The organism is Enterobacter cloacae complex sp. IR5459, from assembly GCF_049238005.1.
Classification (GTDB): domain Bacteria; phylum Pseudomonadota; class Gammaproteobacteria; order Enterobacterales; family Enterobacteriaceae; genus Enterobacter; species Enterobacter hormaechei_C.
In genome coordinates, this window is record NZ_JBMKIG010000003.1 from 230,687 (window position 1) to 288,357 (window position 57,671).

Annotated in this window: 46 protein-coding genes, 1 tRNA gene and 1 pseudogene (2 of these 48 running past the window's edge); 28 read left to right on the forward strand and 20 right to left on the reverse strand. The window is 55.8% G+C overall.

What is annotated here, in order from left to right:
* Together fruK and fruB are read right to left on the reverse strand one after the other, a co-directional pair.
* Nucleotides 1-240: the 5' portion of a 1-phosphofructokinase gene (gene fruK / locus ACOTX4_RS07545; protein ID WP_006811313.1), read on the reverse strand. The gene continues 699 nt to the left of window position 1, outside the view; 240 of the gene's 939 nt are visible here — the first part of the coding sequence; the start codon lies at nucleotides 238-240; its stop codon lies off the left edge, out of view.
* Nucleotides 240-1,370, reverse strand: a complete 1,131-nt coding sequence (fruB, locus tag ACOTX4_RS07550; RefSeq protein ID WP_003859349.1) for a fused PTS fructose transporter subunit IIA/HPr protein — start codon at nucleotides 1,368-1,370, stop codon at nucleotides 240-242. The genes fruK and fruB overlap by 1 nt, the downstream gene beginning before the upstream one ends.
* 75 nt (nucleotides 1,371-1,445) lie before the next feature.
* Between fruB and ACOTX4_RS07555 the strand changes: the two genes are divergently transcribed.
* Together ACOTX4_RS07555 and setB are read left to right on the forward strand one after the other, a co-directional pair.
* A complete protein-coding gene (locus tag ACOTX4_RS07555) occupies nucleotides 1,446-1,625 on the forward strand; it encodes a hypothetical protein (RefSeq protein WP_162184637.1) in 180 nt (59 codons plus the stop codon).
* Nucleotides 1,626-1,728: 103 nt separating this feature from the next.
* A complete protein-coding gene (setB, locus tag ACOTX4_RS07560; RefSeq protein ID WP_045331133.1) occupies nucleotides 1,729-2,910 on the forward strand; it encodes a sugar efflux transporter SetB in 1,182 nt (393 codons plus the stop codon).
* On the opposite strand, the gene ACOTX4_RS07565 is transcribed toward setB, so the two are convergent.
* Nucleotides 2,907-3,161: a YkgJ family cysteine cluster protein gene (locus tag ACOTX4_RS07565; protein ID WP_003859353.1), complete on the reverse strand. Its 255-nt coding sequence runs from the start codon at nucleotides 3,159-3,161 to the stop codon at nucleotides 2,907-2,909. The genes setB and ACOTX4_RS07565 overlap by 4 nt on opposite strands.
* Nucleotides 3,162-3,325: 164 nt before the next feature.
* On the opposite strand from ACOTX4_RS07565, the gene yeiP reads away from it, so the two are divergent.
* Entirely contained in the window at nucleotides 3,326-3,898 is a 573-nt protein-coding gene (yeiP, locus tag ACOTX4_RS07570; protein WP_003859355.1) for an elongation factor P-like protein YeiP, read from the forward strand.
* Nucleotides 3,899-4,014: 116 nt separating this feature from the next.
* Here yeiP and uxuA read toward each other — a convergent pair whose 3' ends face one another.
* Nucleotides 4,015-5,205 (reverse strand): mannonate dehydratase, encoded by a 1,191-nt coding sequence (uxuA, locus tag ACOTX4_RS07575; RefSeq protein ID WP_032609705.1) that lies wholly within the window; start codon nucleotides 5,203-5,205, stop codon nucleotides 4,015-4,017.
* Between the two features lie 205 nt (nucleotides 5,206-5,410).
* Between uxuA and ACOTX4_RS07580 the strand changes: the two genes are divergently transcribed.
* The 9 genes and pseudogenes from ACOTX4_RS07580 to yejF all read left to right on the forward strand — a co-directional run bounded on the left by ACOTX4_RS07580 (nucleotide 5,411) and on the right by yejF (nucleotide 17,000).
* Complete coding sequence (locus ACOTX4_RS07580) at nucleotides 5,411-6,877, forward strand: mannitol dehydrogenase family protein (protein ID WP_045331131.1); 1,467 nt, start codon at nucleotides 5,411-5,413, stop codon at nucleotides 6,875-6,877.
* A gap of 123 nt (nucleotides 6,878-7,000) precedes the next feature.
* Nucleotides 7,001-7,987, forward strand: a complete 987-nt coding sequence (locus ACOTX4_RS07585) for a CobW family GTP-binding protein (protein ID WP_045331129.1) — start codon at nucleotides 7,001-7,003, stop codon at nucleotides 7,985-7,987.
* Nucleotides 7,988-8,020: 33 nt separating this feature from the next.
* Nucleotides 8,021-8,734 (forward strand): phosphatase PAP2 family protein, encoded by a 714-nt coding sequence (locus ACOTX4_RS07590; protein ID WP_003859363.1) that lies wholly within the window; start codon nucleotides 8,021-8,023, stop codon nucleotides 8,732-8,734.
* A gap of 415 nt (nucleotides 8,735-9,149) precedes the next feature.
* Complete coding sequence (mepS, locus tag ACOTX4_RS07595) at nucleotides 9,150-9,719, forward strand: bifunctional murein DD-endopeptidase/murein LD-carboxypeptidase (protein WP_003859364.1); 570 nt, start codon at nucleotides 9,150-9,152, stop codon at nucleotides 9,717-9,719.
* A 127-nt stretch (nucleotides 9,720-9,846) separates the two neighbouring features.
* A complete protein-coding gene (locus tag ACOTX4_RS07600) occupies nucleotides 9,847-11,400 on the forward strand; it encodes a cyclic di-GMP phosphodiesterase (RefSeq protein WP_003859366.1) in 1,554 nt (517 codons plus the stop codon).
* Nucleotides 11,401-11,475: 75 nt separating this feature from the next.
* Nucleotides 11,476-13,280 (forward strand): annotated as a pseudogene (locus tag ACOTX4_RS07605) (extracellular solute-binding protein).
* Between the two features lie 9 nt (nucleotides 13,281-13,289).
* A complete protein-coding gene (locus tag ACOTX4_RS07610) occupies nucleotides 13,290-14,384 on the forward strand; it encodes a microcin C ABC transporter permease YejB (RefSeq protein WP_045331126.1) in 1,095 nt (364 codons plus the stop codon).
* Nucleotides 14,384-15,409 carry a microcin C ABC transporter permease gene (locus tag ACOTX4_RS07615; RefSeq protein WP_045331123.1) on the forward strand — a complete coding sequence of 342 codons (1,026 nt, stop codon included), beginning with the start codon at nucleotides 14,384-14,386 and terminating at the stop codon, nucleotides 15,407-15,409. The genes ACOTX4_RS07610 and ACOTX4_RS07615 overlap by 1 nt, the downstream gene beginning before the upstream one ends.
* Nucleotide 15,410: 1 nt before the next feature.
* On the forward strand, nucleotides 15,411-17,000 hold the full coding sequence (yejF, locus tag ACOTX4_RS07620; RefSeq protein ID WP_048244562.1) for a microcin C ABC transporter ATP-binding protein YejF: 1,590 nt from the start codon (nucleotides 15,411-15,413) through the stop codon (nucleotides 16,998-17,000).
* Nucleotides 17,001-17,003: 3 nt separating this feature from the next.
* Here the strand turns inward: yejF and ACOTX4_RS07625 are convergent, their stop codons facing one another.
* From ACOTX4_RS07625 to rsuA, 3 genes are all read right to left on the reverse strand, one after another.
* Nucleotides 17,004-17,348 (reverse strand): YejG family protein, encoded by a 345-nt coding sequence (locus ACOTX4_RS07625; protein WP_003859372.1) that lies wholly within the window; start codon nucleotides 17,346-17,348, stop codon nucleotides 17,004-17,006.
* A gap of 276 nt (nucleotides 17,349-17,624) precedes the next feature.
* Nucleotides 17,625-18,824, reverse strand: a complete 1,200-nt coding sequence (locus ACOTX4_RS07630) for a Bcr/CflA family multidrug efflux MFS transporter (RefSeq protein ID WP_003859373.1) — start codon at nucleotides 18,822-18,824, stop codon at nucleotides 17,625-17,627.
* Between the two features lie 15 nt (nucleotides 18,825-18,839).
* Nucleotides 18,840-19,547, reverse strand: a complete 708-nt coding sequence (gene rsuA, locus ACOTX4_RS07635; RefSeq protein ID WP_048244563.1) for a 16S rRNA pseudouridine(516) synthase RsuA — start codon at nucleotides 19,545-19,547, stop codon at nucleotides 18,840-18,842.
* Nucleotides 19,548-19,698: 151 nt separating this feature from the next.
* Here rsuA and ACOTX4_RS07640 point away from each other — a divergent pair, with 151 nt between their 5' ends.
* The gene (locus ACOTX4_RS07640) at nucleotides 19,699-21,459 is read left to right on the forward strand and encodes a DEAD/DEAH box helicase (RefSeq protein WP_022651520.1); all 1,761 of its coding nucleotides are present in this window, start codon (nucleotides 19,699-19,701) and stop codon (nucleotides 21,457-21,459) included.
* 125 nt (nucleotides 21,460-21,584) lie between these two features.
* Nucleotides 21,585-21,869, forward strand: a complete 285-nt coding sequence (gene rplY / locus ACOTX4_RS07645) for a 50S ribosomal protein L25 (RefSeq protein WP_003859376.1) — start codon at nucleotides 21,585-21,587, stop codon at nucleotides 21,867-21,869.
* Between the two features lie 51 nt (nucleotides 21,870-21,920).
* Here the strand turns inward: rplY and yejK are convergent, their stop codons facing one another.
* Entirely contained in the window at nucleotides 21,921-22,928 is a 1,008-nt protein-coding gene (gene yejK, locus ACOTX4_RS07650; protein ID WP_017383403.1) for a nucleoid-associated protein YejK, read from the reverse strand.
* 134 nt (nucleotides 22,929-23,062) lie between these two features.
* Here yejK and ACOTX4_RS07655 point away from each other — a divergent pair, with 134 nt between their 5' ends.
* The 3 genes from ACOTX4_RS07655 to ACOTX4_RS07665 all read left to right on the forward strand — a co-directional run bounded on the left by ACOTX4_RS07655 (nucleotide 23,063) and on the right by ACOTX4_RS07665 (nucleotide 25,220).
* Nucleotides 23,063-23,290 (forward strand): YejL family protein, encoded by a 228-nt coding sequence (locus ACOTX4_RS07655; protein ID WP_001135586.1) that lies wholly within the window; start codon nucleotides 23,063-23,065, stop codon nucleotides 23,288-23,290.
* A 19-nt stretch (nucleotides 23,291-23,309) separates the two neighbouring features.
* Nucleotides 23,310-25,070 (forward strand): LPS biosynthesis-modulating metalloenzyme YejM, encoded by a 1,761-nt coding sequence (yejM, locus tag ACOTX4_RS07660; RefSeq protein ID WP_003859380.1) that lies wholly within the window; start codon nucleotides 23,310-23,312, stop codon nucleotides 25,068-25,070.
* 73 nt (nucleotides 25,071-25,143) lie between these two features.
* Nucleotides 25,144-25,220, forward strand: a tRNA-Pro gene (locus ACOTX4_RS07665).
* A 66-nt stretch (nucleotides 25,221-25,286) separates the two neighbouring features.
* Here ACOTX4_RS07665 and ACOTX4_RS07670 read toward each other — a convergent pair.
* Nucleotides 25,287-25,547, reverse strand: coding sequence for a DUF2534 family protein (locus ACOTX4_RS07670; protein ID WP_006811332.1), 261 nt, complete (start codon nucleotides 25,545-25,547; stop codon nucleotides 25,287-25,289).
* A gap of 202 nt (nucleotides 25,548-25,749) precedes the next feature.
* Between ACOTX4_RS07670 and eco the strand changes: the two genes are divergently transcribed.
* A complete protein-coding gene (gene eco / locus ACOTX4_RS07675; protein WP_045331113.1) occupies nucleotides 25,750-26,259 on the forward strand; it encodes a serine protease inhibitor ecotin in 510 nt (169 codons plus the stop codon).
* 134 nt (nucleotides 26,260-26,393) lie between these two features.
* Here the strand turns inward: eco and mqo are convergent, their stop codons facing one another.
* Nucleotides 26,394-28,043, reverse strand: coding sequence for a malate dehydrogenase (quinone) (gene mqo / locus ACOTX4_RS07680; RefSeq protein ID WP_045331110.1), 1,650 nt, complete (start codon nucleotides 28,041-28,043; stop codon nucleotides 26,394-26,396).
* A gap of 187 nt (nucleotides 28,044-28,230) precedes the next feature.
* On the opposite strand from mqo, the gene ACOTX4_RS07685 reads away from it, so the two are divergent.
* Nucleotides 28,231-29,526 carry a SulP family inorganic anion transporter gene (locus tag ACOTX4_RS07685; protein WP_032645730.1) on the forward strand — a complete coding sequence of 432 codons (1,296 nt, stop codon included), beginning with the start codon at nucleotides 28,231-28,233 and terminating at the stop codon, nucleotides 29,524-29,526.
* Here ACOTX4_RS07685 and mgtE read toward each other — a convergent pair.
* From mgtE to ACOTX4_RS07715, 6 genes are all read right to left on the reverse strand, one after another.
* The gene (gene mgtE, locus ACOTX4_RS07690; protein WP_006811337.1) at nucleotides 29,489-30,925 is read right to left on the reverse strand and encodes a magnesium transporter; all 1,437 of its coding nucleotides are present in this window, start codon (nucleotides 30,923-30,925) and stop codon (nucleotides 29,489-29,491) included. The two genes, ACOTX4_RS07685 and mgtE, sit on opposite strands and share 38 nt — an antisense overlap.
* Before the next feature lie 140 nt (nucleotides 30,926-31,065).
* Complete coding sequence (locus tag ACOTX4_RS07695) at nucleotides 31,066-32,709, reverse strand: multidrug ABC transporter permease/ATP-binding protein (RefSeq protein ID WP_003859392.1); 1,644 nt, start codon at nucleotides 32,707-32,709, stop codon at nucleotides 31,066-31,068.
* Nucleotides 32,710-32,785: 76 nt separating this feature from the next.
* Entirely contained in the window at nucleotides 32,786-33,436 is a 651-nt protein-coding gene (gene alkB, locus ACOTX4_RS07700) for a DNA oxidative demethylase AlkB (protein WP_023324984.1), read from the reverse strand.
* A complete protein-coding gene (gene ada / locus ACOTX4_RS07705) occupies nucleotides 33,436-34,494 on the reverse strand; it encodes a bifunctional DNA-binding transcriptional regulator/O6-methylguanine-DNA methyltransferase Ada (protein WP_045331106.1) in 1,059 nt (352 codons plus the stop codon). Before ada ends, alkB begins: the two co-directional genes overlap by 1 nt.
* 72 nt (nucleotides 34,495-34,566) lie before the next feature.
* Entirely contained in the window at nucleotides 34,567-35,622 is a 1,056-nt protein-coding gene (gene apbE / locus ACOTX4_RS07710) for an FAD:protein FMN transferase ApbE (protein ID WP_023300605.1), read from the reverse strand.
* Between the two features lie 114 nt (nucleotides 35,623-35,736).
* On the reverse strand, nucleotides 35,737-36,831 hold the full coding sequence (locus ACOTX4_RS07715; RefSeq protein WP_003859401.1) for a porin OmpC: 1,095 nt from the start codon (nucleotides 36,829-36,831) through the stop codon (nucleotides 35,737-35,739).
* A gap of 743 nt (nucleotides 36,832-37,574) precedes the next feature.
* Between ACOTX4_RS07715 and rcsD the strand changes: the two genes are divergently transcribed.
* Together rcsD and rcsB are read left to right on the forward strand one after the other, a co-directional pair.
* The gene (gene rcsD / locus ACOTX4_RS07720; RefSeq protein WP_063937741.1) at nucleotides 37,575-40,247 is read left to right on the forward strand and encodes a phosphotransferase RcsD; all 2,673 of its coding nucleotides are present in this window, start codon (nucleotides 37,575-37,577) and stop codon (nucleotides 40,245-40,247) included.
* 16 nt (nucleotides 40,248-40,263) lie between these two features.
* A complete protein-coding gene (rcsB, locus tag ACOTX4_RS07725) occupies nucleotides 40,264-40,914 on the forward strand; it encodes a response regulator transcription factor RcsB (RefSeq protein WP_003859405.1) in 651 nt (216 codons plus the stop codon).
* Nucleotides 40,915-41,025: 111 nt separating this feature from the next.
* Here the strand turns inward: rcsB and rcsC are convergent, their stop codons facing one another.
* Nucleotides 41,026-43,872, reverse strand: a complete 2,847-nt coding sequence (rcsC, locus tag ACOTX4_RS07730; protein WP_022651523.1) for a two-component system sensor histidine kinase RcsC — start codon at nucleotides 43,870-43,872, stop codon at nucleotides 41,026-41,028.
* Nucleotides 43,873-44,007: 135 nt separating this feature from the next.
* The gene (gene gyrA / locus ACOTX4_RS07735; RefSeq protein ID WP_023314566.1) at nucleotides 44,008-46,644 is read right to left on the reverse strand and encodes a DNA topoisomerase (ATP-hydrolyzing) subunit A; all 2,637 of its coding nucleotides are present in this window, start codon (nucleotides 46,642-46,644) and stop codon (nucleotides 44,008-44,010) included.
* A gap of 146 nt (nucleotides 46,645-46,790) precedes the next feature.
* Between gyrA and ubiG the strand changes: the two genes are divergently transcribed.
* The 4 genes from ubiG (at nucleotide 46,791) to yfaE (ending at nucleotide 51,646) form a co-directional block, all read left to right on the forward strand.
* Nucleotides 46,791-47,519 (forward strand): bifunctional 2-polyprenyl-6-hydroxyphenol methylase/3-demethylubiquinol 3-O-methyltransferase UbiG, encoded by a 729-nt coding sequence (gene ubiG / locus ACOTX4_RS07740; protein ID WP_003859413.1) that lies wholly within the window; start codon nucleotides 46,791-46,793, stop codon nucleotides 47,517-47,519.
* A gap of 348 nt (nucleotides 47,520-47,867) precedes the next feature.
* A complete protein-coding gene (nrdA, locus tag ACOTX4_RS07745) occupies nucleotides 47,868-50,153 on the forward strand; it encodes a class 1a ribonucleoside-diphosphate reductase subunit alpha (protein ID WP_003859415.1) in 2,286 nt (761 codons plus the stop codon).
* 108 nt (nucleotides 50,154-50,261) lie between these two features.
* Entirely contained in the window at nucleotides 50,262-51,392 is a 1,131-nt protein-coding gene (gene nrdB / locus ACOTX4_RS07750) for a class Ia ribonucleoside-diphosphate reductase subunit beta (protein ID WP_023314567.1), read from the forward strand.
* Nucleotides 51,392-51,646, forward strand: coding sequence for a class I ribonucleotide reductase maintenance protein YfaE (gene yfaE, locus ACOTX4_RS07755; RefSeq protein ID WP_023324987.1), 255 nt, complete (start codon nucleotides 51,392-51,394; stop codon nucleotides 51,644-51,646). Before nrdB ends, yfaE begins: the two co-directional genes overlap by 1 nt.
* A gap of 23 nt (nucleotides 51,647-51,669) precedes the next feature.
* Here yfaE and glpQ read toward each other — a convergent pair whose 3' ends face one another.
* Both glpQ and glpT read right to left on the reverse strand, forming a co-directional pair.
* Nucleotides 51,670-52,722: a glycerophosphodiester phosphodiesterase gene (gene glpQ, locus ACOTX4_RS07760; RefSeq protein ID WP_045331095.1), complete on the reverse strand. Its 1,053-nt coding sequence runs from the start codon at nucleotides 52,720-52,722 to the stop codon at nucleotides 51,670-51,672.
* A gap of 11 nt (nucleotides 52,723-52,733) precedes the next feature.
* The gene (glpT, locus tag ACOTX4_RS07765; RefSeq protein ID WP_045331092.1) at nucleotides 52,734-54,086 is read right to left on the reverse strand and encodes a glycerol-3-phosphate transporter; all 1,353 of its coding nucleotides are present in this window, start codon (nucleotides 54,084-54,086) and stop codon (nucleotides 52,734-52,736) included.
* A gap of 250 nt (nucleotides 54,087-54,336) precedes the next feature.
* On the opposite strand from glpT, the gene glpA reads away from it, so the two are divergent.
* The 3 genes in view from glpA to glpC are tightly spaced (each overlapping or abutting the next) and all read left to right on the forward strand, a layout consistent with a single transcriptional unit that may run on beyond the window.
* Nucleotides 54,337-55,965 (forward strand): anaerobic glycerol-3-phosphate dehydrogenase subunit A, encoded by a 1,629-nt coding sequence (glpA, locus tag ACOTX4_RS07770; protein WP_045331091.1) that lies wholly within the window; start codon nucleotides 54,337-54,339, stop codon nucleotides 55,963-55,965.
* Nucleotides 55,955-57,172, forward strand: coding sequence for a glycerol-3-phosphate dehydrogenase subunit GlpB (gene glpB / locus ACOTX4_RS07775; protein ID WP_032609729.1), 1,218 nt, complete (start codon nucleotides 55,955-55,957; stop codon nucleotides 57,170-57,172). The genes glpA and glpB overlap by 11 nt, the downstream gene beginning before the upstream one ends.
* Nucleotides 57,169-57,671: the 5' end (the start) of an anaerobic glycerol-3-phosphate dehydrogenase subunit GlpC gene (gene glpC, locus ACOTX4_RS07780; protein WP_032671780.1), read on the forward strand. It continues 688 nt past the right edge of the window; the window shows 503 of its 1,191 coding nt (coding positions 1-503); it begins with the start codon at nucleotides 57,169-57,171; its stop codon lies beyond the right edge, outside the window. The genes glpB and glpC overlap by 4 nt, the downstream gene beginning before the upstream one ends.

Consider the following 57,671-nt stretch of genomic DNA (forward strand, 5'->3'; position numbering starts at 1 on the left):
GGCGATGCCCAACTCGCTGAACAGCTGCTGAAAACCGTCCTGGTTGTCTTTACCGAGGAAGCCGCCAACGGTGACGTCGATGCCGAGATCTTTCAGCACTTTCGCCACGTTAATGCCTTTCCCTGCGGCATGCAGGCCGGTCGTCCGCACCAGGTTAACTTCGCCACGCTCAATTTCCGGGCAGAAACCCACCAGATCGTAAGCCGGGTTCAGCGTAATGGTCGCAACACGTCTGCTCATTATGCGCCCTCCCCCAGACCAGCCGCGATGGCGTCGCCAATCGCTTTCAGCGCCTGTTCAGCATCCGCACCCTGCGCGGTAAAGCGCAGACGATGGCCTTTCTTCACGCCCAGCGCGACAACTTTCATCAGGCTGCGCCCGTTGGCTGGTTTACCCGAACCGTCCAGATTGGTCACGGTGATCTCACTTTCAAATTGTTTAATGGTATTCACCAGCATGGTGCCCGGACGGGCATGCAGGCCATGTTCGTTACGCACCACGTACTCTGCGCTCAGCAGGTCATCCGTCAGCGCATCGTCGCTGGTCAGCAGAGCCAGCACCGTCGCCGCGTCTGCGTTCAGCAGTTTTTCAGCTTTATTGTTCAGCAGCAGATCGCCCAGACGCTTCAGCACGGAAACCGGCTGATCGTCAGTCATGGCAACCGTTACCAGCATCGCGGCGCGTTCACCGTCGGTCTCAAAGGCAACCGCAGCACGGCTGACCGCGATAGCGCTGCGCAGGTTACCTTCAGCACTGTCGTTCAGCCAGATGCCCTGCCCCAGGTTTAATGGCTTATCATTGATTGCGCGCGTCACAAAAGCGGTATCCGCCGCACCGACCTCTTTCAGGCGAGCCGCATTCAGCGCCTGGAGCGTTACCAGATCGGACGCAACGACGTCCAGCGTCAGGGTTTCATTATCCAGCTTCAGCGCTTCGCTCTGTTTTTCGCCCATCAGCAGGGCACGCAGTTCTTCAGCAGTGGTGGCGGATTTAAGCTGTTCCGCGACGGCATCATCACTCAGTACGTGCGTCAGCTGACGCAGCAGGCCCAGGTGTTCGTCACCGCTGGCCGCGATGCCGATCGCCACATAAGCCACCTGACCCTCGCCCCACAGCACGCCCTGCGGGAACTGGAAGACCTGCACACCGGTTTTCAGCACCTGATCGCGGGTGTCCGTGGTGCCGTGCGGAATTGCAATACCGTTACCGAGGAAGGTGGAGGTCTGCTGTTCACGCGCCAGCATGCCGTTGACGTAGCCGTCAGCCACGTTGCCAGCCTGCACGAGCGCAGCGGCGACCTGGCGAATAGCCTCTTCTTTATTCCCGGCCTGTTCGCCCGGGTGAATATCCTGAACAGATAACTGGAACATGATTCTCCTCTCCTGCTGAAATTGAATCGTTTCAGCTTAACTGAGAAAATAGGCGCTAACCTGCTTTTTCAGGACATGCCAGATAGCGCTGAAACGTTTCAAGAAGTCTTGTCTTTTCTACAAAAGGTTGCAAGAAAAGTTACATTTCTTGTTGCAGAATTTAGAAGTGCAGCACATTTCTTCTTAAGTCGGGAGGTTTTTGCTGATGTTCAGCAAACAGGTTCAGCACGCTTCAGCGAAACGGCGATAAACTGAAATGCTATTTTGATTTATTGTGGCAATCTTGATTTTGCCCTCTGTTTATTTAATGACGGGCGGCGTAAACTCCGCCTCTCTCTGTTACTCGCAAAGACTGAACATGCATAACACCCCCGCTGCCGCCTCACCAAAGCCCTTTGATTTGACGTCAACGGCGTTTTTGATCGTTGCTTTCCTCACCGGTATTGCCGGTGCGTTACAAACGCCTACGCTGAGCCTCTTTCTGACCAACGAAGTCCACGCCCGCCCGGCGATGGTTGGCTTCTTCTTTACCGGGAGCGCCATCATTGGCATTTTTGTCAGCCAGTTTCTTGCCGGTCATTCAGACCGCAAAGGCGATCGCAAAAGCCTGATCGTTTTTTGCTGCCTGCTCGGGGTATTTGCTTGCCTGCTGTTTGCCTGGAACCGTAACTACTTCATTCTGCTGTTCGTGGGCGTCTTCCTGAGCAGTTTCGGCTCGACCGCCAACCCGCAGATGTTCGCCCTTGCCCGCGAGCACGCCGACCGCACCGGGCGGGAAGCGGTGATGTTCAGCTCGATACTGCGCGCGCAGGTGTCGCTGGCGTGGGTGATTGGCCCCCCGTTAGCCTACGCGCTGGCGATGGGTTTTGGCTTTACGGTGATGTACCTCAGCGCAGCTGTGGCCTTCGTTGTGTGCGGCGCAATGGTCTGGTTCTTCCTGCCCTCCATGCGCAAAGAGCCGAAAGTGGCGACTGGTACGCTGGAAGCTCCGCGACGCAACCGCCGCGACGCGCTGCTGTTATTCATTATCTGTACGCTGATGTGGGGAACGAACAGCCTCTATATCATTAATATGCCGCTGTTTATTATTGATGAGCTGCATCTGCCGGAGAAGCTGGCCGGGATCATGATGGGAACCGCCGCGGGGCTTGAGATCCCCACCATGCTGATTGCGGGCTATTACGCGAAGCGCTTCGGCAAGCGCTTTTTGATGCGCGTCGCCGCCGTAGCCGGGCTGCTGTTTTATGTCGGTATGCTGACGGTTCATACGCCAGCCCTGCTTCTGGCTTTACAGCTGCTGAACGCCATTTACATCGGTATTCTGGCCGGTATCGGCATGCTCTACTTTCAGGACCTGATGCCGGGTCAGGCAGGCTCTGCCACCACCCTTTATACGAATACCACCCGCGTGGGCTGGATTATTGCAGGCTCACTGGCGGGCGTTGTGGCTGAAATCTGGAACTATCATACGGTGTTCTGGATTGCGCTGGTGATGTGCGTCATGACGCTGAGCTGCCTGACGCGAATCAAAGACGTTTAAGGCGCGGTGAGCGCTTCCAGCTCAAGCAGATAAGTGATGGCCTGCTGGCGCGTACTGCCGCACATTTCGGCGGTTGGCTGGAGCCCGGAGCACACCTTCGGGCGCAGGGGCGAGCCAAAGATCATGCACAGGTTAGTGTCAGAGAGCTGAACGCAGCGGGTATTGGCAGGCTTGCCCTCCGGCATGCCTGGAATGGGGCTTGAGATGGACGGTGCGGTACAGCACGCGCCACAGTCGGAACGACAATCCATACATGCCCTCTGTTGGTGGCTGATACCCGCGCAGTCGGGCATTGCGCGCACAGTAACACCTTTTATGTATTGATAGCAAAACCCACGAATTCCGCTTGCCTGAAAGGCCGCGCGCGAGTAATTTGGCGCGATATTTTTTACCTCCCGTAAACAGGATTACTGCAATGCCAAGAGCGAACGAAATTAAGAAAGGTATGGTACTGAATTACAACGGCAAACTGCTGATTGTGAAAGATATCGACATTCAGGCACCCAGCGCCCGTGGCGCAGCAACGCTGTACAAAATGCGTTTCTCCGATGTCCGCACCGGCCTGAAAGTGGAAGAACGTTTTAAAGGCGACGATATCGTCGATACCGTAACCCTGACCCGTCGCTACGTTGATTTTTCCTACATTGACGGCAACGAATACGTGTTCATGGATAAAGAAGATTACACCCCGTATATCTTCACCAAAGATCAGATCGAAGAAGAGCTGCTGTTTATTCCTGAAGGTGGGATGCCGGACATGCAGGTGCTGACCTGGGATGGCGTGCTGCTGGCGCTGGAACTGCCGCAGACCGTTGATCTGGAAATTGTTGAAACGGCACCGGGCATCAAAGGCGCGTCTGCAAGTGCGCGTAACAAACCGGCTACCCTGACTACCGGTCTGGTCGTACAGGTGCCAGAGTACCTGTCGGCGGGCGAGAAAATCCGTATCCATATCGAAGAAAAACGCTATATGGGTCGTGCTGACTGATTGTGGCATTTGCCGGGTGGCGGCTACGCCTTACCCGGCCTACAAAAACACAAAAACCGGCCTCAGAGCCGGTTTTTCGTAGGCCCGGTAAGCGTAGCGCCACCGGGCAATCAGACTTAAAGAAGCTCAGGATACTTCGTCATTTTCAGCGCCAGCTCGATACCGCGCACTTCCGCCATCCCTTTCAGACGGCCAATCGCCGAATACCCTGGATTCGTTTTCTTGCGCAGATCGTCCAGCATCTGGTGCCCGTGATCCGGACGGAACGGGATAGGACGAACATCTCCCGCCTGCTTACGACGAACCTCTTCAGAGAGAATGGCATCCACCACCGCAACCATGTTCACGTCGCCGCCAAGATGGGCTGCTTCGTGGAAGGTTTTCGGGTTCTCTTCACGGCAGGTTGCACGCAGGTGGGTGAAATGAATGCGATCGCCGAAGGTTTCGATCATCCGCACCAGATCGTTATCCGCCCGCACCCCATACGAGCCCGTACACATGGTAAAGCCGTTGTAGATGCTATCCACCGTCTCTTTTAGCCACTGCATATCTTCAATCGTAGACACAATACGCGGCAGGCCGAGGATAGGACGCGGTGGATCGTCCGGATGAACCGCCAGCCGCACGCCGACTTCTTCTGCCACCGGCACTATAGCGCGCAGGAAGTGCGCCATGTTTTCACGCAGCTGGTTTTTATCGATATCGCCATATTCCGCCAGGCGCGCGCGGAACTGATCGAGGGTATAGCCCTCTTCCGCCCCCGGCAGGCCCGCGATGATATTGCGAACCAGCTTCTCAATGTCCGCTTCACTGGCGGCATTGAACCACGCCAGCGCCTGCTGCTGCTCTTCGGCGGTGTAGTCTGCTTCCGCCCCCGGACGCTTCAGAATGTGCAGCTCGAAAGCCGCAAAAGCGATTTGATCGAAACGCAGCGCCTTCGAACCATCGGCCATTACATATTCCAGGTCGGTACGCGTCCAGTCCAGAATCGGCATAAAGTTGTAGCAGACGGTATCAATACCGCAGGCTGCCAGGTTACGAATGCTCTGCTGATAATTCGCAATCCAGGTATCACACTCACCGGAGTGGGTTTTGATATCTTCGTGAACCGGAATACTTTCCACAACAGACCAGGTTAACCCCTTCTCTGCCAGCTGAGCCTGACGCTTTTGGATTTCCTCCACCGGCCACACCTGACCGTTCGGAATATGATGCAGCGCCGTGACCACACCCGTTGCGCCAGCCTGACGCACATCATCAAGAGAAACCGGATCGTTCGGCCCGTACCAACGCCAGGTTTGTTCCATTGCCCCACCCTCTCAAGTTGTTATACCAATACGTGTTACCTCAATGACGACTACCATACATGTTTAATCGAAGTGGTCAATACAGCGCGTGACATTGATTGATCAAACTCACATAACAGGGATATTTACGGCTTACCAATTTAATTTGTTGTCATATAACTTTACACTGGCATTGTTAATTAATGGTTAATCAGGTGTGTACTACATGAAGACTATTGCCTCCACCGCGCTTCCTGCTCATGTCCAGCAGCCCCGCTACGATCGCGAGCAGTTACGCTCCCGCATCGTCCATTTCGGTTTTGGCGCGTTCCACCGGGCGCATCAGGCGTTGTTAACAAACCGGGTACTAAATGCCAGAGGAGGCGACTGGGGAATTTGTGAGATTAGCCTCTTTAGCGGCGATGTCCTTATGGGCCAGCTCCGGGCGCAGGATCATCTGTTTACCGTGCTGGAGAAAGGTGCCGAAGGCAATCAGCCCATTATTATCGGTGCGGTAAAAGAGTGCCTTAACGCCAAACTCGACTCGCTGGCAGCCATTATTGAGAAGTTCTGCGAACCACAGGTGGCAATTGTCTCCCTCACCATTACCGAAAAAGGCTACTGCATCGATCCGGCGACGGGAAAACTGGATATGCAGAACAGCCGCATCCTGCACGATCTCGAGCATCCGTCTGAACCGCATTCCGCACCGGGTATTCTGGTCGAAGCGCTTCATCGCCGCCGCGAGCGTGGCCTGCCGGCGTTTACCGTGCTCTCCTGCGACAATATTCCCGACAACGGCCACGTGGTGAAAAATGCCGTTCTCGGCATGGCCGGAAAGCGTTCCGCAGAGCTGGCCGCATGGATCGAGGCGCACGTGAGCTTCCCTGGCACCATGGTCGACCGAATCGTGCCCGCCGCCACCGACGCCTCACTCGCGGAAATCACCCAGGAACTTGGCGTTGAAGATCCCTGCGCCATCAGCTGTGAACCGTTCATTCAGTGGGTAGTGGAAGATAACTTTGTCGCCGGACGTCCGGAGTGGGAGGTTGCAGGCGTACAGATGGTTGAGGATGTCCTGCCCTGGGAGCAGATGAAGCTTCGGATGCTGAACGGCAGCCACTCCTTCCTCGCGTATCTGGGCTACCTTGCTGGCTACGCGCACATAAATGAATGTATGCAGGACGACAGTTTCCGCGAGGCTGCCCGCAGGCTGATGCTGAATGAGCAGGCCCCTACGCTGCGCATCACCAACGTTGATCTGACAGCCTATGCTGACAGCCTGCTTAACCGCTTCGCCAACCCGGCCCTTCAGCATCGTACATGGCAAATCGCCATGGACGGCAGCCAGAAACTGCCTCAGCGCATGCTGGATGGGATCCGCGTGCATCTTGAGCTTAACACCGCCTGGCCATTACTGGCGCTGGGGGTGGCGGGCTGGATGCGCTACGTCAGCGGGACGGACGAACAGGGCAACGCCATTGACGTCCGCGATCCGCTGAGCGACAAGTTCCAGGCCATTGTCGCCACCAGCAGCGACGCAGAACGCGTTAGCGCCCTGCTGACGTTAAATGAAATCTTTGGCGACGACCTGCCGCAAAACCCTGTCTTTGTCGAGGCAATTACCGGCGCGTACCAGCGCCTCGTCCGGCTCGGCGCGCACCAGGCCGTTATCGAAACGTTAAAAATTTAGCGATTATTGCGTTTATGGCGAACGGCATTACGCTCCGTTCGCCCTCCCTCTTCTCAATGCCCGATTTTTTCGTCAGGATGATAGGTAGTTGTTACTACATCACAATTATTTATCGGAGCGCACGTGACCAAAACCAACCTGATCACCGGTTTTCTCGGCAGCGGTAAAACTACGTCCATTCTGCATTTGCTGGCCAATAAAGATCCGGCGGAAAAGTGGGCCGTGCTGGTCAACGAATTTGGGGAAGTCGGCATCGACGGCGCGTTGCTCGCCGACAGCGGCGCGATGGTGAAAGAGATCCCGGGCGGGTGTATGTGCTGCGTGAATGGTCTGCCGATGCAGGTCGGGCTGAATACGCTGCTGCGTCAGGGCAAGCCGGACCGGTTGCTGATTGAGCCTACCGGGCTGGGTCATCCTAAGCAAATCCTTGATTTACTGACCGCCCCGGTATACGAGCCGTGGCTTGAGCTGCGTGCGACGCTTTGCCTGTTAGACCCCCGCCAGCTGCTGGATGAAAAAACGATCAACAACGACAATTTCCGCGACCAGCTCGCCTCGGCAGATATTATCGTGGCGAATAAATCCGATCGCGCGACGGCTGAGAGTCAGGCCGCGTTCGAGTCCTGGTGGCAGCAGGCTGGCGGTGGACGTCAGTACGTGCAGACCACCCAGGGCAACATTGATGGCGCCCTGCTCGATCTTCCCCGCCTCAACCAGACGCAACTGCCTGCCAGCGCAGAGCATTCGCATAGCCACGGCACGAAGCAAGGCCTGGCTGCACTGAGCCTGCCGGAACATCAGCGCTGGCGTCGAAATTTGAACAGCGGTCAGGGGCACCAGGCCTGCGGGTGGATCTTCGATGCCGATACGGTTTTCGACACCATTGGTATACTGGAATGGGCGAGACTGGCGCCGGTTGAGCGGGTAAAAGGGATCATGCGCACTCCGGATGGTCTGGTGCGCATTAACCGTCAGGGCGAGGATTTCTTTATTGAAACCCAGAATGTCGCGCCACCCGACAGCCGGATAGAGTTAATTAGTGCGGTTAATACCGACTGGAATGCTCTCCAGTCAAGCCTGTTGAAGCTTCGTTTAAGTTTGGGCGGCTAACGTTGCCCCTGATTTCACACATTGCTGAAGACTATGACGACTCGACTTCCTGCTATTTTATTGCTCAACGCTGCCGGTCTGGCGCTCTTTTTCTCCTGGTATATCCCGGCGGATCACGGTTTCTGGTTCCCGCTGGATTCCGGGCTGTTCCACTTCTTTAACCAGGCGCTGGCGAAGAGTGAAGCCTTCCTGTGGCTGGTGGCGATCACCAACAACCGCGCGTTTGACGGCTGTTCGCTGCTGGCAATGGGCTGTCTGATGCTCTCCTTCTGGCTGAAGGAAGACAAAACGGGTCGTCGCCGTATTCTGATTATCGGCCTGGTGATGCTGCTGACGGCCGTGATTATCAACCAGCTGGCGCAGCATCTGATGCCGGTTAAACGCGCCAGTCCGTCGCTCTTTTTCCCGAATATTAACCGCGTCAGCGAGCTGCTTCATATTCCAACCAAAGATGCCTCGAAGGACAGTTTCCCGGGCGACCACGGTATGATGCTGCTGATTTTTGCAGGCTTCATGCTGCGCTATTTTGGTAAAAAAGCCTTCGCCATCGCCCTGGTTATTGTGGTGGTATTTGCATTCCCGCGGGTGATGATTGGTGCTCACTGGCTGACAGATATCGCCGTAGGCTCCCTCACAGCGGTGTTAATTGGTTTACCGTGGGTGCTGATGACCCCACTGAGCGATCGCGTAATAGGTATTTTTGATCGCTATCTTCCCGGTAAATTTAAACAAGTCAGAAACAAATAAATAACGCAAATTAACACCATTCATCAGGGATCGTTTTCGGTCCCTGAGTCTCTTCTTTCGGGCGTCATTCAACGCTGTCATCATCCTGTCATACAATTCGTGATAAAAATGAAGCAATTGCAGGGATTATCTGTATGAATGGCGGCATTTTGAGCAATTCCGCGCTGTAACTTTGTGTATCACATTTTCTTATAAAAAATCGGACTTTTTTGCTCGCAATACCCCGTGCAATCGGTTAACCTCAAACTCGTTTTGCCCCACTGAGATAATTATTATCATGGTGAATAATTTTGTGCGTTGAGCCACAGTTTTCACCATAAAGAATTGTCTCATTGTGAACAGATAATTAGTCTCGTCACGGTTGGCATTTTTATAACGATATTTTCGTTAAGGACTTCAAGGGAAAACAAACAAAATGGTCAAATCTCAACCAATCTTGAGATATATCTTGCGGGGGATCCCGGCGATTGCAGTGGCGGTTCTGCTTTCGGCATGTAGTACGACGAATACCGCGAAGAATATGCATCCTGAGACGCGTGTTGTGGGAATGGAAGATTCCTCTTCACTGCAAGCCTCTCAGGATGAATTTGAAAATATGGTACGTAATCTCGACGTTAAGTCGCGTATTATGGATCAGTATGCTGACTGGAAAGGCGTGCGTTACCGTCTGGGCGGCAGCACCAAGAAAGGCATCGATTGTTCCGCTTTCGTACAGCGTACGTTCCGTGAGCAGTTTGGGTTAGACCTTCCGCGTTCTACCTATGAACAGCAGGAAATGGGCAAGTCCATTTCGCGTACTAAACTACGCACGGGCGATTTAGTCCTGTTCAGAGCAGGTTCAACCGGTCGACACGTTGGCATCTATATCGGTAACGATCAGTTTGTCCATGCTTCCACCAGCAGCGGTGTGACGATTTCCAGCATGAACGAACCTTACTGGAAGAAACGCTACAACGAAGCTCGCCGCGTTCTGAGCCGTAGTTAATATTGTTGTCGTATCGTTGGTTATCCCTTGGCTGGCGATACGATAAAAAAAGCACTGCTCCGGCAGTGTTTTTTTTTGCCCGTTACACTGATAACTATCCAGCGGCATTTCAGGAATCACGACATCTATGTTAACCCGCTACTTCTCCAGCAACCGCAAGATACTGTTTATCAGTTTCCTTACAGGGTTATTCACTGCCCTGCTTCTGGGAGCATTACAGTTTTACTGGAGTTATCACAAGCGAGACGTCAGATTCGATACTCTCATTACCGATTTAAGCGTTTACATGGAGAGCTATTTCGATGAGCTCAAAATGTCGATTGATACGCTCCAGCCACTCACGCTGAACAGCTGCGAGGAAGTGAGTGCCGCCCTGACCTCCCGGGCGGCCTTTAGCATCAACGTGCGCGCCTTTTTGCTGGTCAGGGATAAACAGGCCTTCTGCTCCTCGGCAACAGGCCCGATGAATACCCCGATGGAAAAGCTTATCCCTCAGCTACATATCAGCAAACCTGTTGATATCGCGCTCCTGCCGGGCACGCCAATGCTGCCGGATAAGCCCGCGATCGCCATCTGGTATCGCAATCCGCTGGTGAAAGACGGCGGCGTGTTTACGTCCGTCAACCTCAACCTGTCGCCTTATCTTCTCTATACGTCACGTCAGGATGAATTTGCCGGGATATCGATCGTCATTGGCGATTCCGCGTTATCTACACAGTCCGGAATGCTGATCCAGGCGCGGGATTTGCCTGACGTCCCTGCCCGTAGCGCCACGCTGAAAAATATTCCATTGACCGTTAACGTTTATGCGCAAGCCTGGACAACCGATGAACTGCTCTACGCGGTGTTTTTCGGCCTGGTCTGCGGTATCGCGGCGGGCCTGTTGAATTTCTATATTCTTACTATCCGTCTCAATCCGGGGAAAGAGATCCTCACGGCCATCAAGCACGACCAGTTTTACGTGGTCTATCAACCCGTCGTGGATGCGCAGTCGCTCAGAATGACCGGGCTGGAAGTCCTGATGCGCTGGAAGCATCCGGTGATGGGCGAAATTCCACCGGATGCCTTTATTAACTTCGCTGAAGCGCAGAAGCTGATTGTCCCGCTGACGCTGCATCTTTTTGACCTGATTATCCGCGATGCCCCTGTCCTGCAAACGGTGCTCCCGCCTGGGGCCAAGTTTGGGATCAACATCGCGCCCGGGCATCTGCATGCGGAAAGCTTTAAAGAGGATATGCGCGCGTTTCTCGCCGCCCTTCCGCCCGATCACTTCCAGATTGTGCTGGAAATAACCGAGCGCGACATGATTAACCACCGCGAGGCAAATCAGCTGTTCGAATGGCTGCACAATGAAGGTTTTGAAATCGCCATCGATGATTTTGGCACTGGCCACAGCGCGCTGATCTATCTGGAACGCTTCACGATGGATTACCTGAAAATTGACCGTGGCTTCGTGAATGCCATCGGGACTGAAACCGTCACCTCGCCAGTGCTTGACGCGGTGCTGACGCTGGCAGAACGTCTGAATATGATAACCGTCGCCGAGGGTGTTGAAACGCCCGAGCAGGCGGCGTGGCTGCGCGAGCATGGCGTAAACTATCTTCAGGGCTACTGGATTGGCCGCCCGATGCCGCTGGAGCAGTTCAGGACGTGGCAACCCGATATCACGCTCGGGGAATAATTTCACAATCACGGCGCTGTCCCTTATTATTCTGTTCAACCGAGCCTGTCTGTGAACAAAGGGATCCGCCGCACTATGATTATGCGCGTTGTGTTGACGCTGTTGGCGCTGGTGAGCCTGTCGAGCCAGGCGCAGACCATCAAAGAGAGCACGGCCTTTGCCGTCATTGGCGAGCCGAAGTACGCGGTTAACTTTAACCACTACGATTACGTCAACCCAGCCGCCCCGAAAGGCGGAAACGTGACGCTTTCCGCCACGGGAACATTTGACAACTTTAACCGCTTTGCCCTGCGCGGCGTAGCGGCAGCGCGTACCGAATCCCTCTATGACACGCTGTTCGTCACCTCCGACGACGAGCCCGGCAGCTATTATCCCCTGGTCGCCGAGAACGTACGTTACGCCGAAGATTTCAGCTGGGCAGAAATCGCGATTAATCCGCGGGCGCGTTTTCACGACGGTACGCCGGTTAGCGCCCGCGACGTGGCGTTCACCTTTCATAAATTTATGACCGAAGGCGTGCCGCAGTTTCGTCTGGTGTACAAGGGCACCACGGTGAAAGCCATCGCCCCGCTGACCGTGCGAATCGAACTCCCTGAGGCGAACAAAGAGAATATGCTGAGCCTGTTCTCCCTGCCCGTCATGCCCGAATCCTTCTGGAAAAACCATAAGCTGAGCGATCCCCTCTCTACCCCGCCGCTGGCCGAGGGCCGTATCGCATTACCGACTGGCGAATGGGCCAGTATGTGATCTATTCCCGTGTGAAAGATTACTGGGCAGCCACGCTGCCGGTAAACCGGGGCCGCTGGAACTTCGATACAATCCGCTACGACTACTACCTGGATGATAACGTGGCCTTCGAGGCATTTAAGGCAGGCGCATTTGATTTACGTGTCGAGAACAGCGCCAAAAACTGGGCGACCCGCTATATCGGAAAAAATTTCGCGAAAGGCTATATCGTTAAAGACGAACACAAAAACGAATCCGCGCAGGACACGCGCTGGCTGGCGTTTAATATTCAGCGCCCGGTTTTTTCCGATCGTCGGGTGCGTGAAGCCATTACTCTGGCGTTTGATTTCGAATGGATGAACAAAGCGCTGTTTTACGGAGCCTACAGCCGGGCGAACAGCTATTTCCAGAATACTGAATATGCCGCCCGTGATTATCCCCACGCGGACGAGCTGGTTTTGCTGGCGCCATTGAAAGCGGAGCTACCGCCGGAGGTGTTCACCCGCATATTTGAACCGCCCAAATCCGACGGAAACGGGTTCGACCGGGACAACCTGCTGAAAGCCAGCAGCCTGCTGGATGACGCTGGCTGGGTGCTGAAAAATCGGCAACGGGTTAATGCGCAAACCGGTAAACCGCTCAGCTTCGAACTGCTGATTGCCTCTGGCGCAAACGATCAGTGGGTGCTGCCGTTTAAGAAGAACCTTGCCCGGCTTGGCGTCACTATGAATATCCGCCAGGTCGATATGGCCCAGTTGACTAACCGCAAGCGCAGTCGCGATTACGATATGATGCAGACCCTGTGGGCCGCCCAGCCGTGGCCGAGTTCAGATCTGCAAATCTCCTGGGCATCGGGGTATATCGACTCCTCCTACAACGCCCCGGGCGTAAAGAGCCCGGTGATTGATGCGCTGATTGCAAAAATTGTGGCCGCTCAGGGCGATAAGAACAAGCTTCTGCCGCTTGGCCGCGCGCTCGATCGGGTATTAACCTGGAACTATTACATGCTGCCGATGTGGTATATGGGCGAAGATCGCGTGGCCCGCTGGGATAAATTCTCCCTGCCTGCCGTTCGCCCGGTTTACACCCTCGGCTTTGACACCTGGTGGTATGACGTGAATAAAGCCGCAAAATTGCCCGCAGAGCGGCGTTAAGGAGTGACGATGGGCGCTTATCTTATCCGCCGGCTGCTGTTAGTGATCCCGACGCTGTGGGCCATCATTACCATTAACTTTTTTATCGTCCAGATCGCCCCCGGCGGTCCGGTGGACCAGGCGATTGCGGCAATAGAATTTGGTCACGCTGGCGGCATGCCGGGCGGCGGCGGCGAAGGAATGGGGGCCAGCCATGCCCGGACGGGCGTGGGCAACATCAGCGAAAGCCACTACCGGGGCGGTCGGGGACTGGATCCGGAGGTGATCGCCGAGATCACCCATCGCTATGGTTTTGACAAGCCGCTGCACGAGCGCTATTGCAGGATGCTATGGGATTATGTCCGTTTCGATTTTGGCGACAGCCTGTTTCGCAGCGCCTCGGTGTTAACCCTGATCAAACAAAGCCTGCCGGTTTCCATCACGCTCGGACTGTGGGGGACGCTGATTATTTATCTGGTCTCCATTCCGCTGGGGATAAGGAAAGCGGTCTACAACGGTAGCCGTTTCGATATCTGGAGCAGTACGTTTATTATCATCGGCTACGCTATTCCGGCGTTTCTGTTTGCCGTGCTGTTGATTGTGTTTTTCGCAGGCGGCAGTTATTTCGACCTCTTCCCGCTGCGCGGGTTGGTCTCCGCGGATTTCAGCACGCTGCCGTGGTATCAGAAAATCACCGATTACTTCTGGCACATCACGCTGCCGGTGCTGGCGACGGTCATCGGCGGTTTTGCGGCGCTTACGATGCTGACCAAAAACGCCTTTCTTGATGAGATCCGCAAACAGTACGTCGTCACCGCGCGCGCCAAAGGCGTCGGTGAAAAGCAGATCATGTGGAAGCACGTTTTTCGTAACGCCATGCTGCTGGTGATTGCAGGTTTCCCCGCCACGTTCATCAGTATGTTTTTTACCGGCTCGTTGCTGATAGAAGTGATGTTCTCGCTCAACGGATTAGGGCTGCTGGGCTATGAGGCCACCGTCTCCCGTGATTATCCGGTTATGTTTGGCACACTCTACATTTTCACCCTGATCGGCCTGCTGCTGAACATCATCAGCGATATCAGCTATACGCTGGTCGATCCCCGTATCGATTTTGAGGGCCGCTGATGTCGCGTTTAAGCCCCGTCAATCAGGCCCGCTGGGCGCGCTTTCGCCACAACCGTCGCGGCTACTGGTCGCTGTGGATCTTCACCGTCCTGTTCGCCTTAAGTATGTGTTCGGAACTGATTGCCAACGATAAACCCCTGCTGGTGCATTTCAAAGACCGCTGGTACGTGCCGGTGCTTACTACCTATAGCGAAAGCGATTTTGGCGGCCCGTTTGCGACGCCAGCCGAGTACCAGGATCCCTGGTTACGTGAGCAGATAGCGCAGCACGGCTGGGCTATCTGGGCACCGATTCGTTTTGGCGCGAACAGTATTAACTTCGCCACGTCTACCCCCTTCCCTTCGCCGCCTTCCGCGCAAAACTGGCTGGGAACGGACGCCAACGGCGGCGATGTGCTGGCGCGCATCCTCTATGGCACCCGCATCTCGCTCCTGTTTGGGCTGCTGCTGACGCTCTTTAGCAGCGTAATGGGCGTTGTGGCGGGCGCCGTGCAAGGCTATTACGGGGGTAAAATAGATTTATGGGGACAGCGCGTGATTGAAGTCTGGTCCGGTATGCCAACGCTGTTTCTGATTATCCTGCTGTCCAGTGTGGTACAGCCTGGCTTCTGGTGGCTGCTCGGGATCACCGTCCTGTTCGGCTGGATGGCGCTGGTCGGCGTGGTGCGCGCGGAGTTTCTGCGCACGCGGAATTACGACTATATTCGCGCCGCGCAAGCGTTAGGCGTGAGCGATCGCGCAATCATCTTCCGCCACATGCTTCCCAATGCGGTGGTGGCGACCCTCACCTTCCTGCCGTTTATTTTGTGCAGCTCCATTACCACCCTGACGTCGCTTGATTTTCTTGGTTTCGGTTTGCCACTGGGCTCACCGTCCCTTGGCGAACTGCTGTTGCAGGGCAAAAACAATCTCCAGGCCCCCTGGCTGGGCATCACCGCATTCCTCTCCGTGGCGGTGCTGCTTTCCCTGCTGATTTTTATTGGCGAAGCCGTGCGCGATGCCTTCGATCCCAACAAGGCGGTATGACATGACCCGGCCTCTTCTGAGCATAGAAAACCTGTCGATTGCGTTTTCAAAGCAGGGCGAATCACGCACGGTAGTGACGGATTTATCGTTGCAGATCCAGCGCGGAGAGACGCTGGCGCTGGTCGGGGAATCCGGTTCCGGTAAAAGCGTCTCGGCACTTTCGGTGCTGCGCCTGCTCCCCTCCCCGCCGGTCAGCTATCCGCAGGGGGATATTCTGTTCCATGGACAATCGCTGCTGAACGCTGACGAGCAAACCCTGCGCGGCATTCGTGGCAATAACATCGCCATGATTTTTCAGGAGCCGATGGTGTCGCTCAACCCTCTGCATACGCTGGAAAAACAGCTCTATGAAGTGCTGTCCCTTCATCGGGGAATGCGTAAAGAGGCAGCGCGGGGTGAAATTCTGGACTGCCTTGAACGCACCGGTATTCGTCATGCGGCGAAACGGCTGAACGATTTCCCGCACCAGCTTTCCGGCGGCGAGCGCCAGCGCGTGATGATCGCAATGGCCCTGCTCACGCGCCCCGAACTGCTGATTGCCGATGAACCCACCACCGCGCTGGACGTCACGGTGCAGGCGCAAATTCTGCAACTGCTGCGCGAGCTTCGCGACGAGCTGAAAATGAGCCTGTTGTTCATTACGCACAACCTGAGCATCGTGAAAAAGCTTGCTGACACGGTGGCCGTGATGCAAAACGGCCGCTGCGTGGAACAGAACCGGGCATCCGCCCTGCTGAGCGCGCCTCAGCACCCGTATACACAGCGCCTGCTCGATAGCGAACCCGCTGGCGACCCGGTTCCGCTTAACGCTGACAGCGCGCCATTGCTGAGGGTTGAGGGGCTGTCGGTGTCATTCCCGATCCGCAAAGGCATTCTCCGTCGCGTGGTCGATCACAATCATGTCCTGAAAGACATGAGTTTCGCTCTGCGTCCGGGTGAGTCGCTTGGGCTTGTGGGCGAATCCGGCTCGGGCAAAAGCACCACCGGCCTGGCGCTGCTGCGCCTGATCGCCTCTCAGGGAAGCATTGTCTTTGACGGCATGCCGCTGCAAAACCTGAATCGCCGGATGATGCTTCCTGTCCGCCCGCGGATGCAGGTGGTATTTCAGGATCCAAACTCTTCGCTTAACCCGCGCCTGAGCGTATTACAGATTATTGAAGAGGGCCTGCGCGTCCACCAGCCGACAATGACGGCGCAACAGCGTGAAATCGACGTGAAGCGGGTGATGGAGGAAGTGGGTTTAGATCCCGAGACCCGGCACCGGTATCCGGCTGAGTTTTCTGGCGGACAGCGCCAGCGTATAGCGATTGCCCGCGCGCTGATCCTGAAACCGGAGCTGATCGTGCTGGACGAGCCAACCTCTTCCCTGGACCGCACCGTGCAGGCGCAAATTCTGGCGCTGCTGAAGGGGCTACAGGAAAAGCATCGGCTGGCCTATATCTTTATCAGCCACGATTTACAGGTGGTGCGTGCGCTTTGCCATCAGGTGGTGGTATTGCGGCAGGGAGAAGTCGTGGAGCAGGGAGAGTGCCAGCGCGTATTCACCGCGCCGACGCAGGATTACACGCGCCAGCTATTGTCCGCTGACTAGCACTCAGAAAGGGTATTGACCGGAGAACGGCTCGGCAATGGCCACGCCGAAGTTTTTCAGACGACAGGTGGCGGCAAACTCATCCTGGCTGTTAACAAACAGGCACGGCTCACCTTCGCATTCCAGCACGGAGCTGTCCACTTCGATGTCCGTCAGCGCCTGGCTGAGACGTTCCATAACCGGCCACGCATTTTCATCGCTCGGGCTGAGCAGTTTGAGCGCCACCAGGCAATTATCCTCCCCGGCAACGCTTTGCGGAATCGGTTCAACTTTCGAACCTGCAAAACCCGTCGACCAGCGATAGCTCTGGGGCAAGCGATGGACAATGGAGAGTTGTAATGTATTCACGTTCAGATCCCCGGAAGCAAATTTACTTCACAATTTATTTACATTTATAGTAACACATCATCGACAACCTGCACTGTTTAGCGGATTTTATAGGCGTTGCAGGCTCGCGTCGGCGCTATATGTACCCGTTTCTGCGATCTAACTCAACCTTTTTAAATACAATGATGTGACTTTTTACATAAATAGATTTTACATAAAAGAAACAAACACAGGGTAAACGAACGTAGGGTTGGTTGATATGGGTCAACAAAAAGGCCCGTATCGGGCCTTAAGTGGTCATTTATGCGCCGTCTTTCGCGGCCGGCTGGCGTAAAGATAAAAAAGAATGGAGCAGGTCGCGCAGAGGGCAATCGCCCACAGCATCGGCCAGGCGGTATTAAACGTTGCCGTCGAGAGCAGCGCCCCGACTATCGCGCCAATCCCGAAACGGAACGTTCCTGCCAGCGACGAGGCGGTACCCGCCATATGCGGGAATTCGTCGAGGATCACCGCCATCGCGTTGGATGAAACCATCGACACGCAGCCGACAAACGCCGCCACGCCCACCACCAGCGCCCAGAAACCGACGCCCAGCAACGCGCTCAATACCAGCCAGATAGCCATCACGAACTGGATCCACAGCCCGGCGCGGAACATATTCAGCGCCCCAACCCGCCGGACAAAGCGGCTGTTGATAATGGTCATCACAAACAGGAACACAATATTCAGCGCGAAGTAGTAACCAAAATGCTGGGGTGACACATGGTTCAGTTCGATGTACACAAACGGCCCCGCGCTCAGGAACGAGAACATTCCGGCAAAGCTGAAGCCGCTGGCAAGCATATAACTGAGCACACGCTTATGGCGAAACAGCGAGGCAAAGTTGCCAAGCGTGGTGCGAACGTGGAACTTCTGTCGTCGCTCGACCGGCAGCGTTTCATCGATAAAGACGAAGATCATCACCGAGGCCAGCAGCGCGGCAATCGCCAGGATCCAGAAAATCGCATGCCAGCTGAACCAAACCAGCACCGCCCCGCCCACCATGGGGGCGACCAGCGGCGCAATTGTCGTGACCAGCATGACGAACGACATCATGCGTGAGAACTCTTCCTTCGGGTAGACGTCGCGCATCAGCGCGTTAATTACCACGCTTGCCGCAGCCGCCGCCAGGCCATGGAAGAAACGCATCACAATCAGCTGATCGATACTCTGCGCCAGCGCGCAGGCCACCGCCGCCGCGGCAAATATCAATGTCCCCCCCAGAATAACGGGTTTACGCCCCAGGCTGTCTGCCATTGGGCCATAAAAGAGCTGACCGAGGGCAAAACCAAGAATGTAGGTGCTGAGCGTCATCTGCGCGCTGCCTGCCGGTACGCCAAACTGCGCGGAAATCACCGGCAGCGCGGGCAGATACATATCGATAGACAGCGGCATCAGCATGGCCAGCAGGCCAAGGATAAATACAATTTTAAACGACGAGTGTGGCCTGGTGGTCACAGAGTTCTCCTGAATTTAGCGTGAAGGCAGCCCGACGCTGGCAATCTCTTCTTCCGTCAGCGGGCGATATTCCCCTGGCGCCAGGTCTGGATCGAGTGCAATCGCGCCGATACGTTCACGATGCAGCCCCACAACGTGGTTGCCCACGGCGGCAAACATCCGTTTCACCTGGTGATAGCGGCCTTCACTGATGGTCAGGCGCACGTCGGTTGGAGTGATGATTTCCAGCACCGCCGGTTTGGTCAGATCTTTTTCATTATGCAGCTGAACGCCTTTTGCGAACTGCTCTGCCGTGTCATCCGAGACCGGAGACTCAAGCGTCACCCGATAGGTTTTCTCACAGTGATGGCGCGGGTAGGTGATGCGATGCGACCACTGGCCGTCATCGGTCATCAGCACCAGGCCGGTGGTATCGATATCCAGTCGCCCTGCCGCATGCAGCTTGTGCGCCACAGGTTCGTCGAGGAAGTAGAGCACCGTCGGGTGATCCGGATCGTCCGTTGAACAGACGTAACCTTCCGGTTTGTTGAGCATGAAGTAGCGCGGGCCATTCTGCTGGGTCAGCGGGTTGCCGTCATACTCCACCTGGTGCTCAGGCTGGAGTTTAAAAGCGCTGTCTTTCACAATGTCGCCGTCCACGGTTACGCGGCTGGCGCGAATTTCACGCCCGGCAATAGCGCGGCTTACGCCGAGTTGCTGAGCGATAAACTTATCAAGTCGCATGAAATCTTTTTAGCCTTAATGGTGCTGGAAGTCGGACTACGCGTCCGAAAAAGAAGCAGTCAGAAACAGTTCAGTATAATGGTCTGGTTGCGCCACTCAAGGGAAAAAGTTTCGTGGCATACTATATGCGAGTTAACTGAATAGAGAAGCCATGACGTTCACATTACGCCCCTATCAGCAGGAAGCCGTTGATGCCACCCTCGCCTGGTTTCGCAAGCATCGGGAGCCCGCCGCCATCGTACTCCCGACCGGAGCCGGCAAAAGCCTGGTGATTGCCGAACTGGCGCGCCTGGCCCGCGGACGCGTGCTGGTGCTGGCGCATGTCAAAGAGCTGGTGGCGCAAAACCACGCCAAATATTGCGCGCTCGGCCTGGAGGCCGACATTTTTGCCGCCGGACTGAAGCGCAAAGAGAGCCACGGAAAAGTGGTGTTTGGCAGCGTACAGTCCGTCGCGCGCAACCTGGAACTGTTTCGCAGCGAGTTTTCCCTGCTGATTGTCGATGAGTGTCATCGCATCAGCGATGACGACGACAGCCAGTATCAGCAAATCCTCACTCATCTGAAAAAGGTGAATCCTCACCTCCGTCTGCTTGGCCTCACCGCCACGCCGTTTCGTCTGGGCAAGGGCTGGATTTATCAGTTTCATTATCACGGCATGGTGCGTGGCGATGAAAAGGCCCTGTTCCGCGACTGTATCTATGAGCTTCCGCTGCGCTACATGATCAAGCACGGCTACCTGACGCCGCCGGAGCGGCTGGATATGCCCGTCGTGCAGTACGATTTCAGCCGCTTACAGGCGCAGAGCAACGGGCTGTTCAGCGAGGCAGATCTTAACCATGAGCTGAAAAAACAGAAGCGGATCACGCCGCATATCATCAGCCAGATTGAAGAGTTCGCACAAACGCGCAAAGGGGTGATGATTTTTGCTGCCACTGTCGAACACGCGCGCGAAATTACGGGGCTGCTGCCCGCCGACGACGCGGCGTTAATTACCGGTGAAACCCCCGGCCCGGAGCGCGACAGCCTGATCGAGGACTTCAAAGCTCAGCGGTTCCGCTATCTGGTGAATGTCTCCGTACTAACCACCGGCTTTGACGCCCCGCACGTCGACCTGATTGCGATTCTTCGCCCGACGGAATCCGTCAGCCTGTATCAGCAGATTGTTGGCCGCGGGCTGCGTCTGGCGCCGGGCAAAACCGACTGTCTGATCCTTGATTACGCCGGTAACCCGCACGATCTCTATTCGCCAGAAGTAGGCACGCCAAAAGGCAAGAGCGACAACGTTCCCGTTCAGGTTTTTTGCCCTGCCTGCGGGTTTGCCAACACCTTCTGGGGGAAAACCACCGCCGACGGCACGCTGATTGAACATTTTGGCCGCCGCTGTCAGGGCTGGTTTGAAGACGATGAAGGCCATCGCGAACAGTGTGATTTCCGCTTCCGCTTCAAAAACTGCCCGCAGTGCAACGCTGAAAACGACATTGCCGCCCGCCGCTGTCGGGAGTGCGACACGGTCCTGGTCGACCCGGACGACATGCTGAAAGCAGCGCTGAAACTAAAGGATGCGCTGGTGCTGCGCTGTTCCGGCATGGCCTTACAACCCGGCGCGGATGAAAAAGGCGAGTGGCTAAAAATCACCTATTACGACGAGGATGGCGCAGACGTCAGCGAGCGGTTCCGGGTCCAGACGTCCGCCCAGCGCACCGCGTTCGAGCAGCTCTTTATCCGCCCGCATACCCGCACGCCTGGCGTACCGCTGCGCTGGCTAACCGTTGCCGATATCGTGCGCCAGCAGGCGTTGCTGCGGCATCCTGATTTTGTTGTCGCCCGCAAAAAAGGGCAGTTCTGGCAGGTACGTGAGAAGGTCTTTGACTATGAAGGACGCTTTCGCCGGGCAAACGAATTGCGCGGTTAACGGGACTTTTCGTTGATGCGCGAGCCATTTGAGTATAAAATGCCGCCCGCTTCACATCCGTGAGGCAGAACACTCACCTGCTGCTGGGTCGCCTGTAGTAGGGTTTTAAATACAGAGAGAAATCAATGTTCACTATCGAAGCAGAAGTACGTAACGTGCAGGGTAAGGGTGCGAGCCGCCGCCTGCGTACCGCAAACAAGTTCCCGGCTATCGTTTACGGTGGCGAAGCTGCTCCAGTTGCTATTGAACTGGATCACGACAAAGTATGGAACATGCAGACCAAAGCTGAGTTCTACAGCGAAGTTCTGACCATCGTTGTTGGCGGTAAAGAAGAAAAAGTGAAAGTTCAGGCTGTTCAGCGTCACGCGTTCAAGCCAAAACTGACTCACATCGACTTCGTTCGCGCGTAATCGCAAACCTGTCGAGAAAAACCCCGCGTTTGCGGGGTTTTTTTATGGCTGTTACTTACCGCCTGAGGTGCGACGCTGAAGCTGGTCGCGCAGATTCGGCGGCGTGCCTTTAATGGTCAGCGTGTCGGTGGCCGGGTCCCAGAAGATACGTTCCCCGAGCAGCATGGCATCAAAGTTAATGGTTAACCCACCGCCGCTACCGGCAAATTTCGTCAGCTGACGCAGCGTACTGCGATCCGCCGGGAAGCTCTCTTCCAGCTCATAGCCTTTTTCCGCGGTAAATTCCTGGAAGCTGACTTCGCTGACGCCTGCCAGCTCTTTGGACAGCGACTCCAGCTCAATCTCTTCCCCGGCCTGTAACTGCTCGTTGCAGTAGCTGTAAACCTGCTGACGCACGTTTTGACGCTCAGATTTATCAAGCTGCGCCTCAGCCGTAAAGTCATCCACCGCCTGGAGGAGACCTTTGTTCTGCGCTTTGGCATTCAGCCCTTCGCTGGCACCGAGGAAGTCCATAAAGAAATCGGCCACTTTGCGGCCCACGCGACCTTTAAGGAAGGTCAGGTAGCGCGTCGATTCCGGGTTGGTTTCCCATTCGGTTAAATCGATACGCGCCACAATATCCGCATGGTTGATATCCAGGTAGTGCGTTGAGCTGATATCCAGCTGCTCGTTCACGCGCATGCTGCTTAAGTTATTCAGCACGGTGACCAGGAGATACTCTACCGCCAGATAGCGGTAGTGGCAGAACAGGACGATACCGCCATCGGCGAAGGGATATTTCGCCAGCTCGTCACGCAGACGGCCAGTAGCAGCGCGGCTGAATGCCAGGAAATCCTCTTCGCCCTGACGTTGCAGGCGCAGGCTATCCGCCAGTTCGCTCTCTTCGCTGAACAAGCCATAGGCTTTATTTTTCGCGCTGTAGACGCGATGCAACTCCGCCATCATCTCGACAACGGTAGGCGTTGGTTCCAGTAACGAATCGCGCAGCACCACTTCAAGGGTTTGCTCATCACGCTTGATAAGCTGGTGCAAGGCAATCTGGTTGATTTCCAGACTCATGATAAACTCTCCTTTTAGACCGGGCGGTATTCAACCACCACCAACGCATGTGTGCAACAGAAGATAAAAAAGGGGAAAAAAAGCTGTTGCTACGGTAATATGTCGCCCTTCTCCCAACAAACTGATTTTGATTTATGCCACAACATTCCCGCTACAGTGACGAACACGTTGAACAACTGCTCAGTGAGCTGGTCAACGTACTGGAAAAACATAAAACGCCAACCGATCTCTCCCTGATGGTTTTGGGAAATATGGTTACCAACCTGATCAATACCAGCGTTGCTCCGGCTCAGCGTCAGGCGATCGCCAAATCTTTCGCCCAGGCTTTGCAGTCCTCCGTTAGCGACGACCAGGCACACTAAGGGAAACGAACAACAGTTTATGGTGACGAATCGTCAGCGCTACCGTGAAAAAGTCTCCCAGATGGTCAGCTGGGGGCACTGGTTTGCCCTGTTCAACATTCTGTTGGCGATGGTGCTCGGCTGCCGTTATCTGTTTGTGGCGGACTGGCCAACCACATTAACCGGGCGCGTCTACTCGTGGATGAGCCTTGTGGGTCACTTTAGCTTTCTGGTCTTCGCCACCTATCTGCTGATCCTGTTCCCACTGACGTTTATCGTCATGTCGCAGCGGCTGATGCGCTTCCTGTCTGCCATTCTTGCAACGGCGGGCATGACGCTGTTGCTGATCGACAGCGAAGTCTTTACCCGATTCCACCTGCACCTGAATCCTGTCGTCTGGGAGCTGGTGATTAACCCGGATCAGAACGAGACCGCGCGCGACTGGCAGCTGATGTTTATCAGCGTGCCGATTATCCTGCTGATCGAAATGCTGTTCGCCACGTGGAGCTGGCAAAAACTCCGCAGTCTGACCCGACGCCGCCATTATGCGAAGCCCGTCGCGGCGCTCTTTTTCGCCTCATTTATCGGTTCGCACCTGATGTATATCTGGGCAGATGCGAACTTCTACCGCCCGATTACCATGCAGCGCGCAAACCTGCCGCTCTCCTATCCGATGACGGCGCGTCGTTTCCTCGAAAAACACGGCCTGCTGGACGCGCAGGAGTATCAGCGTCGTCTGGTCGAACAGGGTAATCCGGAAGCGGTCAGCGTGCAGTATCCCCTGAGCGATCTGAAATATCGCGACATGGGGCGCGGTCAGAACGTGCTGCTGATTACCGTCGATGGCCTGAACTATTCCCGCTATGAGAAGCAGATGCCAGCGCTGGCTGAATTCGCTGAGAACAATATCGTATTCACTCAGCATATGAGCTCCGGTAATTCGACCGACGCGGGTATTTTCGGCCTGTTCTATGGCATTTCACCGAGCTATATGGACGGCGTGCTGTCGGCCCGTATTCCGGCGGCATTGATTACCGGGCTTAATCAGCAGGGCTACCAGCTGGGGCTGTTCGCCTCTGATGGTTTCAACAGCTCGCTGTACCGCCAGGCGCTGCTGTCTGATTTCTCACTGCCCGCCGCGCAGAGCCAGTCTGACGATCGGACCGCTGACCAGTGGATAGACTGGCTGAAGCGCTATGCGCAGGAAGATAACCGCTGGTTCTCCTGGGTTGCGTTTAACGGCACAACGCTTGATGACAGCAATCAGAAAGGCTTCGCGCGCCGCTATAGCCGTGCGGCGGGCGATGTTGATGCGCAGATCGGCCGCGTGCTGACCGCCCTGCGCGACGCGGGCAAGCTGGATAATACGGTCGTGATTATCACGGCGGGGCATGGCGTGCCGCTCGGCGACGAGGCGAAGGGCATGGAGTGGTCGCGTCCGAACTTGCATGTTCCCCTGGTGATCCACTGGCCGGGCACTCCCGCGCAGCGCATCAACATGCTGACCGACCATAAAGACGTCATGACCACGTTAATGCAGCGGCTGCTGCACGTCAGCACACCGGCAATTGAGTACTCGCAGGGCCAAGACCTCTTTAGCGCCACGCGGCGTCATAACTGGGTCACGGCTGCTGGCGGAAACACGCTGGTGGTGACCACACCGACGTTGTCCCTGGTGTTGAACAGCAACGGCAATTACCAGACGTATAGCCTCGAAGGTGAGAAGCTGAAAGACCAGAAACCGCAGCTCAGTTTGCTGTTGCAGGTGCTGACAGACGAGAAGCGCTTTATCGCTAACTGATTATTTATGAATCAGTTAGCGTTGCTTGCCCCTTGCATTCAAAAAGGAATAGAGTACTATTCCTTTTATGCGTCGGCACGTAGCGCAGCCTGGTAGCGCACCGTCATGGGGTGTCGGGGGTCGGAGGTTCAAATCCTCTCGTGCCGACCAAAACTACACAAAAAAACCAGCCGCTTATGGCTGGTTTTTTATTGCCTGTCTCCGCATGCGCAATGCTTAGTGTTTTTCACGCCCACCGAGAAAGAAAATCCCCAGCGGAATCGCCAGCAGCACGGTGAACACCAGGCTGTAAACAAAGATCATCGCCGATTGCAGGACAAACATGCTGGTTGTCCAGGCAGAGAGCGGGATGTTGTACTGCTCAATCACACCGACAATGGTTGCTCGCCCCACGCATGCAGCAGCAATCATAAACACAACCAGTAACGCCAGCAGGAACTTGCGGCCTTCAGGTGTCTTCAGTTTTTCCCGTACCATCTCTCCTCCCTTTACAGATAAATAACAATAATTAACGCGTAAAATAACACGATCGCCGCACCGACTCCACTACAGCATTAAACACCAACAAAAGAACACAAAAGCAGTGAATTACTCCGTTTAAAATGAAAATGTGAGTAAATTACGCCAACCATTCACGTATATTATGTTAGTCTTTCCAGGATCGTTTTAACAAAAAGGAATGACAGTGAAAAACGCACCTAAATTTGCCATCGCCCTCATCACCGCCGCGTGCGCCAGCAGCAGTGCTTTCGCCAGCGAAACCCAGAAAGAGCAGCCGCTGGAAAAAGTTGCTCCGTATCCGCAAGCGGACAAAGGGATGAAGCGCCAGGTTATTCAGCTCCCGGCTCAGCAGGATGAAGCAAATTTCAAAGTTGAGCTGTTAATCGGCCAGACGCTGGAAGTGGACTGCAACCAGCATCGTCTGGGCGGCCAACTGGAAAGCAAAACGCTGGAAGGCTGGGGCTATGACTACTATGTCTTCGACAAAGTAACCTCACCAGTCTCCACCATGATGGCGTGCCCGGACGGCAAGAAAGAGAAGAAATTTATTACCGCGTATCTGGGCGATAACAGTCTGCTGCGCTATAACAGCAAGCTGCCGATCGTCGTATATACGCCGGAAAACGTGGATGTGAAATATCGCGTATGGAAGGCGGATGAGACGGTAGGACAAGCGGTAGTTCGTTAAAAATAAGTCGGGTGGCGCTCACGCTTACCCGACCTGGAAAGGGTGCGTTCTGGCGCCCTCACCCCAACCCTCTCCCACAGGGAGAGGGAGAAAACACTAGAAACGGTAACGGATGTTACCGTTTTGCGTTTATCTTACAGCGCGATATCCGCTACCGGCTTGCTTTCCGCCTGAGGCTTCAGCTCTGCCTTTGGCGCAGCATCCGCAGCCTGCGGTTTGACGTATTGCAGTTGCAGAACGCGGCTGGTGTATTCCAGCTCTTGTTCCGTGGCCTCAACGTTACCGTTCAGCTTCGTACCGTAGGATGGAATAATGGTTTTCAGCTTCGCATGCCATTCCGGGCTGGATACTTTGTCCTTAAACACTTTTTCCATCAGGTGCAGCATGATTGGCGCAGCGGTAGAGGCCCCCGGAGATGCCCCCAGCAGCGCGGCAATGGTGCCATCCTTATCGCTCACCACTTCGGTACCCAGACGCAGCACGCCGCCCTCTTTCGGATCGCGCTTGATGATCTGTACACGCTGACCCGCCTGCCACAGACGCCAGTCTTCTTTCTTCGCCTGCGGATAGTACTCTTTCAGCGCCTCGAAGCGTTCTTCATCAGAGAGCATCACCTGGCTAATCAGGTATTTCACCAGATCGAAGTTATCCAGCCCCACGTCCATCATTGGCTTAACGTTTGACGTCGTGGTCGCGCTCAGTAGATCCCACAGGGAACCGTTTTTCAGGAACTTGGTGGAGAATGTGGCGAACGGCCCGAACAGCACTACACGCTTACCGTCCAGCATGCGGGTGTCGATATGCGGAACGGACATCGGTGGTGCGCCCACAGAGGCCTGACCGTACACTTTCGCCAGATGACGGTTAACCACTTCCGGGTTTTCCGACACCAGGAACTGGCCGCCAACCGGGAAGCCCGCGTAGTCGTCTGCTTCCGGAATGCCGGACTCCTGCAACAGTTTCAGCGCCGCGCCGCCCGCACCGATAAACACGAACTTCGCCTTAATCACATGCTCGGCTTCGTTGTTTTTCAGATCGGCAACGGTCACGCTCCAGCTGTTATCCGCGTTGCGCTTGAAACCACGCACTTCGGAGCTGAGTTGCAGGTTAAAGTTCTCTTTTTTCTTCAGAGAGGCCACCAGCTGACGGGTGATTTCACCGTAGTTAACGTCAGTACCAATTTCAGTGCGGGTCGCCGCTACTTTCTGGTTCGGATCGCGGCCTTCCATGACCAGCGGCGCCCACTCTTTGATTTGAGCGTGATCTTCAGAGTATTTCATCCCGCGGAAAAGCGTGCTCTGTTGTAGGGCAGCGTAGCGCGCGCGCAGGAAGTTGACGTTTTGATCGCCCCACACAAAGCTCATGTGCGGTACGGTGTTGATGAAGGAGTGCGGATTGTGCAACACACCGCTATTCACCTGGTGAGACCAGAACTGACGTGAGATCTGGAACGCTTCGTTGATCTCTACCGCCTTCTCGATACTAATGGAACCGTCCTTTTTCTGCGGCGTATAGTTCAGTTCCATGAGTGCCGAGTGCCCCGTCCCGGCGTTGTTCCAGCCGTTAGAGCTTTCCTGTGCCACGCCATCGAGGCGCTCGACCATGGTCATGGACCAGTTCGGCTCTAATTCCTGAAGATACGTTCCCAGCGTGGCGCTCATGATGCCGCCACCAATTAAAAGGACATCCGTTTCCTGCTCTTTTGGTGCGTCAGCCTTCGCCGCCAGCGAGACGGCGTTCAGCCCCACGGCCAGAGAAAAGAGCACGGCAGTCATTTTTTTCATCATTTATGCCTTAGTTGAATAGTGCTTGATGCGTGGAAATTACAGGTGAAACACGCTGCGGTGGCACGGTAGCAACTTTTAAATATTGTTTAAAGGTTACGAAATTATTGTAATTGTGAAATTTAATGATGGATTGTTTGTAGGGTTTTGGCAGACAGGCTGGCACCCGACGATTTTCCTGGCTATGATGCTGCACTTTGTGATCGCGCGCACGGAAGCCTGCCCCTACCAGCGAATTGTTATGTCATTACCCCACTCGTCTGTACCTCAAGAAGGCCATGTCGCCACTGTTTTACGTTCGCCTCACCGTCTGATGCGCGAAACCCTGGCCGGTGTGATTACCGCGCTGGCGCTGATCCCGGAAGTGATTTCGTTTTCCGTGGTCGCGGGCGTGGATCCGAAAGTGAGTCTTATCGCCTCCGTGGTGCTCTGTTTCGCCCTTTCCCTGCTCGGCGGGCGTCCGGCCATGGTGACGGCGGCGGCAGGTTCCGTCGCGCTGGTGATTGGCCCGATGGTCCATCAACACGGCGTACAGTACATTCTGCCCGCGGTGGTGATGGCAGGCATGATTCAGATCCTGTTCGGCGCGCTGGGTATGGCGCGGCTGATGCGCTTTATTCCCCAGTCGGTGATGACCGGGTTTGTTAACGCCCTTGGCATTTTGATTTTCTTTGCCCAGGTGCCCCATTTCTGGAGCCGAAGCCCGGTGATTGTGGGCCTGTTCGTGCTGACGCTGCTGATTGTGCTGTGGGTGCCACGCTATATCAAAAGCGTGCCCTCCCCGCTGATTGCCATTGTGCTGCTGACTTTGTTCACCGTCACCAGCGGGCAAATTCTGCCGACGGTAGGGGATGAAGGCTCCATGAGCGGCGGTTTGCCGGGCTTTACGCAACTGCTGGTGCCGCTCAATCTGGAAACCCTGAGCATTATCTGGCCGTGCGCGCTAAGTATCGCTTTCGTTGGCCTGCTGGAATCCTTGCTGACGGCAAAACTGGTGGATGAACTGACCGCTACCCCCTCCAGTAAGCGTCGCGAGAGCATCGGTCTGGGCGTGGGGAATATTATGGCCGGGTTCTACGGTGGCATTGCGGGCTGCGCGATGATTGGGCAGACCATCGTAAACGTGGAGATGGGGAAAGGCAGAAGCCGTATCTCCACCCTTGCGGCGGGTATCGTACTGCTGGTGCTGGTTACGGCGCTCAGCGAGGTGATGGCCAAAATCCCGATGGCGGTACTGGCGGGTATTATGGCCATTGTGGCCGTCAAGACCTTTAGCTGGCATAGCGTTCAGCCCGGAACGCTGAAAAACGCGCCGGTGGCTGAAACCGTCGTGATGCTGGTGACGGTTGTGGCAACGGTTTACACCGGCAACCTGGCGATTGGCGTGCTGGGCGGGATTGTGATGATGTTCATCCTCCCTGCCCGACTTAAGCAAAAAGCACTGGCTACAGAAGAAAAATCGTCGCCAGTCCAAGAAAAATAAAGAAACCGCCGGTATCGGTAATGGCGGTGATCATCACGCTCGACCCCACCGCGGGGTCGCGCCCCAGCCGGGTCATCGTCAATGGGATAATCACGCCCATCATCGCCGCCACCAGCAGGTTCAGCACCATCGCCAGCATCATGACCCCGCCCAGCGCCATATCATCGTACAGCCACCAGGTAATGCCGCCCATGATGCCGCCCCAGACCAGGCCGTTAATCAGCGCGACGCCCATCTCCCTGAAAATCAGCCACGAAAAATTACCCGGCTGAATGTTTTCCAGCGCCAGGGCGCGAACGATCATGGTGATAGTCTGGTTGCCGGTGTTCCCGCCGATCCCCGCCACAATCGGCATCAGCGACGCCAGGGCCACCAGCTGGGAAATGGTATGTTCGAAGCCGTCAATAACGCGGGACGCCACGAACGCGGTGCATAAATTGATGGCGAGCCACGCCCAGCGGGTTTTGACGGCCTTGCCGACGGAGGCATGAACATCGTCTTCGGCACTGATCCCGCCAAGGGCACGCAGGTCGTTATCGGTCTCTTCATAGACCACGTCAACGATCTCATCGATGGTCAGACGCCCCATCAGCTTGCCCACCGAATCCACCACCGCCGCGCTCACCAGGTCATCACGTTCGAAAGTACGCGCCGCTTTTTCGGCATCGTCTTCCGGCGAGAAGACCATCGGCTCGGTTTCCATGACCTCACTCACCCGCTGCTGGGTGCTGTTCAGCAGGATCGTTTTCAGCTCCAGCTCCCCGAGCAGGGTTTTATCCCGCGAGGTGACGAACAGTTTATCGGTGTTGTCCGGCATACTGCCCAGGCGACGAAGATAGCGCTGCACCGTACCCAGGGTGACGTCCGGACGCACGGTGATGACGCCAAACTCCATGATCGCACCGACGCTGTTTTTCTCGTAGTGCATCACCTGACGCACGCGCGCCCGCTCTTCGGCAGGCAGGGAAGCCAGCAGGCGTCCGGTCAGGTTGCGCGGAAGATGCTGAACGAGGTAAATCTGCTCATCGATATCCAGCGTTTGCAGTGCGTCAAGAATGTCCCGGTCGCTCATCTCATCGATAAGGTCATCCCAGACGTTTTCCGAGGCTTCCAGCAGCACCTGACCGCGCTCGTGATCCTGCACCAGCCGCCACAGGGCGTGGCGCTCCTCGGAAGGCAATGCCTCCAGGGTGTCCGCCAGATCCGGAGGTGGTAAATGTGCAACCAGCGCACCTACCTCAGCAATATCGTCGGCCAGCGTGCCGACATCATATTGCTCAGCCAGGGTTAGCTTACCCAATAACGTTGACGTGACCGCTTTATCGGTCGTCAGGAGCCAGATGAGCCGCGCACGCTCCTGGTCACGCTGCCTGGCGCTGTTTTTCTTTAATACCGACATCAATCATAAATCCATTAAATGAGTTGGCGTTAAGCATAGCGCGGGGATATGTAAATAAGAATAAACGGCGGGTCGGGATGGAGAAAAAAACGGCATATATGAAAAATTAGTGTGCCGGGGTTCACCCGGCACAATTGCAATCAGGCCGTACGCGCCACCGCGTCCCGTGACGCCGCATCGCGCTCATCGCCGGTCAGCTCGCTCAGCTTGCCGTCGCGCATCTCCAGCAGACGGTCGGCGTGAATGAAGTAGTGATCGTCATGGCTGATGGCAAAAATGGTTTTTCCCATCGCCTGCATCAGCGGCAGCAGGACCTGATAAAACTCGCGACGGAAGTGCGGGTCCTGATCGGCGGCCCATTCATCCAGAAGGATGATGTCGCGCTCTTCGGCCAGCGCCAGCAGCAGCGCCACGCGCTTCTTCTGCCCTTTCGACAGCTTGAGATTCAGGATTTTGCCATCCTGAAGCTCCAGCTTGTGCGACATTTGCAGGTGCGCAAGCCACTTCTCCACCAGCGCCGGATCCGCCTGCTGCCCTTCCGGTCCCAGCAGCCGGTCGAACAGCCAGACGTCGGTAAATACCGCCGAGAAGAGCTTGCGGTAGTCCTCCGGTTTCTCCGCGCTCAGCGCTTTACCATCCAGCAAAATTTCACCCGACTGCGGCTGGTAGAGGCCCGTCAGCAGCATCGCCAGCGTGGATTTGCCGCTGCCGTTACCGCCGATCAGGAACAGCAGTTCGCCGCGGTGAATGGTCAGGTTGATCGGCCCCACTGAGAAGGCGTTATCCTGATAGCGGAAGGTAACGTTACGCAGCTCCAGCGTTTGCCAGTTCGGGAAGGCCTGCGGGCGCGGGAACTCAGCCTTAAACGGCGCAAGGTCGAACTTCTTCAGCTTGTTGAAGGCCACCTGTGCGCTCAGCAGCGTCGGCAGTGCGCCAACGGCCGACAGCAGCGGCGTGCGTAAAAACAGCAGCGTCAGGGAGTAGGTTGCCGCCACGTTGGTATCCGCCCACCCCAGGCTGTTCGCCATCCAGAACACCAGGCCAATCGCGCCCAGCATCATGATGTTGGACCAGTTCACGGCGCTCAGGTGGAACGTATCGGCGCGAATAATGTGATGACGATATTCGTGCGCATCCGGAATATAGAGATGGTTGAAGATATGTTCGGCGCGCTCGCGGTTCAGCGTCAGCTCTTTACGCCCTTCCAGCACCGTCTGGTAATCGTTATAGAGCTTGTCTTCCGTTTCGCGCAGCACCGCCATGTGCTTATAGACGCGTGATACCAGCAGGAACCCGCCCCAGATGGTAATAACAATCCACAGCGCCGTTACCGCCAGCATTTTGCTGGAGAGCCAGGCGAGATAGGCTGCCGAGCCAAAGGTCAGGATGATCCCCTGCACCAGCTCCGGCAGGCGCACAAAGGCGATGGTAATGGCGCGCACATCGCTGGTCAGCCCCGCCAGCAGAGAAGCACTTCCCAGCTGTTCGATGCGTTCCACTTGAGTATCAAGGATCCGTTTGATGAACTCACTGCGCAGACGGAAAACGAAGTGGTGGCCGAGCGCGGTCAGCGCCAGCTGTGACCCGAGCGTGACTGCCATCAGCAGCAGCAGTAAACCCAGAAATTCCGGCAGGACGGAGAGTGACGTGTCGACCATTTCGATCAAACGCACGTTAATGAAGGCAATCAGGCCGATCCCCAGCGCCGCGCTGGCAAGGCTTAACGCCATCACCGCGATAAAAGGCCAGCGATACTGCCGCCAGACAAGAAGAAGTAGTTGCATGCAGAGCAATCCGGACAAGAAAAATCAGCCAGCAGTGTAAACTGCCTTTCACACACATCAAGAATAATTCTTATTTTTATTCTCTGTACGCTGCCTGGCGGAACGTGAGGTTGTAGCGAAACTCCCCCGCCACCGGGTGATCGCCTGGTTTAAGCGGCTGAATACCGTGATAAAAAAGCCGTGATTCACCGCCCCAGACCACCACATCGCCATGCTCCAGCATCAGCCGTTTGAGCGGGTCGTTGCGCCGCAGGCCGCCAAACTGAAAGACAGCGGGCAGCCCAAGGGATACCGAGACAATCGGCGCGCGCAGGTCCGGCTCGTCCTTATCCTGATGCAAGGAGAGCTTTGCCCCAACGGCATAGCGGTTAATAAGACAGGCATCGGGTCGAAAATCAGGATAGCCGGCCGCCACGGCGGCATCATGACACAGCGCCTGAAACGCCTCCGGCATCGGCGGCCACGGCTGATCCGTCAGCGGATCGTACGCGGCATATACATAGCCCCGCTCATTCGTCGCCCATCCCAGTTCGCCGCAGTTGGTCATCGCCACGGACATGGTATACCCGCCCGGCGTAACCATATGGCGAAACGGCGAACGGGCGGTGACGGCTTTAATGCCGTCGAACAGCGCCGCCGCGCGGGAAAGCGCGAAGCGTCTCAGGATCGTCGCCCCCGGCGCGAGCGACTCCTGCCAGGGTTCAGCATCAGCAAAAAGATCGAGCATTATTCCTCCGGGTTGTTCGCCTCACGTTTCAACAATAGCACCTTACGCGCTGCGCCCCAGCGATAACCCGACAGCGCGCCGTCGTTACGCACCACGCGGTGACAGGGGATGACTATCGCCAGTTTGTTGGCACCGCAGGCCCCCGCCACGGCACGTACGGCATTGGGTTTACCAATGGCCTTTGCCACCTGCTGATAGCTTGCCGTTTCTCCGCAGGGGATAGCCCGCAGCGCCTGCCAGACCTGCTGCTGGAAGGAGGTACCCCGGATATCCAGCGGCAGCGTCAGCGGCGTCGCGCGGCTGTCGACAGAGGCAATCACCTGACGTACACGCCCGGCAAATGCGCCTTCCATCGGTTCACGGACGGCAAGCGGAAACAGTGACAGCAGCTCAGCCGTCAGCCCGGCATCGTCATCACCCAGCAGTATTGCGCAGATCCCGCGCTCGCTTTCCGCCACCAGACAGCGGCCTAGCGAGCAGTCACTGATGGCATAGCGGACCGCAGCCTCTCCGTTGCGGTACTGTTTTGCCGTCATGCCTAGCGCGCCGTTGGCTTTACGGTAGTAACTGCTGCCGCCCGGAAAGCCAGCGGCCAGTACGGCGTCGGTGATTTTACCGCCCTGTGCAAGCAGGGTGCGCAGGCGTTGTTCACGCGCGGCCTGCTGCCATGCTTTCGGCGTCATGCCGGTGACGGATTTAAACAAGCGGTGGAAATGGAACGGACTCATGGCAACCTGCTGCGCCAGTGCCTCCAGGTTCAGCGCGGCATCCTGTTCAAGCAGTCGACAGGCCAGCGCAATGTTGGCCTTTTTCTGCGCCATAGGGTCGACCTGGTCCGGCCTACAGCGCTTACAGGGGCGGAAACCCGCCTGCGCGGCCTGGTGAGCATCAGGATAAAAGCAGACATTTTTACGCAGCGCGTGGCGGGCGCGACAGGACGGACGACAATAAATGCCGGTCGTCTGCACGGCAAAGACAAACTGGTTATCCGCACGCGGATCGCGGGCCAGTACGGCCTGCCAGCGATCCTCATCGGTAAGATAGGTTGTGTTTTTCATTATCGGCTCCTCTTACAAGCATACGCTCAGCTTGCCTGAACGCCACCGAACAAAAACCCGCAACCTTGCTTTTTAATTTTTTTCGCTCACCAGGAAGCTATTGAACTGCGGCGAACTCCAGGTTTTAAACCCGTCAGCCTCTTTAGTGATCATATAGACGGCCAGCCCTTCCTGACGCACTACCTCTTTGGCCTTCTCCGTGCCGAGCACCATCAATCCGGTATCCCAGGCATCCGCCTCCAGCGCGGTTGGGGCTATCACCGTCACGGACACCAGGTTATGGGTAATCGGGCGTCCGGTTTGCGGATCAATCACGTGCGAGATACGTTTTCCATCCAGCTCGTAATAGTTGCGGTAGCTTCCGGAGGTGCTGATACCATGCCCGTTGATGTCGACAATCGCCTGCACCGCGTTCTGCTGATCGGTTGGTTTTTGGATGGCCACTCGCCACGGCCTGCCGCTGGCGTTCATGCCCCGGCTGACGAGCGCGCCCCCGACGGAAACCAGATAACGCGGAATGCCTTCCTGCGCCATCAGGGCCGCGAGATGATCCGCAGCATACCCCTCGCCTACCGTGGAGAGATCGACAAACAGGTCGGGAATATCTTTTTGCAGGTATTGCTGACCGTACTGGGAGATCACCGCCAGATGCTGTAACCCTGTACGGGCGCGGGCGTCGTCGATGGCGGCTTGATCGGGTGTAGTCACCGGCTGCTTGTTGGGGCCAAATCCCCACAGGTTCACCAGCGGCCCCACGGTCACATCCATTGCGCCATTGGTTTTGTAGCCCACGCGCATGGCTTCCGTGACGATATCGGCCATTGCTTCGCTCACCGGCCACAGCGAGGTGCTGCTGGAGCGATTGAAACGCATCAGCGCTGAGTCATTTTTATAGGTAGAGAGTAGCTGATCGTCGGCATCCAGCTGCGCCTGAATTTTACCGCGTAATTCTTCAGCGCGGGATTTATCAATATCCATCACGCTGACGCGCCAGAAGGTCCCCATGGTTTTCCCTTCCAGCACCGTCGCGGCGGGTGCGTCGATTTTTGCGGGCTGTGTGGAAGAGTCACACGCGGTCAGGAGTAAAAAAGTCGCCAGAACGCTGGCGCGTAAAAAAGTCATATCCATTGGTTATTATCCTCATGCCAGGGCGGCAAGAGTACACTAAAACAGCGTATTTGTAAGACCCTAAAAAAGCATGAAAAAAGGGGCCTGATGGCCCCTTTGTTGCTGTATGAGCAATTAGAACTGGTAAACCAGACCCAGCGCGACGATATCGTCAGTACCGATACCTGCTGCGCGAGTGAAGTCGTTCTCATCAACCAGGTTGATTTTGTAATCAACGTAGGTGGACATGTTTTTGTTGAAGTAGTAAGTCGCGCCAACATCAACATATTTCAGCAGATCCTGGTCGCCGTAGCCGTTTTCCAGGTCCTTACCTTTAGATTGCAGGTACGCCACGGATGGACGCAGACCGAAGTCGAACTGATACTGCGCAACCACTTCGAAGTTCTGCGCTTTGTTAGCCCAGCCCAGGTCGCCCGCACGGGTCGCGTTGTAAGTCTGAGTATACTGTGCAGCCAGGTAGATGTTGTTCGCGTCATATTTCAGACCACCGGTGTAGGTCTCTGCGCGATCGCCTTCACCGTAGTAGCCCGCAGCGTTCTGGTCAGCAGTACGTTTAGAACTGGTGACTGCCGTACCGATAGCGAAGCCTTCGCCCAGATCATAGGTCAGAGAGCCGCCGTAGCCATCACCGTTCTGACGCAGTGCCTCACGACCGTTGTTGGTCTGGCCTTCGCCGCTTGCGCTGCCGTTTTTACCCTGGTACTGCAACGCGAAGTTCAGACCATCAACCAGACCGAAGAAGTCCTGGTTACGGTAGGTCGCGAAGCCGTTACCACGCTGCTGCATGAAGTTGTCAGAACCGTAGGTATCGCCGCCGAATTCCGGCAGAACGTCGGTCCAGGAAGTTACATCGTAAACAACGCCGTAGTTACGACCATAGTCGAATGAACCCGCATCCGCGAATTTCAGACCTGCGAACGCCACACGCGTCCATGAGTTGTTTTCGTTCTCACCAGAGTTACCCTGGATCTGGTATTCCCACTGGCCGTAACCGGTCAGCTGGTCGTTAACCTGAGTTTCGCCTTTGAAGCCCAGACGCATGTAGGTCTGGTCGCCGTCTGCACTGTCGTCATCAGAGAAATAGTGCAGGCCATCCACTTTACCGTACAGATCTAATTTGTTGCCGTCTTTGTTATAAATTTCAGCCGCATTTGCTGCGCCTGCCACCAGCAGAGCTGGTACCAGGAGGGACAGTACTTTAACTTTCATTTTATTAACCCTCTGTTATATGCCTTATTATTTACCACTGCTTACTGGTCAACCCTCTTAACCAGTCGGCAAGTTCATTCTCCTCAAAAATGCAGAATAATCCAACAGGAATATGATACGAAAACTTTGAAGATGTTTCACTTTGCCATCAAGATGTTTCAATTTGTAAATTTGGAGGAACTTTTACAGAGCATTAATAGTTTAAAAATATAGCACGGATAATCAAAACAAAAATATATCGCATTAAATTCAGCAAATTGCCGTAAAAAACAGTACAGCACTGAATGACAAAAAAATTCCCTTCAACACCACTAAAATAACCCTCGCTATCATCATTAACTTTATTTATTACCGTCATTCAGTTCTGAATGTCTGTTTATCCCTAATTGAACCGGATGCTTCGCATTCGGTTTTTTTTTACCTTTCTTTACGTCAACCTACATTTAATATGCTACCGCTGGGTAATGATAACGACTATTAACTAAATCCCGAATACGGCTTGCACTTAATTGTTTTTATGCTATCGAAATTAATTTCTTGTTTATTCGTGCTATTTTTCTGCCGGTGCGATGGCGTATTTATACATTTCACGGGGTTTTGTACACCTTTCACCCGGGGACGTTGAAGCCGGTTACCCGGATAAAAAGTCAAGGTTATACCGATAACGACGCTGGAAATTCAGTTATTACCCTTTATACTGCCCTATCCCATTACCGCGCGGCCATTACGGGTTAAACACATCGATGAGTCAGACTGAAACTACCGCCCCGAGCAAATTCTCCCTTCTACCGGGCAGCATCACCCGTTTCTTTCTTCTGTTGATCGTTGTGCTGTTAGTCACAATGGGAGTGATGATCCAGAGCGCCGTTAACACCTGGCTTAAAGATAAAAGCTATCAAATCGTCGATATCACCCATGCGGTGCATAAGCGCATTGATACGTGGCGCTATGCGACCTGGCAAATCTACGACAATATCGCTGCCGCGCCCGCCACCTCATCAGGCGAAGGGTTGCAGGAAACGCGCCTTAAGCAGGATGTGTATTACCTTGAAAAACCGCAGCGCAAGACGGAAGCACTGATTTTCGGCTCGCACGACAGCGCAACGCTTGAGATGACGCAGCGGATCTCCTCCTATCTGGACACCCTGTGGGGCGCCGAGACCGTACCGTGGTCAATGTATTACCTGAACGGTCAGGACAACAGCATGATCCTGATCTCAACCCTGCCGCTTAAGGATCTCTCGTCGGGCTTTAAAGAGACCACCGTTGGCAGTATTGTCGATTCCCGTCGGGCAGAAATGCTGCAACAGGCCAACGCGCTGGACGAGCGCGAAAGTTTCTCGTCATTACGCCGTCTTGCCTGGCAGAATGGTCACTACTTTACGCTGCGAACCACCTTTAACCAGCCGGGCCATCTGGCGACCGTGGTTGCCTTCGACCTGCCGATTAACGATCTCATCCCACCGGATATGCCGCTGGACAGCTTCCGTCTGGAGCCAGACAATAGCACCCAAAATATGCGCTCGCCGTCGGATAAAGAAGGCGCGGACAGCGTAGCGATCTCATTTAATGGCTCAAAGATTGAGATTGCCTCATCGCTCAACTCAACCGGTATGCGTCTGGTGTGGCAGGTGCCTTTTGGCACCCTGATGCTTGATACTCTGCAAAACATTCTGCTGCCGCTGCTGCTGAATATCGGCCTGCTGGCGCTGGCGCTGTTTGGTTACAGCACCTTCCGTTTCCAGTCGGGCCGCCAGAGCGACTCGACGTCGGTATCAGCCGGGACCAGCAACGAGCTGCGCATTCTTCGTGCCCTGAATGAAGAGATTATTTCCGTGCTGCCGCTTGGGGTGCTCGTTCACGATCAGGAGGCAAACCGCACGGTAATGAGCAATAAAATTGCCGATCACCTTCTGCCGCATCTTAACCTGCAAAATATTACGGCCATGGCGGACCAGCATCAGGGTGTCATCCAGGCCACCATTAATAATGAACTATATGAGATCCGTCAGTTCCGCAGTCAGGTCGCGTCGCGCACGCAAATCTTCATCATTCGCGATCAGGATCGCGAAGTGCTGGTGAATAAAAAGCTCAAGCAGGCGCAAAGACTGTACGAGAAAAACCAGCATGGCCGCGCCGCGTTTATGCAAAATATTGGCGATGCCTTTAAACAGCCGTTGAAGTCACTCGCCACGCAGATTGCTGATCTGAGCACGCCAGAAAGCCGACAGCTAAGCAGCCAGGCCGATTCACTGGTTCGTCTGGTGGACGAAATCCAGCTTGCGAACATGCTGGAGAATGACATCTGGAAGGGCACCTCTACGCTCTTCTCCATCCAGGACCTGATTGATGAGGTGGTGCCGGAAGTCCTGCCGGTGATCAAGCGCAAGGGACTCCAGCTGCTGATCAACAACCATTTACCGGCCAACGACGAACGTCATGGCGATCGCGATGCCCTGCGTCGCATCCTGATGATGTTGATTCAGTATGCCGTCACCACGACGCAGATCGGCAAGATCACCCTTGAAGTCAGCACCGATGAGTCCACCGACGATCGTCTGACGTTCCGCATCCTGGATACGGGCGAAGGCGTGACCGTGAGCGAAATTGATAACCTGCACTTCCCGTTCCTGAACGATACCCAGCGCGACCACTACGGTAAGGCGAATGCCCTCACCTTCTGGCTTTGCGATCAGCTGGCGCGTAAGCTGGGCGGTCATCTGAACATTAAGGCGCGCGAATCCCTCGGCACCCGCTACTCTTTACACGTTAAAATGGCGGCGAATCCACAGGAAGAGGATGAAGAGCGTCTGCTGGACGATGTGGTGGTGATGGTGGATGTGACCTCCAGTGAGATCCGAAATATCGTCGTACGTCAGCTGGAAAACTGGGGTGCGTCCTGCATTACCCCGGACGAAAGGCTCGCGAGTCAAGAATTTGATCTATTTTTAACTGATAATCCGTCTAATCTTACTGCCTCAGGCTTGCTTTTAAGCGATGATGAGCCAGGCGTGCGGAAAATCGGCCCTGGGCAGCTGCGCGTCAACTTTAATATGAGCAATGCAATGCAGGAAGCTGTATTACAACTGATTGAAGAGAATCTGGCGCAGGAAGAGATCCTGGAGTCACCGTTAGGCGGCGATGAAAATGCCGAACTCCATGCCAGCGGATATTATTCGCTCTTCGTTGATACAGTACCAGATGATGTTAAGCGGTTGTATACTGAGTCCGCTGCGCAGGATTTTGCAGCGCTGGCACAGACAGCACACCGGCTTAAAGGGGTGTTTGCCATGCTTAATCTGGTTCCCGGCAAGCAGTTATGTGAAACGCTGGAACATCTAATTCGTGAGAAAGATGCCTCTGGCATTGAAAAATACATCAGCGACATTGACGCTTACGTCAAGAGCTTGCTGTAGCAAGGTAGCCTTATACATGAACAATATGAACGTAATTATTGCCGATGACCATCCGATTGTACTGTTCGGTATTCGCAAATCACTTGAACAGATCGAGTGGGTGAATGTAGTCGGTGAATTTGAAGATTCCACAGCCCTCATTAACAACCTGCCTAAACTTGATGCGCACGTGCTCATTACCGATCTCTCCATGCCTGGAGATAAATACGGTGATGGGATCACGCTCATCAAATACATTAAACGCCACTTCCCGGACATTTCGATCATTGTTCTGACCATGAACAATAACCCGGCGATCCTGAGCGCCGTTCTGGATCTCGATATTGAAGGGATTGTGCTGAAACAAGGCGCACCTACCGATCTGCCAAAAGCGCTGGCGGCGCTACAGAAAGGGAAGAAATTCACTCCTGAGAGCGTCTCACGCCTGCTTGAAAAAATCAGCGCGGGTGGTTATGGCGACAAGCGTCTCTCGCCTAAAGAGAGTGAAGTTCTGCGTCTGTTCGCTGAAGGTTTCCTGGTCACTGAAATCGCCAAGAAGCTGAACCGCAGTATTAAAACCATCAGTAGCCAGAAAAAATCCGCGATGATGAAGCTGGGTGTGGATAACGATATCGCCCTGCTGAACTATCTCTCTTCCGTGACGCTGAGCGCAACGGACAAAGACTGATCTTCGCTGTCTATGCCGGGTGGCGCTCGCGCTTACCCGGCCTACAAACCCCGCAGGCCCGCGCAAGCGCAGCGCCGCCGGGCACATAAAAAAGGCCCTTTCGGGCCTTTTTTATTGTCTCGCTTTTCGTACCCGCTCCGCATAGACGGATAGCGTCTGCTTCAGTACATCCAGCGTGACCGGCTTCGACAGGCAGCTGTCCATTCCCGACTCCAGACAGCGCTGCTTCTCCTCCGCCAGCGCGTTGGCTGTCACCCCCACCACCGGCAGCGTCAGCCCCAGCTGTCGGATACGCTGCGTCAGACGGTAGCCGTCCATGTTAGGCATGTTCACATCGCTGAGCACAATATCAATATGGTTCTTACTTAAGACATTCAGGGCATCCACGCCATCATTGGCCGTTTTACACTGATAGCCCAGAGAGCCAAGCTGGTCTGCGAGCAGACGACGGTTAATCGGATGATCGTCGACGACCAGAATCATCATATCGTCATTCACCGACGCCAGCTCATCAGGGGAAGCCAGCACGGTGGCGCCGTCGCTGTCTTCAAGCTGCACGCTGTAAATGCGCGCCAGCAAGCCCAGCAGCTCGTGCGGTGTCGCCACGCTGTGCACCCATACTCCAGGCGAACGCTCAAGCGGAATACCGATATGACGGCGGCAAAACATCACCACGCCGCGCCCCGCCCACGCCTGTTCCGGCTCAACGTCGGTGATCAGCATGTCATCCGCGCCCGGCGTCTGGCCTTCGTAGCGCGAAACCCGCACGCCGCTGCTGGTCAGCATTGAGGTCAGGAAATCATGTAAGGAGGCGTTGTGCACCGCCAGCCAGCAGTGCTTATCGCTCAGGCCGTCGACCGTGGTTTTCGCCGGATAATGCGCCGAATAGAGCGGAATACGAATGGTGAACTGGCTGCCCATACCCGGCTCAGTATCGACAGAGATATCCCCGTCCATCATGCTGATAAGCTTCTCGCAAATAGCCAGACCAAGCCCGGTCCCCTGGAAATTACGCTGGACGCCGGTTCCCACCTGGAAGAACGGATCGAACAGGCGAACAACTTCTTTCGCCGGAATCCCCACCCCCGTGTCGCGCACGCGAATGGTCAGGTACTCCCCTGCCCGACAGACGTGCAGCACAATACAGCCGATATCGGTGAATTTGATGGCGTTGCTCAGCAGGTTTGAGATGACCTGTTGCAGACGCATCGGATCGCCATGCAGCGTCAGGGGCACATCCGGCTCGATAAAGCAGTACAGCCCAAGCTGTTTACGCACCACCAGCGGCAGATAGTTAGCGCAGATATGGTTCATCACCTCGCGCGGGGAGAACTCGCGCGGCTCTATTTTCAACTGCTCGGATTCAATTTTAGAGAAGTCGAGAATATCGCTGATGATTTTCAGCAGCAGGCTGGACGAGTTGTTCATGGCCGTCACCAGCCGGTCGACCCCTTTCGGCAGCTCTTTGGTCTGGAGCAGATCGAGGTTACCGATAATACCGTACAGCGGCGTACGCAGCTCATGACTGACGGTCGCGAGGAACATCGATTTCGACTGACTGGCCTGCTCCGCCGCCTGCGCCATATCCTGCAACGACTCTTCCATTTTCACGCGCGCAGAGACGTCCACCAGCACGCAAATCGCCACGTTTTCATTACGGTAGCGCGAATGGACAAAGCTGATTTGCAGGTTGGTGTGGGTGCTGGTCAGCACATCCACAAAGTTAACCTGTTGCCCACAGATGATCTGCGTTAACCGCTGACGGTCTTCATGCGTTAGCATGTTCAGGTAGTTATGGGCAAGCTCGTTACTGAGGATATTTGTCCCGTCCTGAGTACGCAGGATGCAGATCCCCACCGGTGCCGAGGCGACAATTTTACGGTTAAACTGCTCGTGCTCCTCCAGACGCTGAGCATCCGCCTCCGCCGGAATAAAGATCCGCCGCTCATACATTCTCGCCAGCATAAACAGCGCGACACCTACCGCGATGTTCAACAAAATGGCGTTAAGGATCAGGATGCGAATGCGCTCCAGCACCTTATCCACCGGCAGCGAGTAGACAATGCTCAGCGACGATGGCGGTAAACTTTTCTTCAGCACCAGCTCGCGGAACCCGGAGGTATAGCCAAACCATGACCGCTCCTGCATCCAGCTGGGTTCCACCTTCAGGCGGTTTTCAGGCCCGGTAAGGGAGATGAGCGGATGGCCGTTTTCATCCAGAATGGTCACGCCCATCGGCAGACTGCCCGGCGTGAAGAAGTTTTCCATGCGGATGGTTTGTTCAATCCCCAGCAGCGCTTGCAGGCGGTTTCCGAGGTAAACCGGAGTCAGGGCATAGAAATAGCCGACCCCCATGCGCGGCCCCTGGCTTATCCAGAAGATGTTGTTCCCGCGCTCTTCCTGAGGCGCATTGCGGTATTTCACTATGCGCTCATGCAGGCTTTTCAACGCGTCTTCACGTTCGACGGGCATATCCCGCAGGCCGAAATCTGCCATGCAGAGATTTTCGTTGCTAATCAGATAGACGCGGTTCAGATCGTAAGCGGCCGAGAAGTTATCGCGCCAGTAGCGCATAAACCATGACAGGGACTCCAGTGAACCACGCCAGGCTTTGCCCATGGCGGAACAATCGGAATCCGGGAAGAGCGGTTCGAAATCAGGCACTTCGGTTTTTTCATCCCGACCGCGGATGGCAAGAATGCCGTTCTCCGCCGTCAGTCGATTCTCAGCAATATACTTAAGCTCTTTCATCACGTCAGACGTACGCTGGATATAGCGCTGAGCCTGATCCGAGCTCAAATTAAACTCCTGGCGGATCTCCGCTTCTTTCTGGTGTAACGCGTTAACGATGTAAAACACCGAGAGCAGTGCCACCAGCAACCATAGCAGTAGCGCAAGCGCCCGAAACAGATAGCGGGAGACTTTTAACGTGGTACGAAAGGAGACGAGGTATTTCAAAGGGGCGAGGCTCCGCCGTCGGGGTCAAAAAGAATGTGGTTAAGGTAGCGGTAAACGCGGCTTGTCGCAACGTTCACTTGTCTGCTTGCGCAAAACAAAAGGGCCGGAAACCGGCCCTTTATGCGTCAGGAGACGTTACTCGTCAGCGTCATCCGCTGCTTCATCATCGGTGTCCGCTTCCGGGGCGATTTCATCATCCCCTTCCGCGACGCTGCCGTCGATAGAGTCAAGCTCTTCGTCATCCACCGGCTCAGCAACGCGTTGCAGACCGACGACGTTTTCATCTTCCGCAGTGCGGATGAGGATAACGCCCTGGGTGTTACGACCTACCACGCTGATCTCTGACACGCGGGTACGCACCAGCGTACCGGCATCGGTGATCATCATGATCTGGTCCGCGTCGTCCACCTGCACCGCGCCAACAACGGAACCGTTGCGCTCGGTCACTTTGATGGAGATAACGCCCTGCGTGCCGCGAGACTTGGTCGGGTATTCGCTTTCCGCCGTACGTTTACCGTAGCCGTTCTGGGTGACGGTCAGGATTGCGCCTTCGCCACGAGGAACGATCAGGGAAACCACGCTGTCTTCACCCGCCAGCTTGATACCACGCACGCCGGTCGCCGTACGACCCATTGCGCGCACGGCGTTCTCTTTGAAGCGCACCACTTTACCGGCGGCAGAGAAGAGCATCACTTCATCAGAACCGGACGTCAGATCCACGCCGATCAGTTCGTCGCCTTCGTTCAGGTTCACCGCGATAATCCCGGCTGAACGTGGACGGCTGAACTCGGTCAGTGCGGTTTTCTTCACGGTACCGCTCGCGGTCGCCATAAAGACGTTCACGCCCTCTTCGTACTCGCGTACCGGCAGTATGGCGGTGATACGTTCGTTCGCTTCCAGCGGCAGCAGGTTGACGATTGGACGTCCACGCGCGCCACGGCTTGCTTCCGGCAGCTGATAGACTTTCATCCAGTACAGACGGCCCCGGCTGGAGAAGCAGAGGATCGTGTCATGGGTGTTCGCCACCAGCAGACGATCAATGAAGTCTTCTTCTTTAATACGCGCCGCAGATTTGCCTTTACCGCCCCGACGCTGAGCTTCGTAGTCGGTCAACGGCTGATACTTCACGTAGCCCTGGTGAGACAGCGTCACTACCACGTCTTCGCGGTTGATCAGATCTTCAATGTTGATATCAGAGCTGTTGGCCGTGATTTCGGTGCGACGCTCATCGCCGAACTGATCGCGAACCAGCTCCAGCTCTTCACGGATCACTTCCATCAGGCGCTCTGCGCTACCCAGGATATGCAGCAGCTCGGCAATCTGCTCCAGCAGCTCTTTGTACTCGTCGAGCAGTTTTTCATGCTCAAGGCCGGTCAGTTTCTGCAAACGCAGATCCAGAATCGCCTGGGCCTGCTGTTCAGTCAGGTAGTACTGACCGTCACGCACGCCGAATTCCGGCTCCAGCCACTCAGGACGCGCAGCGTCATCGCCGGCACGTTCCAGCATCGCCGCCACGTTGCCCAGATCCCATGAACGCGCAACCAGCGACGCCTTCGCTTCTGCTGGCGTCGGCGCACGGCGGATCAGCTCGATGATCGGGTCGATGTTCGCCAGCGCAACGGCCAGTGCTTCAAGGATATGGGCACGGTCGCGCGCTTTGCGCAGTTCGAAGATGGTACGGCGAGTCACCACTTCACGGCGGTGACGCACGAACGCGCTCAGGATCTCTTTCAGGTTCATGATCTTCGGCTGGCCATGGTGCAGCGCAACCATGTTGATACCGAAGGAGACCTGAAGCTGAGTCTGGGAGTAAAGGTTGTTCAACACAACTTCACCCACCGCGTCGCGCTTGATTTCAATCACGATGCGCATACCGTCTTTGTCAGACTCGTCACGCAGCGCGCTGATGCCTTCAACGCGTTTTTCTTTTACCAGCTCGGCGATTTTTTCAATCAGTCGCGCTTTGTTCACCTGATACGGGATCTCGTGAACAATAATGGTTTCACGGCCGGTTTTGGCGTCCGCTTCCACTTCGGCGCGGGCACGGATGTAAATCTTGCCGCGACCGGTACGGTACGCTTCTTCAATACCGCGACGGCCATTGATGATTGCCGCCGTCGGGAAGTCCGGGCCCGGGATGTGTTCCATCAGCCCTTCAATGCTGATGTCTTCATCGTCAATGTAGGCCAGGCAGCCGTTGATCACTTCCGTGATATTGTGCGGCGGAATGTTGGTTGCCATACCGACGGCGATACCGGACGAACCGTTCACCAGCAGGTTTGGGATCTTCGTTGGCATGACGTCAGGAATTTTTTCCGTGCCGTCGTAGTTATCAACGAAATCAACCGTCTCTTTTTCCAGGTCAGCCATCAGCTCATGGGCAATCTTCGCCAGACGGATTTCCGTATAACGCATTGCCGCGGCGGAGTCGCCGTCGATAGAACCAAAGTTACCCTGACCATCTACCAGCATGTAACGCAGCGAGAAGGGCTGCGCCATACGGACAATGGTGTCGTACACCGCGGAATCACCATGAGGATGGTATTTACCGATTACGTCACCAACGACACGGGCAGATTTTTTGTAGGCTTTATTCCAGTCATTGCCCAATACGTTCATGGCGTATAGTACGCGACGGTGTACCGGCTTCAGGCCATCGCGGACGTCCGGCAGCGCACGGCCAACAATGACCGACATCGCATAGTCCAGATAGGAGCTTTTCAGCTCTTCCTCGATGTTAACCGGTGTAATTTCTCTCGCAAGGTCGCTCATCTAACCGCTATCCCTCTACTGTATCCCGGATTCAAAGGTCGCAAATTATAACACAGCCACGGTGATACAGGTAAACCTATACGCTTTATTCACAGGGATTGCCTGATATACTCATTTGTCTTGCTAAATAAGGAGTAAAAGCGCCCATGAATGCCGAAAAATCCCCGGTGGCTCACAACGTTGACCACGAAGAGATTGCCAAATTTGAAGCGGTGGCGTCCCGCTGGTGGGATCTCGAAGGTGAGTTCAAACCTCTGCATCGTATTAACCCGCTGCGTCTGGGCTATATCGCGGAGCGTTCCGGCGGTCTGTTCGGTAAGAAAGTGCTCGACGTCGGCTGCGGCGGCGGCATCCTGGCGGAAAGTATGGCGCGTGAAGGGGCCACCGTCACCGGTCTGGACATGGGCTTCGAACCTCTACAGGTTGCGCGTCTTCATGCGCTGGAGTCCGGCATACAGGTAGAATACGTTCAGGAAACCGTGGAAGAGCACGCGGCAAAACATGCGCACCAGTATGACGTGGTGACCTGCATGGAGATGCTGGAGCACGTTCCCGATCCGCAGTCGGTCGTCAGCGCCTGTGCAAACCTGGTGAAACCGGGTGGACAGGTCTTCTTCTCGACCATCAACCGCAACGGCAAAGCCTGGCTGATGGCCGTGGTAGGCGCGGAATATGTGCTGCGCATGGTGCCGAAAGGGACGCACGACGTGAAGAAGTTCATCAAGCCTGCCGAACTGCTGGGCTGGGTTGACCAGACATGGCTTAAGGAGCAGCACATGACGGGCCTGCACTACAACCCGTTGACCGATAAATTCAAACTTGCCCCGGGCGTGGATGTTAACTATATGTTGCACACAACCGCCAAAAACGACTAACGTCATTCGTTATTCTTATAAAGATTGCGCGACATCATGTTGCGCAATTCTGACCTCCCGTTGAAGAAATCAGCACTCGATCAAATTTTGAATTTTTTTTCTTAATTATTGACATCTCTTCCAGGCCTTACGGCACGAGGACTTAGCCTTTTTTACCCTTTCACAACCTCAATTTAACGTCAAAATCAACCCTTGTACTGAAAAGAATCCTTACTAGAATACTCACCATATAGCGTTCTTCTTATCGCAAAACCCCTATATGTAGTATTTATCCACAGAGTTAGTCACAAGACGGGTCTGTGGATAAGCGGGGGATATTTTTTATTTCACGGACAGGTAAAAACCCACATGAATCAGAGTCTGCTGGTGACAAAGCGCGACGGTACCACCGAGCGTATCAATCTGGACAAAATCCATCGAGTTCTCGACTGGGCAGCAGAAGGACTGAACAACGTATCTATCTCCCAGGTTGAACTGCGTTCTCACATTCAGTTCTACGACGGCATCAAAACGTCTGATATCCACGAAACCATTATCAAAGCAGCGGCAGATCTGATCTCCCGCGACGCACCGGATTATCAGTACCTCGCTGCGCGTCTGGCGATTTTCCACCTGCGTAAAAAAGCCTACGGTCAGTTCGAGCCGCCGAAGCTTTACGATCACGTAGTGAAAATGGTTGAGCTGGGCAAATACGACACGCATCTGCTGGAAGACTATACGGAAGAAGAGTTCGAGCAGATGAACGGGTTTATCGATCACTGGCGCGACATGAACTTCTCCTACGCGGCGGTGAAGCAGCTCGAAGGCAAATACCTGGTTCAGAACCGTGTAACCGGTGAGATCTACGAAAGCGCCCAGTTCCTCTATATTCTGGTGGCCGCCTGCCTGTTCTCTAATTATCCACGCGAAACCCGTCTGGACTACGTGAAGCGTTTCTACGATGCGGTCTCTACGTTCAAGATTTCTCTGCCTACGCCAATCATGTCTGGCGTGCGCACCCCTACCCGTCAGTTCAGCTCCTGCGTTCTGATCGAGTGCGGTGACAGCCTGGATTCCATCAACGCGACTTCCAGCGCCATCGTGAAATACGTTTCCCAGCGTGCCGGTATCGGCATCAACGCCGGTCGTATCCGTGCGCTTGGCAGCCCGATCCGCGGCGGTGAAGCGTTCCACACCGGCTGTATCCCGTTCTACAAGCACTTCCAGACGGCAGTAAAATCCTGCTCTCAGGGCGGCGTGCGCGGTGGCGCTGCGACCCTGTTCTACCCGATGTGGCACCTGGAAGTGGAAAGCCTGCTGGTTCTGAAGAACAACCGCGGCGTGGAAGGCAACCGCGTGCGTCACATGGACTACGGCGTGCAGATCAACAAGCTGATGTACACCCGCCTGCTGAAAGGGGAAGACATCACCCTGTTCAGCCCATCCGACGTCCCGGGCCTGTATGACGCGTTCTTCGCCGATCAGGATGAGTTCGAGCGTCTGTACACCAAATATGAAAAAGACGACAGCATCCGTAAGCAGCGCGTGAAGGCGGTCGATCTGTTCTCCCTGATGATGCAGGAACGTGCTTCTACCGGCCGTATCTACATCCAGAACGTTGACCACTGCAACACCCACAGCCCGTTCGATCCGGTGGTTGCGCCAGTGCGCCAGTCCAACCTGTGCCTGGAGATCGCCCTGCCGACCAAACCGCTGGACGATGTGAACGACGAAAACGGCGAAATCGCGCTGTGTACGCTCTCTGCGTTCAACCTGGGTGCGATTAAGAGCCTGGACGAGCTGGAAGAGCTGGCGGTGCTGGCTGTTCGTGCCCTCGACGCCCTGCTGGACTACCAGGATTACCCAATCCCGGCGGCAAAACGCGGCGCAATGGGTCGTCGCACTTTAGGTATCGGCGTAATCAACTTCGCCTACTGGCTGGCGAAAAACGGCAAGCGTTACTCCGACGGCAGCGCCAACAATCTGACGCACCAGACGTTCGAAGCGATCCAGTACTACCTGATGAAAGCCTCTAACGAGCTGGCGAAAGAGCAAGGCGCGTGCCCGTGGTTCAACGAAACCACTTACGCGAAAGGCATTCTGCCGATCGACACCTATAAAAAAGACCTGGATGCGATCGTCAGCGAGCCGCTGCACCTCGACTGGGAAGGCCTGCGCGAGTCCATTAAAACTCACGGCCTGCGTAACTCCACGCTCTCTGCCCTGATGCCGTCCGAGACCTCTTCGCAGATCTCCAACGCCACTAACGGTATTGAGCCACCGCGCGGGCACGTCAGCATTAAAGCGTCGAAAGACGGCGTGCTGCGTCAGGTGGTACCGGATTACGAAACGCTGGGTGACAACTACGAGCTGCTGTGGGAAATGCCAAACAACGACGGCTACCTCCAACTGGTGGGTATCATGCAGAAGTTTATCGACCAGTCGATCTCTGCCAATACTAACTACGACCCGACGCGCTTCCCGTCCGGCAAGGTACCGATGCAGCAGCTGCTGAAAGACCTGCTGACCGCCTACAAATTTGGCGTGAAAACGCTGTACTATCACAACACCCGTGATGGTGCGGAAGACGCCCAGGACGACCTGGCGCCGTCAATTCAGGACGATGGCTGCGAAAGCGGCGCATGTAAGATCTAATAAATTCCCTCACCCTAACCCTCTCCCACAGGGAGAGGGAACTCTTTCCCCCTCTCCCTGTGGGAGAGGGCCGGGGTGAGGGGAAATAACACCACAGGACTCACCGCAATGGCATATACCACCTTTTCACAGACGAAAAACGACCAGCTCAAAGAGCCGATGTTCTTCGGCCAGCCGGTCAACGTGGCACGCTACGATCAGCAAAAATATGACATCTTCGAAAAGCTGATTGAAAAGCAACTCTCCTTCTTCTGGCGTCCGGAAGAAGTTGACGTTTCCCGCGACCGTATCGATTTCCAGGCGCTGCCGGAACACGAAAAGCACATCTTCCTCAGCAACCTGAAGTACCAGACGCTGCTGGACTCCATTCAGGGACGTAGTCCGAACGTGGCGCTGCTGCCGCTAATCTCGATTCCTGAGCTGGAAACCTGGGTAGAAACCTGGGCGTTCTCCGAGACGATCCACTCCCGCTCTTACACCCACATCATCCGCAACATCGTGAACGATCCGGCGGTGGTGTTTGACGATATCGTCACCAACGAACAGATCCAGAAGCGCGCGGAAGGCATTGCGCACTACTACGACGAGCTGATCGAGATGACCAGCTACTGGCATCTGCTGGGCGAAGGCACGCATAACGTGAACGGCAAAACCGTTACCGTAAACCTGCGGGCCCTGAAAAAGCAGCTCTATCTGTGCCTGATGAGCGTCAACGCGCTGGAAGCAATCCGCTTCTACGTGAGCTTCGCCTGCTCCTTCGCGTTTGCCGAGCGCAAGCTGATGGAAGGTAACGCCAAAATTATCCGTCTGATCGCCCGTGACGAAGCCCTGCACCTGACCGGCACCCAGCATATGCTAAACCTGCTGCGCAGCGGTGCGGACGACCCGGAGATGGCGGAAATCGCCGAAGAGTGCAAGCAGGAGTGCTACGACCTGTTCTTGCAGGCCGCCCAGCAGGAGAAAGAGTGGGCAGACTACCTGTTCCGCGACGGCTCCATGATTGGCCTGAACAAAGACATTCTGTGCCAGTACGTGGAGTACATCACTAACATCCGCATGCAGGCTGTGGGTCTCGATCTGCCATTCCAGACGCGCTCTAACCCAATTCCGTGGATCAATACCTGGCTGGTGTCCGATAACGTGCAGGTTGCGCCGCAGGAAGTGGAAGTGAGCTCTTATCTGGTCGGTCAGATTGATTCTGAAGTCAACACCGACGACCTGAGCGACTTCCAGCTCTGATGAGCCGCGTAACGCTGAGCCTTTCTGGTACAGAGGTGTTGTGCCAGGAAGAGCATCCTTCTCTGCTGGTGGCGCTTGAAGCGCATCAGGTTGAGGTAGAGTACCAGTGTCGTGAAGGCTATTGCGGTTCGTGCCGCTGCCGTCTGGTCGCAGGCCAGGTGGACTGGCTGACCGAACCGCTGGCCTTTATCAATGAAGGGGAAATTTTGCCCTGCTGCTGCCGGGCAAAAGGCGATATTGAGATCGAGATGTAAAAAAGGGCCTTACGGCCCTTTTTCTATTTTAAGAACGTCACCGCTTTATCCGGGAAATCCGTAAACAGCCCGTCCACGTCCGCCTGCTTATACAACACCTCGTAAAGCTGATTCACATCGGTGGCATATGGCGGCAGCTGATCGGCACGCACCGTGTACGGATGCACCTGCATCTTGCTGGCGTGCGCCTCTTTCACCATCGCCGTCAGCTTCACGTGGCCAGGCGTTGAGCCTTCCGCCACCAGCATGTGATAATCCGGCCCGATGCCGTCAGCGTACTGCGCAATCTGCTTCATCGCGCCCGGCTTAAACATCCAGTCGTAGCTGTAGTTCACCCACTTCCCGTCCGGCTGTTTTTCCTGGGTTTCATTCCAGTCGGTATAGGCAATCAGCTGCACCAGATTGAGATCCATCCCCATCTTCGGCTCCAGCTCAGTTTTGATGCGCTTCAGTTCCGCGGCATCGAAACATTGCAGGAAAACCTTATCCTGCTTGCTGGTGTAGCCGTACTTTTTCAGTACCTCCAGCGTCTTCGCGGCAATGTCCTTCCCTTCCTGATGGTGGAACCACGGCGCTTTGATTTCCGGGTAGATGCCGATGTTTTTACCGGTGGAGTGGTTCAGTCCCTGAACAAACTCAATCTCTTCCTGGAAGGTATGGATCCGGAAGTCAGATTTGCCCATCGGGAAACGTCCCGGATAGACCTGCACCTTCTTGCCGTTTTCAATCTCGAAGCCTTCGGTGAACTTCAGGGAGCGGATCTCCGCCAGCGTGAAGTCGATAGCGTAGTAGCGACCATCTTTACGGGCGCGATCCGGGAAACGCTCTGCCACGTCCGTCACGCGGTCAAGATAATGGTCGTGCAGGACGACCAGCTGGTCGTCCTTCGTCATCACCAGATCCTGCTCCAGATAATCCGCGCCCTGGGCATAGGCCATCGCTTTTGCCGGCAGCGTATGCTCCGGCAGATAACCGCTGGCGCCACGGTGGGCGATAACGATTTTATCCGCCGCCAGCGCGGAGCCTGTCATCAGGCCCGCCAGCAGCAGGCCGGTTGCTAACTGAGTTAATTTCATCGCAATGCTCCTTATTGACGACGCGCCAGCACTTCGGCGTGGTGACGTTTTTCACCAATCATCACAACAACCAGCAGCAGTACCGCCAGCACGCTTCCGCCGATCATCACCATAAAGCCGCCGTCCCAGCCGAAGAAGTCAACGGTATAGCCCACAATGGCGCTCGCCGCGACCGAACCGCCGAGATAGCCGAACAGACCGGTAAAGCCCGCAGCCGTGCCTGCCGCTTTCTTCGGTGCCAGCTCCAGCGCGTGCAGGCCGATCAGCATAACCGGACCATAAATCAGGAAGCCGATGACGATCATACAGGCCATATCCACACCCGGATTACCCGGCGGGTTAAGCCAGTAAACGACCGTCGCGATGGTCACCAGCGCCATAAAGAACACGCCCGTTGCCCCACGGTTGCCCTTAAACACTTTGTCCGACATCCAGCCGCAGATCAGCGTGCCGGGAATGCCCGCGTATTCATACAGGAAATAGGCCCAGGAAGATTTATCCAGCGCGAAATGCTTCACCTCTTTCAGGTAAGTCGGGGACCAGTCGAGGATGCCGTAACGCAGCAGGTAGACAAACACGTTCGCCACCGCGATGTACCACAGCAGCTTGTTCGGCAGCACGTACTTCATGAAGATTTGCTTCGCGGTCAGCTCTTCTTCGTGCTTCTCGCTGTAATCATCCGGATAGTCATTTTTGTACTCTTCAATCGGCGGCAGGCCGCAGGACTGTGGGGTGTCGCGCATCAGAGCGAAGGCGATAATCGCCACCAGAATGGCGCCAAAGGCAGGCATATAGAGCGCCGCGTGCCAGTCGTTGAACCAGGCCATCCCCAGCAGGAACAGCAGCGGCGGAAGCCCGCCCCCGACGTTATGCGCACAGTTCCAGACCGATACAATTCCACCACGCTCTTTCTGTGACCACCAGTGAACCATGGTGCGTCCGCATGGCGGCCATCCCATCCCCTGGAACCAGCCGCAGAGGAACAGCAGCACGAACATGATGGCAATGCTTGAGGTCGCCCACGGCACAAAGCCCATGAACAGCATCACCGCTGCCGCGAGGATCAGACCGGCGGGCAGGAACACGCGCGGATTCGAACGATCCGACACCGACCCCATAATGAACTTTGAAAAACCGTACGCGATGGAGATCCCCGACAGCGCAAATCCCAGATCGCCGCGAGAGAAGCCCTGCTCCACCAGGTACGGCATGGCGAGCGCAAAGTTTTTACGTACCAGATAGTACGCCGCATACCCGAAGAAGATCCCGAGGAAGATTTGCCAACGCAGACGGCGGTAGAGAGGATCAATCTCTGCCTCTGGCAGTCGCGCCCGATGTGGCGCAGGTTTAAAGATACTGAGCATAACAGCCTCCGTGGCCTTTCAAAAAATGACCGGGCATCTCGCGCCCGGCTACAGAGGCGGCGATGTTAAGAAATCACGGTGAATGTTACTGTGAATCAACGCACAGATTGTTACAGAAATATGACAGAATGCGCAAAAAAGCGCATGAAATCACGTTTCACTTTCGAATTTCGCGCGTTTATGTTCGAAATCAAACAAACCACACGATCAATGTGGCTAAATGCAAAAAAACGAACATAGAGGAAAGGCAATGACAATTCACGATCCACGCTTCAGCGATGTGATTATCATTGGCGGTGGCGCGACGGGTGCCGGCATCGCACGCGACTGCGCCCTGCGGGGATTGAGCGTCACGCTTCTGGAACGCCACGATATCGCCACCGGCGCGACGGGACGTAACCACGGTCTGTTGCACAGCGGCGCCCGCTATGCGGTCACTGACGCTGAGTCAGCGCGCGAGTGTATCGCTGAAAACCAGATCCTCAGGCGCATCGCCCGCCACTGCGTTGAACCGACCAACGGTCTTTTTATCACCCTTCCAGAAGACGACCTCGGCTTTCAGCAAACCTTTATCACCGCCTGCACGGCGGCAGGCATTCAGGCCGAGGCGATCGATCCTGCGCAGGCGCGCCGTCTTGAACCCTCGGTAAACCCGGCGTTACTGGGCGCGGTAAAAGTACCGGACGGAACCGTTGATCCTTTCCGCCTGACCGCCGCCAATATGCTTGACGCGCGGGAACATGGCGCCCAGATCCTGACCGGGCATCACGTCACCGGGCTTATTCGCGAAGGGAATACCGTGCGCGGAGTGCGCGTGTTTGATGCGCAGTACAACGAACACCGCGAGCTGTATGCCGCCGTCGTGGTCAACGCGGCGGGGATCTGGGGCCAGCGCATCGCGGAATACGCGGACCTGTCGGTGCGCATGTTCCCGGCGAAAGGCTCGCTGCTGATCCTCGACCACCGCATCAATAACCATGTCATCAACCGCTGCCGTAAACCGTCTGACGCCGATATCCTCGTGCCGGGGGACACCATTTCGTTAATCGGCACGACCTCAATGCATGTGGACTACAGCGAAATTGATTACAACCGCGTCACCGCTGAAGAGGTGGATATCCTGCTGCGCGAAGGGGAAAAGCTGGCCCCGGTGATGGCGCAGACGCGTATTCTGCGTGCCTACGCGGGCGTGCGTCCCCTCGTCGCCAGCGATAACGATTCGAGCGGGCGTAACGTCAGCCGCGGCATCGTACTGCTCGATCACGCCGAACGTGACGGCATGGACGGATTTATCACCATTACCGGCGGCAAGCTGATGACCTACCGGCTGATGGCCCAGTGGGCCACCGATGCCGTCTGCCGTAAGCTCGGCAACACCGCGCCGTGCGTGACGGCGGAACAGGCCCTGCCCGGCTCGCAGCAATCGACAGAAAAAACGCTGCACAAAATCATTTCACTCCCTGCCCCGCTTCGCGGTTCGGCGATTTACCGCCACGGCGACCGCACCCCGACCTGGCTCGGTGAAGGGCGACTCAGCCGCAGCCTGGTGTGCGAATGCGAAGCCGTGACCGCAGGCGAGGTGCAGTATGCCGTGGAAAACCTGACGGTAAACAACCTGCTCGATTTACGCCGCCGCACGCGCGTCGGGATGGGCACCTGTCAGGGGGAGCTGTGCGCCTGCCGTGCCGCCGGGCTGCTGCAACGTTTTCACGCCACCACGTCAACCCAGTCGCTTGCCCAACTCAGCGATTTTTTAAACGAGCGCTGGAAAGGCATTCAGCCCGTCGCCTGGGGCGATGCCCTGCGCGAAAGCGAATTTACCCGCTGGGTCTATCAGGGGCTTTGCGGTCTGGAGAAGGAGCACAACCATGAAATTTGATACCGTGATTGTGGGTGGGGGGCTGGCGGGCCTGCTGTGCGGCCTCAAACTGACGCAGCGGGGTCTGCGCTGCGCCATTGTCACTCGCGGTCAGAGTGCTCTGCACTTCTCCTCCGGCTCGCTGGATTTACTGGGCGCGCTATCGTTCGCCGATCTGCCGCCTGAACATCCCTACCGCCTGACGGGCGCAGAGAATATGGCCCGCTTTGCCTGCGAAACCGAACACCTGCTCACTGCCTGCGGCGCACGCATGCAGGGTGACGCCGAGCAAAACCATCAGCGCGTCACGCCACTCGGCACCCTGCGCGCCGCCTGGCTTAGCCCGGAAGAGGTGCCTGTCGCTCCCATCGCTGCCGAGCGCGTGCGGGTGGTGGGGATCAGCGGTTTCCTTGATTTCCAGCCACATCTGGCCGCCGCGTCTCTCAGACAGCAGGGTGTTCAGGTGGATACAGCGGAGATTGATCTCCCCGAGCTCGACGTGCTGCGCGAAAACCCCAGCGAGTTTCGTGCGGTGAACATTGCCCGCCTGCTGGATAATGAAAGTTACTGGCCGCAGCTGTACGCGGCGCTTCAACCGCTCGGCGAGACCTGCGACGCCCTGTTTATGCCCGCCTGTTTTGGCTTAACGGACAACCGGCTCTGGCGCTGGCTCTCGGCGCGCCTGCCCTGTACGCTCGGTTTACTGCCGACGCTCCCCCCTTCCGTGCCCGGCATTCGTCTGCATACCCAGCTTCAGCGTCAGTTTGTCGCCCAGGGTGGCGTCTGGATGGCAGGCGACGAGGTGAAAAAAATCACCCTGGTTGAGGGCGCGGTAAGCGATATCTGGACCCGCAACCACGGCGACATCCCGCTTCGCGCACGCTATACGGTGCTGGCAAGCGGCAGTTTCTTCAGTAACGGTCTGCTGAGCAGCCGGGATGGCGTGCGTGAGGCAATACTCGGGCTGGATGTCCGGCAAAGCGCTTCCCGCGCGGACTGGTATCAAAGCGATTTCTTCACCCCGCAGCCCTGGCAGCAGTTCGGCGTGATCGTCGACAGCCAACTGCGCCCGCGGCTGGGCGGGGAACCGGTTGAAAATATTTACGCCATCGGCTCGGTTCTGGGCGGGTACGATCCCGTGGCGCAGGGCTGCGGTGGCGGCGTCTGCGCCGTCACCGCGCTGCATGTCGCGGAGCAGATTATCCAGCGCAGGGAGAGAGCACAATGAACGACACCCGATTTGAAAGCTGTATCAAATGCACGGTCTGCACCACGGTTTGCCCGGTCAGCGGCGTCGATCCGCGCTATCCCGGCCCGAAACAGGCCGGTCCCGACGGGGAGCGTCTGCGCCTGAAGGATGGCGCGCTCTACGACGAGGCGCTGAAATACTGCATCAACTGCAAACGCTGCGAAGTTGCCTGCCCGTCGGACGTGAAAATAGGCGATATCATCCAGCGCGCCCGCGCCCGCTACAGTACGCAAAAACCGACGCTGCGTGACGCGATACTGAGCCACACCGATCTAATGGGCAGCCTCTCGACGCCTTTCGCGCCGGTCGTCAATGCCGCCACCGCCCTGAAGCCGGTGCGCAGGCTGCTGGATGCGACGCTCAAAATCGACCATCACCGCAGTCTGCCGAAATATTCTCACGGCACCTTCCGCCGCTGGTATAAATCCGTGGCGGCAGAACAGGCGCAGTTCGCTGAGCAGGTCGCCTTCTTCCACGG

Coding starts and splice junctions, on each gene's coding strand:
- fruB (WP_003859349.1), bottom strand. CDS start 1,370: ATGTTCCAGTTATCTGTTCAGGATATTCACCCGGGCGAACAGGCCGGG.
- ACOTX4_RS07555 (WP_162184637.1), top strand. CDS start 1,446: ATGCCAGATAGCGCTGAAACGTTTCAAGAAGTCTTGTCTTTTCTACAA.
- setB (WP_045331133.1), top strand. CDS start 1,729: ATGCATAACACCCCCGCTGCCGCCTCACCAAAGCCCTTTGATTTGACG.
- ACOTX4_RS07565 (WP_003859353.1), bottom strand. CDS start 3,161: ATGGATTGTCGTTCCGACTGTGGCGCGTGCTGTACCGCACCGTCCATC.
- yeiP (WP_003859355.1), top strand. CDS start 3,326: ATGCCAAGAGCGAACGAAATTAAGAAAGGTATGGTACTGAATTACAAC.
- uxuA (WP_032609705.1), bottom strand. CDS start 5,205: ATGGAACAAACCTGGCGTTGGTACGGGCCGAACGATCCGGTTTCTCTT.
- ACOTX4_RS07580 (WP_045331131.1), top strand. CDS start 5,411: ATGAAGACTATTGCCTCCACCGCGCTTCCTGCTCATGTCCAGCAGCCC.
- ACOTX4_RS07590 (WP_003859363.1), top strand. CDS start 8,021: ATGACGACTCGACTTCCTGCTATTTTATTGCTCAACGCTGCCGGTCTG.
- mepS (WP_003859364.1), top strand. CDS start 9,150: ATGGTCAAATCTCAACCAATCTTGAGATATATCTTGCGGGGGATCCCG.
- ACOTX4_RS07600 (WP_003859366.1), top strand. CDS start 9,847: ATGTTAACCCGCTACTTCTCCAGCAACCGCAAGATACTGTTTATCAGT.
- ACOTX4_RS07610 (WP_045331126.1), top strand. CDS start 13,290: ATGGGCGCTTATCTTATCCGCCGGCTGCTGTTAGTGATCCCGACGCTG.
- ACOTX4_RS07615 (WP_045331123.1), top strand. CDS start 14,384: ATGTCGCGTTTAAGCCCCGTCAATCAGGCCCGCTGGGCGCGCTTTCGC.
- yejF (WP_048244562.1), top strand. CDS start 15,411: ATGACCCGGCCTCTTCTGAGCATAGAAAACCTGTCGATTGCGTTTTCA.
- rsuA (WP_048244563.1), bottom strand. CDS start 19,547: ATGCGACTTGATAAGTTTATCGCTCAGCAACTCGGCGTAAGCCGCGCT.
- ACOTX4_RS07640 (WP_022651520.1), top strand. CDS start 19,699: ATGACGTTCACATTACGCCCCTATCAGCAGGAAGCCGTTGATGCCACC.
- rplY (WP_003859376.1), top strand. CDS start 21,585: ATGTTCACTATCGAAGCAGAAGTACGTAACGTGCAGGGTAAGGGTGCG.
- yejK (WP_017383403.1), bottom strand. CDS start 22,928: ATGAGTCTGGAAATCAACCAGATTGCCTTGCACCAGCTTATCAAGCGT.
- ACOTX4_RS07655 (WP_001135586.1), top strand. CDS start 23,063: ATGCCACAACATTCCCGCTACAGTGACGAACACGTTGAACAACTGCTC.
- yejM (WP_003859380.1), top strand. CDS start 23,310: ATGGTGACGAATCGTCAGCGCTACCGTGAAAAAGTCTCCCAGATGGTC.
- ACOTX4_RS07670 (WP_006811332.1), bottom strand. CDS start 25,547: ATGGTACGGGAAAAACTGAAGACACCTGAAGGCCGCAAGTTCCTGCTG.
- eco (WP_045331113.1), top strand. CDS start 25,750: ATGACAGTGAAAAACGCACCTAAATTTGCCATCGCCCTCATCACCGCC.
- mqo (WP_045331110.1), bottom strand. CDS start 28,043: ATGAAAAAAATGACTGCCGTGCTCTTTTCTCTGGCCGTGGGGCTGAAC.
- ACOTX4_RS07685 (WP_032645730.1), top strand. CDS start 28,231: ATGCTGCACTTTGTGATCGCGCGCACGGAAGCCTGCCCCTACCAGCGA.
- mgtE (WP_006811337.1), bottom strand. CDS start 30,925: ATGTCGGTATTAAAGAAAAACAGCGCCAGGCAGCGTGACCAGGAGCGT.
- ACOTX4_RS07695 (WP_003859392.1), bottom strand. CDS start 32,709: ATGCAACTACTTCTTCTTGTCTGGCGGCAGTATCGCTGGCCTTTTATC.
- alkB (WP_023324984.1), bottom strand. CDS start 33,436: ATGCTCGATCTTTTTGCTGATGCTGAACCCTGGCAGGAGTCGCTCGCG.
- ada (WP_045331106.1), bottom strand. CDS start 34,494: ATGAAAAACACAACCTATCTTACCGATGAGGATCGCTGGCAGGCCGTA.
- apbE (WP_023300605.1), bottom strand. CDS start 35,622: ATGGATATGACTTTTTTACGCGCCAGCGTTCTGGCGACTTTTTTACTC.
- ACOTX4_RS07715 (WP_003859401.1), bottom strand. CDS start 36,831: ATGAAAGTTAAAGTACTGTCCCTCCTGGTACCAGCTCTGCTGGTGGCA.
- rcsD (WP_063937741.1), top strand. CDS start 37,575: ATGAGTCAGACTGAAACTACCGCCCCGAGCAAATTCTCCCTTCTACCG.
- rcsB (WP_003859405.1), top strand. CDS start 40,264: ATGAACAATATGAACGTAATTATTGCCGATGACCATCCGATTGTACTG.
- gyrA (WP_023314566.1), bottom strand. CDS start 46,644: ATGAGCGACCTTGCGAGAGAAATTACACCGGTTAACATCGAGGAAGAG.
- ubiG (WP_003859413.1), top strand. CDS start 46,791: ATGAATGCCGAAAAATCCCCGGTGGCTCACAACGTTGACCACGAAGAG.
- nrdA (WP_003859415.1), top strand. CDS start 47,868: ATGAATCAGAGTCTGCTGGTGACAAAGCGCGACGGTACCACCGAGCGT.
- nrdB (WP_023314567.1), top strand. CDS start 50,262: ATGGCATATACCACCTTTTCACAGACGAAAAACGACCAGCTCAAAGAG.
- yfaE (WP_023324987.1), top strand. CDS start 51,392: ATGAGCCGCGTAACGCTGAGCCTTTCTGGTACAGAGGTGTTGTGCCAG.
- glpQ (WP_045331095.1), bottom strand. CDS start 52,722: ATGAAATTAACTCAGTTAGCAACCGGCCTGCTGCTGGCGGGCCTGATG.
- glpT (WP_045331092.1), bottom strand. CDS start 54,086: ATGCTCAGTATCTTTAAACCTGCGCCACATCGGGCGCGACTGCCAGAG.
- glpA (WP_045331091.1), top strand. CDS start 54,337: ATGACAATTCACGATCCACGCTTCAGCGATGTGATTATCATTGGCGGT.
- glpB (WP_032609729.1), top strand. CDS start 55,955: ATGAAATTTGATACCGTGATTGTGGGTGGGGGGCTGGCGGGCCTGCTG.